This window comes from Methylobacter sp., assembly GCF_004322395.1.
Taxonomy (GTDB): domain Bacteria; phylum Pseudomonadota; class Gammaproteobacteria; order Methylococcales; family Methylomonadaceae; genus Methylobacter_A.
On sequence record NZ_SCTW01000029.1, the window covers coordinates 1 to 57,671 of the forward strand.

Genomic DNA, 57,671 nt, shown 5'->3' on the forward strand with positions numbered 1-57,671 from the left:
TACCCGTTTAATATTCATTTCGGACTCCTCCGCTAGTTTGTCTGATATTCAATCCTATCAGTCTGGCACTTTGATGCCGATACAAGGTGGGAGGAGTCCATCCCATTGGTTTAGTGTAGCCATATCATTTATTTATAAACAATCACGCGCCGGGTGGCTTCTCCGCGTTAGCGGCTTGGTCCAACAGTTATTTAGAAAAATAAGCTGAATGAAAATAACTGCTATCAGCTAAGAACATAACAAACTAAGAACTTATCCGTAAATAACTTGATAAATACCTAAGTGTTGTGAAAGAATTGTACTACGTCATTTTGATAGAGGTGCAGTTCATTGAAAAGACTAGCCAGTTGGAAAGTTTCGGATGATTTCTGGGCACGAGTGGAACCGCTGATTCCCGAGCGGCAAAGAGATTCCGAAAAGACCTATAAACGAAAATCAGGCGGTGGCAGAAAACGCCAAGATCCACGAAAAGTGTTTGAAGGTATTCTCTATGTGTTGCGAACAGGATGCCAATGGAAAGCCGTCCCTAAAAGCGAATACGGCAGTAGCAGCTCGATCCACCAGTATTTTCTGGAATGGCAAGCGATGGGCGTGTTTGAACAACTCTGGCGCGCCAGTCTGTTGGAATATGATGAGCTGGAAGGGATTGCCTGGGAGTGGCAAAGTCTTGATAGTACGATGATCAAAGCACCGTTAGCGCTAGAATCGGTGGGAAGAAATCCCGGATCGCGGAAAAAAAGGTAGCAAAAGAAGCGTATTAGCCGATGAGAAGGGCCTTCCGTTGTCGATTGTCATTAGTGGAGAGAACACCCATGACGTCAAGCTACTCGCTGCCACGTTGGTTGGCGTGATCATTGATCGTCCCAGTGAAGACTTGACCAAGCAAAACCTTTGCCTTGATGCCGGTTATGTCGGCGTAACCGCCCAGCGCGAGATTGAAGAAAGGGGGTATGTTCCCCATGTCCGGACGCGTGGCGAAGAGATTGAAGAACAAGACAAGAACCCTGACTTTAAGGCAAGGCGGTGGGTTGTTGAAGTTTGCCACGCTTGGTTTAACCGGTTTAGAAAGCTCTTGGTAAGGTATGAAAAAATGCAGCGGAGTTATCTCGGCTTGCTCATGCTGGCCGCTTCTGTCATCGTCTTACGAAAAATCAAGCGACAAAATAAGGGCAATATTATTTACGGATAAGTTCTAAGTCCGAGGTAGTCAGCCAGCTGGGTTCCGATGCGGTTATTCGATTATTCGGGAATCGTGTTGCCGGTATACAACATGGAAACGATATTGATCTCCTGATAGAGATGATGCTACCGCTTGAGTATCCGATTCGGATAGGCACTTGATTGAAAAACTTTGCGAATAAGGTTACGGCCGATTTTAAATTATGTACAAATAACAGCGCACAGGAACTAGGAAATGTTCAACGATAAAAGCATTCTAATCACAGGCGGCACAGGTTCCTTCGGGCATACATTTGTGCCCTTGACTTTAGCGCGCTTCAAACCGAAAAAACTGATTATCTTTTCGCGCGATGAAATGAAGCAATGGGAAATGGCAAAAATATACGGGGATGATCCTCGTGTACGCTTTTTCATCGGCGATGTGCGCGACAAAGGCCGCCTGCACAGAGCGTTGGGCGGTATCGATTATGTCGTTCATGCGGCTGCGACCAAGATTGTGCCGACCGCCGAATATAACCCGTTCGAGTGCGTCAAGACCAACATTAACGGTGCAATGAACCTAATAGATGCCTGTATCGACCAGGGTGTGAAACGTGTTGTCGCGCTATCGACCGATAAAGCTAGCAGTCCTGCCAATCTTTATGGCGCGACCAAGCTCGCTTCGGACAAACTCTTCGTTGCGGGCAACTCGTACGCAGGCGGACACGAAACGCGGTTTGCCGTTGTTCGCTACGGCAATGTAATGGGCTCACGCGGTTCGGTTATTCCATTTTTTATGTCGCTGGAAAAGGCAGGCAAGCTGCCCATTACCGACCCGCGCATGACGCGCTTCATGATTACTTTGGATCAGGGCGTCAAACTGGTCTGGCATGCTTTTCAGGACATGGTCGGAGGAGAAATTTATGTCAAAAAAATTCCGTCGATGAATATTACCGATATTGCCAAGGCAGTGGCGCCCGACGCGCAGCACGAGATCATCGGTATTCGCCCCGGTGAAAAACTGCACGAACAAATGATCAGCCCGGAAGATTCTTATCACACTTACGAGTACCCGGAGCATTTTAAAATCCTGCCAGCCATCCATCAATGGAGCGCCGATGTTAATCGCATCAAGGACGGCTGCAAAGTGCCGGAAGGTTTCACTTACGCTTCCGATACCAATACCGAATGGATGAACATCGAAACCTTACAGCAATGGATCGAGGCACACCGGCTCAAGATCGGAGCGATTTGATGGCAGATTACATTCCCTACGGTCGGCAGCATATTTCCGAAGTGGACATCCAAGCGGTCGTGGAGGTGTTGCGTTCGGATTGGTTGACGCAAGGCCCTGCCGTTCCGCGCTTCGAACAAGCTGTTGCGCAATATTGCGGCGTGGAGCATGCGTTGGCAATGAATAGCGCTACATCCGCATTGCATATCGCTTGTTTGGCCTTAGGGCTTGGGCAAGGGGATAATTTATGGACATCGCCCAATACTTTTGTCGCTTCTGCAAATTGCGGTTTGTACTGCGGCGCACAGGTCGATTTTGTCGACATCGACTCGCGCACCTACAACATGAGCGTCTCTGCGTTGGAGGCAAAACTGATTGAGGCAGAACGGCAGGGGCAACTGCCCAAGATCGTTATCCCGGTTCATTTTGCCGGGCAGTCGTGCGAAATGAAAAGCATACGCACATTGGCCGATCGTTACGGTTTTAAAATCATCGAAGATGCCTCGCACGCCATAGGCGGAAAATATCTGGATCAACCGATCGGCAATTGCCGTTATGCCGACATCACGATTTTCAGTTTCCATCCGGTCAAGATCATCACCACTGCCGAAGGCGGCATGGCTCTGACCGGCAATGCCGAGCTGGCAAGCCGGATGGCGTTACTCCGCAGCCACGGTATCACCCGCGATCCTGCACAAATGACCCATGAGGCCGATGGTTCTTGGTACTACCAACAAATCGCACTCGGCTATAACTACCGCATGACCGATCTGCAAGCGGCATTGGGAGAAAGCCAGATGTCACGATTGGATGAATTTGTCTCGCAAAGGCACGCGCTAGCGGCTCAATATGATAAATCGTTGGCCGACATGCCGGTCATAACGCCGTGGCAGCATCCGGATACTTACTCCGGCCTGCATCTTTACCCGATCCGGCTGAAACCGGAAGAATTGAGCGTGTCTCATAGTGAGGTGTTCGATTCGCTTCGCGCGCAAGGCATCGGCGTGAATCTGCATTATATTCCGGTGCATACGCAGCCGTATTACCAAGCATTCGGGTTTAAGCCGGGCGATTTTCCTGAAGCCGAGCGTTACTATGCTGAAGCAATTAGTCTACCGATGTACCCGGCATTGGCCTGCGAACAGCAAGCTTGTGTGACGGACGCATTGCTCAAGGCTATGCAGATATGAAGTTAGCGATTATTCCGGCGCGCGGCGGCAGCAAGCGCATTCCGCGTAAGAACATTCGCGACTTCTGCGGCAAACCGATCATCGCCTATTCCATCGAAGCAGCCAGGCAAAGCAACTGTTTCGACCATATCATCGTTTCGACCGATGATGAGGAGATTGCATCTGTTGCGCACGATTGGGGCGCGGAAACACCATTTGTCCGTCCGGCAGAGCTTTCTAATGACTTCGCGGGAACCGTACCGGTAATAAAGCATGCCATTGAATGGTTCATCGATAATCAAGTGCGGCCAGAACTGGCTTGCTGTATTTATGCAACCGCGCCATTTGTTATCCCTCAAGATTTGCAACGCGGACTGGATACCTTGCTTTCCGCTAAAAGCGAGTATGCCTTCACCTTGACCGATTATCCTTTCCCTATCCAACGAGCGGTCAAGCTGACTTCGTCCGGGCGCGTAGCAATGTTTCAGCCAGAGCATTTCAAGACCCGCTCGCAAGATTTAGAACACGCCTACCATGATGCGGGGCAATTCTATTGGGGGCGTTGCGAAGCATTTCTTAGTGAGTTACCGATATTTTCGCAAGCAGCCGCACCGGTTTTGTTGCCTCGTCATCGCGTACAAGACATCGACACCCTTGAAGATTGGCATAGAGCCGAACTGATGTTCAAGATACTGCAACAAAGCGAGACAGATTGATGTTGAAGATTATCTTTCGTTGCGACGCATCGATTCAAATAGGTAGCGGCCACGTGATGCGCTGCCTGACGTTGGCGAATTCATTGCACGAAAAAGGCGCAGAGGTTACTTTCGTTTGCCGCGAGCATCCCGGCCACTTGTTCGACCAAATTGAATCATCGCCTCATAAATTGTTGCGTCTTCCGGCTTCTACGTCATCGTCAGAAGGCCGATTGGCTCACGCACTTTGGCTGGGCAAAACGCAGGAACAAGACGCGCGTCAGACAGCAGAGGCGCTTAGCACACTTAGCGTCGCCGATTGGCTGATTGTCGATCATTATGCGTTCGACATCGAGTGGGAGACAGCGATGCGCGCATCTACAAAGCGTATTATGGTGATCGACGATCTGGCGAATAGAGCCCATGACTGCGATGTGTTGCTCGATCAAAACTTACATTGCAACATGGAAGCGCGCTATGAAAAATTGCTGCCGGTTTATTGCAAAAAATTGCTGGGCCCGAAATACGCTTTGCTCCGTCCGGAATTTAAGGCGGCGCGCAGCAATCTAAAAGTGCGCGATGGCAATATTAAGCGGGTAGTTGTGTTCTTTGGCGGCAGCGATCCAAACAATGAGACCGGCAAAACGTTGCGCGCCATAAAGCAGTTAAATAGGGCCGATTTTGCCGTTGATGTGATTGTCGGCGCTACCAACCCGAACCAGGAGGAGGTTACCGGTCTTTCTGCCCAACTTTCAGAAGCCAGCCTTTACCGGCAAATCAGTAACATGGCGGAGGTGATGGCTAAGGCCGACCTGGCGATCGGCGCCGGCGGCGGCACAATGTGGGAGCGGTGTTGCCTAGGTTTGCCGTCTATCGTGATCAGTGTCGCCAGCAATCAACAATCCGGCTGCGAAGCCATGGCAAGATTGGGCGCAACCCTTTATTTAGGCGAGGCCGGGAATGTCGATATAGCGTTGTTAGAGGGCGCTTTGCGGGTTGCTCTTTCTTCATCCTGGCTATTGATAAGCATGGGCGAAGAGGGAAAAACACTAGTTGATGGACAAGGGGTAGAGCGGGTAACAAAACGGTTAATAACGTCTTCGATCATGCTGCGCCGGGCCGAACCGGAAGATTGCGAGCGCATTTTTAATTGGCGTAATACTGAAGAAACAAGACGATTTTCCCTTGAGACCAAGCCGATCGTTTTTGCTGAGCATGTCGCCTGGTTTGTTAAAACATTGGAAAACCCGGACCGTCAAATATTGATAGGCGAATCTGACGGAGAGGCGGTCGGCGTCGTGCGGTTCGACCGCAATGACAAGCGCGCTGTTATATCGGTTTATTTAGCTCCGGGGAATTACGGCAAAGGCATGGGCGTACAGCTTATTGAACAGGGAACATCATGGGTCGAACATAATTGGCTAGAGGTCGAGTCAATCGAGGCGACTATAATGGCCCGAAACGCTCAGTCAATTTCGGCCTTTTCGACGGCGGGCTTCGAAAAAAAATCCTACACCTACGGAAAACAGATCAGGAATTAAAATATGCAAATCGGAAGTCGAACAATCGGCTTGTCTAGTCAGACTTTTATTATTGCCGAAATGTCCGGCAATAATAATCAGCTATTAGAACGAGCTTTGATAATTTCCGAAGTTTGTCCAAGGTTGATGGGCATATGCTCATGCGCTGAATATTCAGGCTAAAAGGATCCTTATGACTAATCAAATAATCAGTCAACTTGTAGCAGATTGGCGGATGGCTGGTATCGAAGAAGGTGATATGCTATTAGTACATAGTAATCTTAACCGGACATTGAGACGCATAGCAAGGCTTGGCGGAAACGTAAGCCCTAAAGTGGTGCTTGAGAGTTTTTTGATCGCACTTGGTAAATCTGGAACGTTGCTTCTTCCCTTGTTTAATTTTGACTTTCCCAAAGGAGTGCGCTTCGATATCCGGAATTCGCCAAGTCATATGGGAGTATTTACAGAAGTCGGGCGTTTATGGCCTGGAGCGGTTCGCACAGGGCATCCGATATACTCATTCTCAGTGATCGGAAAAGAAGCTGAAATGTTCCGTGGCTTGAAAAACTTTAGCGGCTACGGCCAGAATTCCCCGTTTGGCATCCTGCACCGCCACGGAGGAAAAATTGGGGGGTTAGACCTCCCTGATCAAAACAGCATGACGTTTTATCATTACGTAGAGGAAAGCCTGGATGTTCCATATAGATACCATAAAACATTCACGGGGCAATATATCGACGAAATAGGAGTCGAGTCAACTCAAACCTTTGGCTTGTTTGTGCGCAACATCGAACAGGGAGTGATCACACATGTCGATCCAATGGGTGAGATCCTTTGGAAAAAAAAACTTTACACTGGTTGCAGACCGAAGGAAGGCTCCGGCTTACGTGTGATTTCTGCTCCGAAAATGTTCGATGAAGTCGCTATGATATTAAATGAAGGTCGAGCCAAAGGACTACTTTATGAAATTCAGTGATATATTTCTCGACCAGTCTCCAATTGCTTTTGACGTAGGAGCTTTTTGTCACGATTTGGCAAAGACTCTGTTTCCGATTTGTCGAAGCCTGAGTGGACCAGGAGTTCGTGAAACTCTTGCCTACCTTGGGCAACACTTGCAAGGTCTAACCGTTCATGAAGTACCGTCTGGGACCCCGGCATTTGACTGGACGGTTCCGGACGAATGGACTATAAAAGACGCTTATATCGCCGATGAGTCTGGTAAACGCATTGTTGATTTTAGGGCGCACAATCTTCATGTTCTGGGATATTCGGAACCTGTAGATCAGTGGCTGGAGTTGGAAGACTTAAATAACCATCTCTACTCCCTGCCTAGCCAACCTGATGCCATTCCATACATCACTTCTTATTATGCCCGGCGCTGGGGCTTCTGCTTGGCACATTCACAACGACAAGCTCTCAAGCCTGGCAAATATCATGTGGTCATCAATTCAGAACTCAAGCCGGGAGTTCTGAATTACGCGGATTTAATTTTACCGGGACAAACGAAACAAGAGGTTTTACTCTCCACTTACATTTGCCATCCTTCCATGGCAAACAACGAGCTATCCGGCCCTGTGGTAGCGACAGCTTTGGCGCGTTGGTTAATGTCACTGAAGAGTCATAGGTACACATACCGGATTTTGTTTATTCCAGAGACGATCGGATCCATTGTATATCTCAGTCGGAATATGGAATACTTGAAGAGCCATGTCATAGCCGGCTTCAACATCACATGCATTGGCGATGAGCGATGCTATTCCTTTTTGCCGTCGCGTTTAGGAAATACGCTATCAGATAGAGCTGCGCTACATGTGCTAAAGTATATTGATCCCAATTTTAAGCAATTTACTTGGTTAGACCGTGGCAGTGACGAACGACAATATTGTGCGCCGGGTGTAGACCTTCCAATCGCAACAATTATGCGTAGTAAGTATGGAGAATACCCCGAATACCATACATCACTCGACGATCTGAACTTGGTGACTGCAAAAGGCTTGCTTGGAGGCTTCACCGCGCTACGTCAAGCTATAGAGACAATTGAGAATAATATTTGCCTCAAAACAACCGTATTTTGTGAGCCCCAACTCGGAAAAAGAGGGCTTTATCCAACCTTGAGTACCAAAGAATCGGGGGCTCAAGTTCGAACGATGATGGATCTAATTTCGCACTGTGATGGTGAGCACACTCTCCTTGAGATTGCCGACATTCTTGGACAACCTGTCTCAAAACTGGTGGAGATATTGAGGCCGCTGATCGCAAACGGTTTAATTGAAGCATCTTGGGTTTGATGCGGACAAATTTTTAACCATGTGACTATGGCAAAGCATTTATCTACGAAAAACAAATCAAGAGTTGGAACATGAAAATTGCAAACAGGATGATAGGCTTATCTAGTCAGCCTTTTATTATTGCCGAAATGTCCGGCAATCATAATCAATCATTGGAACGGGCTTTGGAGATCGTCGATGCCGCAGCCAAGGCAGGCGCGCATGCGCTTAAAATTCAGACTTATACCGCCGACACGATGACATTGGATTTAGATGAAGGCGAGTTTTTCATTTCCGATCCCAACTCCTTGTGGAAAGGAACCTCGCTGTATAAGCTTTATCAGGAAGCCTATACCCCGTGGGAATGGCACAAGCCGATTTTCGACCGCTGCCGGGAACTGGGAATGATCGGTTTTTCTACGCCGTTCGACGATACTGCGGTAGATTTTCTTGAAGCTTTGAATGTGCCTTGTTACAAGATTGCTTCGTTTGAAAATACCGATATTCCACTGATCCGCAAGGTGGCCGCAACCGGCAAGCCGATGATTATTTCTGTCGGCATGGCAACGGTCGCCGAAATCGATGAAACGGTTCGTGCCGCGCGTGAAGCGGGATGCAACGACATTGTGCTCCTTAAATGCACCAGTACTTACCCTGCTACGCCGGACAACACCAATATCCTGACCATTCCGCATCTGCGCGAGTTGTTCGGCTGTGAAGTGGGATTATCCGATCACACCATGGGCGCCGGCGTTTCGGTAGCGAGCGTCGCGCTAGGGGCGACGGTCATCGAAAAGCATTTTACCTTGAACCGCGCCGATGGCGGCGTTGATAGCACTTTCTCGATGGAACCGGCCGAAATGGCGGCGTTGGTCGTCGAGAGCGAGCGTGCTTGGCAGGCATTGGGTAAAGTCAGTTACGGCCCGACAGAGAAAGAGAAGACGTCGCTGGTTTTTCGGCGCTCGTTGTATATCGTCAAGGATGTTAAAGCCGGTGAAGTGTTGACGCACGAGAATCTGCACGCGATCCGTCCCGGCTACGGATTGCCGCCTAAATATTTACCCACATTGCTCGGGCGCAGCCTGGCGAAAGATGTCAAGAAGGGCACTGCGATGTCCTGGGATTTGTTGGCTTGAACAAGCGATTATTGAATTCAATAAGAAAACTGTTAAGACCGGTTCTTAGGGCCACCCTGATCGATCCGCAACAGGCATCGGTCTTTCGATACTTGAAAAACACAAGGACAGCGGTGCCGCCATCAAATGATGTGATCTTAGTGCAATGTGTAGAGGATGTGTTTTATTTTGGCTTGTTTGGGCAGATTGCGCTGTCTATGCAAGAGCAGCAGCACGCTATTAAGGTCGAGCAATATGTGTTGCGGAGTATGCGAGTAGGCGAAGCTAAGTCTATTTTCTCATTCATTGCTTCGAGAATGTTTATCAATCCATTGTATAACTTCAAATGGGTGCGGCTATACAATTCATTTTGTAACGGTGTCGGATATCGTAGCGGTTCTTTACAACCCATTAGCGATGTGTTCGATTTCTACCGCGCCTGGATGTGCTGGCGAAATTTAGACAATAAAAAAGATCTGATAAGTTTGGTGATTGATGATGTTGCCGTAGGTGATTTAGTCAATGACAGCTTTCTTCGTTTTAAACCTGCGCCGACGGTTGATTTAAAAGATAATTATTTATTGATTCTGCTTTGGCAGGCGCATCGCGATATTCGTCGAGCTAAGGCGTACTTTGGGTGCACTAAACCGAAATTATATTTAACTTCATATAGCACTTATACTCACCATGGCATTCCGGTTAGAGTCGCTTTGCAACATGGTGTCCGGGTATTTTCGTTCGGTAATTATCAAGAGTTTACAAAAGAATTAACCCTAAAAGATTTTGTGCATACCAAAAACCCGGACGCATATGCCGATGACTTTTCGCGGCTAAATGGACGGGAAGAAAAGCTGGCTTTGGCTGAATCGGCGCTATCGGCCAGAATGGCCGGTCAAATCGATAGCGCGACTGCGTACATGAAAAAATCGGCCTATGCTGAATCCGGAGAATCTGTTCCCGATGTGCGCGATGCGGTGGTGATTTTTTTACATGATTTCTACGACAGTCCTCATGTGTATCGGGAAATGGTTTTTCCGGATTTTTGGGAATGGTTGTGCTTTACCATTGAAACCCTTAACAGTGCGAATATCCGCTTCTTCGTTAAGCCGCATCCTAATCAGATAAATCTTAGTGAAACTGCGTTAAGCAAACTAAGGGATCGTTATCCTGATACGCAGATGGTTCCTTCGAGCATTACGAATAAACAATTGGTCGAGGCTGGAATGGCTTGTGCGGTCACAGTTTATGGCACTGTCGCCCACGAGATGGCTTATTTTGGCGTGCCTACGATTGCTGCCGCGCATCATCCGCATATCAGTTTTGATTTTTGTAGAACTGCTGAGAGTCTAAATGAGTATGCGGAGCTATTGCGCCATTATGCGGAAATTGGTATTGATAAACAGGCTATGCATCGTCAAAGTTTGGAATTTTACTATATGCATAATCTCTGCGTTACCGATGAGGAAAAAGCGCTTAGGGATGCGGCAATGGATTTTCGCATGATATGTGATCAGGCGGCAAAGACCGATGAGTTGGTCGATAGGTTGCAGAAGATTTCCAGGCTTTCAGAATATCGCGATTGCGTTTCGGGGCCTCAAAGATGGGGAGCGATTTTCAATTAGCAGCGAGATGGGCAAACCCAAAATTGGGATAGCTCATGCATGAAGAAAACGGCCGGTTTAGGTTTACAATGGATTTGTCCGTATCGCTTTGCAAAAAACCTTTAGCCATGGCTTTTCAGTTGGGCGTTTTAGTTAGGCTTACCATCAATGGGTTAAGTTAAGGGTTATGGTATTATGTAACAATAATGGCCGGTACGTTAGCCGGGTTGTCGCATAAAGGCGAGACCGCTCGATTAACCGGAAGTGTTCAATTTGGAGAAGATCATGCGTTATCCGGAAATTGATTATTCGATTCACCCAGCATATGAGAAATACAAAGGAGCCGTTCATTACAACGACGCTCTGATTTTTCAGCAAATTGGAAATGTTGATGCTGTATTCGAAAATTTTTGCGCTCTTAAATCCCCTTCGGAAGCTGATGCCGCGGACGCCCTCTCGGATATAAAAAAATCTATGGAACATATCCTGATACATGCGCAAGAAAAAAATGTGTCGATATTGGTAGAGGAATGGTTGGATTCAGTGGTCAATTGGACAATCGCTGATATGGGTCATGAATTTAGCCGACGAGTTTTTTCAGCGCGTGATTATCGTAGCATTGCTTTGGCCAGAGACAATCGGGAACAGCTGTCTTTATTACAAACTCAAGGTATGTATATCACTGGCCTGCCGCCGGAGGCCTATGCCGATATCCGTCGTCTGGCGCTTGAATACATGCCGGGATTACGGCAACGTGCCTTGTCGGATCGTTTTAATCGCTCCGTAACAAATGTACCTTTTAATTCACCGTTATGGAAAGCTATTAAACGCGCGGTTAACGAAGCCGGGATATTGGATGTGCTCAGTGAATATAAACGGAACAAAATGACCTTGTTGGGCGCCGGACTCGAATACTCATACCCGGAACAGGACTGGTATCAAAATCTTTACGAAGATGTCGGGCTTTCCGACAGTCCGATGCAGTATCTTCATGTGGATGAGGGCGATTGTTTGCCAAAATCGATGATTTACGTAACGCCTGTGGATGAAGAGAATGGTGCAACGAGAGCAATTCCGGGCAGCAATTGCTGGGAGATTTCGCCGTGCAGAATTCGAATGCATAAGGCCTTGGATCGCGTTGTTGTGAATCGCTATGCGAAGTTTGTGCATAAAACACACTACCGCCCGCTTGCAAGGCATGCGGAATTGCGCCGGATTTTTATGGAGTTGCCTAAACCCATGCAGGGGTCGAGCCATTTTGGGGATGATATATTGGCTGGAACAGAATTGGCCTGTATGCTTGCCGAGCAAGAGATTACTTATTTAAGCCAAGGCGGACAGGCTTTAGTGTTCGATGGTCCGCACTTGCTGCATAGAGGAAGTCTCGTTAAATCGGGGGAGCGGCTTGCGCTGCAAGTAATCTACCGTAACCAAAACCAAGAAGACATAAAGTCTTACTTCAACAAAGAGTCATTTTTCAAGGATCAGGTTGCGGTGGTTAAGAAATATGCACGTAAATTTGTCATGGGATATGTATGATCAGCTCGACCCAAGTCATTAAGGAGATTTTATGATTCGTCATATTGTTGAGCAACGAAGAAAAAGGAAAGAGAGTGCTCTTTTGCCAACCAAGCTCTCAATCTTGGGCGGTGTGCGCATGGCTGGTGTAGATGTTGGTTCGGCGGATGGCTTGCAGCCACATTGGCGGTCATATGATGGCGTAGTGGATTTTTATCTTTTTGAGCCGCATCAAGAAAGTTATCAACAACTTAAGGAGTTGTTTTCCAACTCTGCCTATTCGGAAAAGTACCATGTTTTCCCTGTAGGTCTGTCGGGCATGGAAGGAGAGCGGATTCTGTATATGCTTAATTGCCCGACAGGAAGTTCGCTTTATCCGATAAACCCTGCAAGCGAGTTTGCCAGTCCTAACAATACTTATATCCATCCTATTCGCGAAGTCAAAATTCAAACTCGCCAACTTTCCGATGTGCTCGATGAAGCTCAAGTGAACAGCGTCGACATCATCAAACTGGATGTCCAGGGGGCAGAGCTGGAAATACTTCAAGGTATGGGAGATCGTCGAAAAAATCTCTTGTTGGCAGAGGTTGAAGTCAATATCAGTAGCGGGGTGACGGATAACATCGGCCCTTATTTGGACGGCCCGACATGGGGACAGATTGATGAAATGCTTACTGAGGATGGCATGCGCTTGCTTGACGTGAGTATCGCTCGCGCATACCGTTCCAAAAATGGGGATAGCGACTGGTATCAGCGTGAGGTATTCGGCGTATACGAGAATACGCCGTCGCTCTCAGCCAGAGTTTGGGAGGCGGATGTCGTTTATGTACGTGATTGGAGACAGCTTGTCGCCAACAAAGATGCGGATTCGATCCGTAAGTTGATCGTGGCCTTGTGCGGGTATCGTTTTTTTAGTGAGGCCTATTTCATCGTCGAGCAATCTGAAGAATCCGGCTTATTCGATGCCACAACAGCCGATCAAATAAAGAGCGATGTGATTGCATGGCATCAGACTGGGCGGCAGTTTTGGCATGGCCGCGGTGTAGTATGGCGATTGTTGAGACGAGTCATACGAGCTACCGGAATGTCGCAATTGTTACGCTGGAAGCAGTATATGTGGTTCGAATATCCCAACGGTTAAAAAGTGGCAAAACAAAAAAATCTCTACGGCATAGCCAAAGTCGCTGGTTATCTGCCCAAGTTTACTTCGTTCGTCTTTCGCAATTTCCTCTCGGCTCACTTGGCTGTTGTAGTCGCTATGGCCGGTGTACTATTAGAATATGGGGCATTGAGCGTCATGCTGCCACTTACAAGCGCCGAAGGACAGAAAGCTGGCGGAATTTCCTCGAAAGCAGTCGAGTTCTGGCATCAGGCAGCAGAAATTCTGAGATTACCGGTAGAACCAAAAACCTGGTTGTGGCTGTTTTTGCTGCTATTAGGATTACGCATTGCTGTCGGCTTTACTCAACTGGCGCTGAATACGTGGGTCTCAAAACGCATTCTCGCGCATTTGAGCGGAGGAATATTTTCCCGGGTGGTGGTGAATGAGCCTCTTTCCGATATCTATCGCCGCACTGTCGGGCATTACACGGCGCTTGCCGGGGATGAGGCCGTTCGCGTTGGCCAAGTGTTTTTCCACATGGCCCAAGCCGTGTCGGCATTGGTCGCTGCACTGATTGGTTTAATAGTCCTCTTCATTTTTTCACCCTTCGTATTCAAACTGACTTTGCTGTTTTTGCTATTGTCCGGACTGGCAATCGGTTTGGCTATGAGACATGTATTCTCATGGAGTAATGAATCGGCGTTCCTCTCCCGTGAGGCAAATACGACCTTTATCGAAGCTTTTAACGGCATTCGTTCCATCCGCTCAATGGCTGGAGAGGAGTTCGTGGCCCAGCGCTACCGGAACTTTATTGATCGCTACGGACGTGTGCTGTTTTTGCTGGATGTTTTTAATCATGGGTCGCGCTCTGTACCGGGACTGATACTGATTATCCTCGGCTTGATAGTATTATTTCCCGGTATTGCCGGTATTGCCGGTCTTGGAGAATTTTCTGCGGTGTATTTCTTTACCGTCACCACCATGCTGATCAGGGTGCTTTCATTTCTCGGAACGGCAGTTGCATCCGGTGGGCGAGTGGCAATAGATATTCGAGCAGCTTTCGATATTGACGACATTATCGGTTCATCGACCGCTAGCCAAGCTGTAGCGGAGGATGGCGCACAAGTGAATTCTGTGCGAAGCATGACTATTACCGGGCTTTCATGCGGCTATGTAGCGGATCATCCGGTATTGTCCGAGGTGACGGTACAGATGCGGGCTGGACATATCTACGCGTTAGTGGGACGTTCAGGCTCAGGCAAGTCGACGCTCTCAGATGTGCTGCTCGGCTTGTTGGCGCCAATGTCAGGAGAATTGTTTATTGGGGATCAACCGTATCACCGGATAAATTTGGCATCGCTTCGCCGCAAAGTGGTGCTGGTCGAACAGCAAACGCGAATCTTTAGCGGTAGTGTAAGAGAAAATATTGCTTTCGGTCTTGAACCGACAGATGCTGCACTTCAAGTCGCAGTCGAAGCGTCCGGATTGGCAGAATTGGTCGATACACTACCCGCAGGTCTTGATACACGACTGGATTATCAGGGCGCTAATCTTTCCGGTGGGCAACGTCAGCGCATTGGCTTGGCACGCGCGATTGTGCGCCAACCGGATGTATTAATTCTGGATGAGGCGACTAGTGCGCTGGATTCACAGACACGGGAACAGGTACTACAGAACTTGAAATCGCTCTTTCACGAACGGATACTGCTTTTTATAACGCATGACAATTACATAATGCAACAAGTTGATGAAGTGTGGCATATCAAGAAGGGTAAACTTGTGACTGAGGATAGAAAACCGTGTGAATACGAAGTTAGCCAGAGCTGATTAGATACCTAGGAAAACGGTTGCGCAACACAAGGGATTCTTTGTAGATATTGACATGCATCGTCCAACACGATATTCGGGCGCCTATTATTCTACCGGCGTGATGTGCACACTATTAATGATTTTGATGCTCTACTTACTATGAAGCAACTGTTCAATCTTACGCGACTTAAGGCTACTGCAATAGCGAGCGACACCAAATCGCAAGCAGAAAAACTACTGACCGCAAGTGGTTATAGCCGAATTGCTGGCGAGACCGAATGGTGCAATTGAATGCCCAACCTGCCGGGAAACTCATTACACAAGAATGACTATCGTATGATCGCTAAAGCATTTAATACAGTTTTCTATTGCTGGATCATTAACATGGTTTTCTCAATAGAAGAATCCATATTGGGGGACTGGTGAATCAGGCGCCTGTTGCACTATTTGTTTATAACCGGCCTTGGCATACGCGTCAAACTGTCGAGGCGCTGCTAGCCAATGCAGAAGCGAAAGACACCGACCTGTATGTATTTTCCGATGGTGCAAAAAATGACTCAGCAGGTAAGGCGGCCTCCGAGGTGCGTTCCTACGTAAGTGGAATTGTAGGTTTTCATTCAATAACTGTTATTGAACGAGAAACTAATTTCGGTTTGGCTAAATCAATTACTAACGGCGTTACCCAAGTTTGCCAAAAGCATGGTCGAATCATTGTGCTGGAAGACGACCATGTAACTTCGCCCTACTTTTTGAAATATATGAACGAAGCTTTGAATTATTATGAGCATGACGAGCGCGTAATCAGCATTGCCGGTTATATTTACCCCGTGATGGAGCGAATGCCGGAAACATTCTTTTTACGGGGTGCCGATTGCTGGGGCTGGGCAACATGGGCGCGTGGTTGGGAACTGTTTAATCCCGATGGACAAAAGCTCTTGGATGAGCTAAAGCGTCGTAAGCTAACCCATCAGTTCGATTTTGACGGAAGCTATCCTTACACCAAAATGCTTCAAAACCAAATTGCCGGTAAAAACAATTCTTGGGCCATTCGCTGGTACGCGAGTGCGTTTTTGAAAGACAAGCTCACCCTATATCCCGGACGCAGTTTACTGGTTAATATTGGGATGGATGACAGTGGCTCCCATTGTTCCAGCGCAATGAAGTATGAAGGAGAGATGACGGATATACCGGTTCAAGTCGGTACGGCGGCTGTTGAAGAAAATGCCTTCGCACGGCAAAGTTTTATCACTTTTTTTCGAAAATCCCGCCCCTACTTATTTGTTAAAGTATTCCGAAAAATAATTGCTGTCATGCAAAGACGGATAGGTATGCAGTGAAACAAAAGAAATTTGCGAAAAGATGGTTACCGCCAGCCCTGATTGAACGCTTGAGGCCGTTGTTGAGGCGAGGAATTTATTTTTCCGGCCAATATGCAAACTGGCTATCTGCAAACCGCGATGCTTCCGGTTATGATTCAGGGCAAATTCTTGAACGCGTTATGCAAGCTACTCTTAAGGTAAATTCCGGCGAGGCGGCATTTGAGCGTGATTCAGTATTGTTCGATGAAGTGATACATTCTTTTCCGGTGTTGGCTGGCTTGTTGAGGGCTGCGACTGAGAATGGAGGGCATCTTTCTGTACTCGATTTTGGCGGAGCACTTGGTAGCAGTTATTACCAGTGCCGCAATTTTTTGTCCTTTTTGCCAAGGTTACAATGGGGCGTGGTGGAACAACCGCATTTTGTTCAATGCGGGCAGTCACTTTTCAGGACCGATCAACTGGATTTTTTCTTCACTATTAACGAAGCTCAGGAGAAAGTCAGTCCGAATGTTGCTCTGCTTTCAAGTGTACTGCAATATGTGGAGAAACCGGATGAGATTCTGGACGAATTGGCCGATAGTGGGATTCGCTATTTGATTATAGACCGGACGCCTTTTAGTGATTCATGCGATGACGTCATTACCGTTCAACATGTTTCAGCATCGATTTATCCCGCCAGTTATGCTTGCCGCATATTTTCCCGGAAAAAATTCCAAAAAAAATTGAGCGAAAAATACGAGGTACTGTCGACATTTGATGGAAGCGCCATCGACGGGGCTAATTATTTAGATGGTCTCCGGATCGAATTCGGCGGCGTAATTCTTTGCAAAAAACAAGACAATTGAACAGATATACAGTCTTTCCGCGTTTCACATAACAGCTTAAGATATGTAATGAAATTACAAAATATGAAAAATAAAAGAGTGCTAATTACCGGCGGGGCTGGATTCATCGGTTCAAACCTTGCTAGGCGCCTGGTTATGTTGGGTGCTAACGTCACATTGGTCGATAGCCTGATTCCGGTTTACGGCGGAAATTTGCGAAACATAGAGGATATTAAAGACCGGGTGACGTTGAATATCAGCGATGTGCGCGATCCTTTCGCGATGGCTTACCTTATCCGGGACAAGCACTATTTATTTAATCTTGCTGGGCAAACCAGTCATATGGATTCGATGACGGATCCGCAGTCCGATCTTGAGATCAATGCAGCCGCGCAATTATCAATTCTGGAAGCGTGCCGCCAATACAATCCATCCATCAAAATTGTTTTCGCCAGTACCCGCCAACTTTACGGCAAACCGGAATATCTGCCGGTTGACGAAGCGCATCCGATCAGGCCGGTGGATGTAAATGGCATCAATAAACTGGCGGGCGAGTGGTATCACTTACTATATAATAACGTTTATGGGATACGAGCATGTGCTTTGCGCCTGACAAATACTTATGGGCCGGGCATGCGAGTGAAAGATGCGCGGCAAACTTTTCTGGGCATTTGGATCAAAAGTCTGATTGAGGGCAAGCCCATCCAGGTTTTCGGCGACGGCACCCAGTTGCGGGATTTCAATTATGTAGACGATGTGGTTGAGGCGCTGCTATTAGCTGCGCTTGATCCTAATGCAGACGGCCAGGTGTTCAATTTGGGCAGTAAAGAGGTGGTCGGTCTGTTGCAATTGGCGCAGATTCTGAGCGAGCTAAAACCCGGTTCCGATTATCAAGTGGTGCCGTTTCCTCCCGAGCGAAAGGCAATCGATATAGGCGATTACTACAGCAATTTTGACAAGTTTCAGGCTACGCTCGGCTGGCAGCCGAAGATTCATCTCAAGGAAGGCTTGGCGAATTGCCTAGCTTATTATCAGGAAAATCAAAAAGCATATTGGGATTCAGAATGATCTTGATGAACGACTTCAAGGCCGAGCCTGAAGATTTACGAATTGCTGAGCTAGCTGCGGTTGATCGCGTGCTGCATTCCGGATGGTATGTACTCGGCCAGGAAGTGCAGGCATTCGAGACGGAATGGGCAGCACGTTGCAATATTTCGCATGCGATCGGCGTCGGCAATGGCATGGATGCGATCGAAATCGGTTTACGTGCGCTCGACATCGGCGTCGGGGATGAGGTTATCACCACTCCGATGACTGCTTTTGCTACGGTGCTGGCCGTCATTCGGTCGGGAGCAATTCCGGTGCTGGCGGACATCGATACGGACACAGCGTTACTTGATCTGCAAAGCGTTGAGCGTTGCATTACATCAAAAACCAAAGCGGTTTTACTGGTGCACTTGTACGGACAAGTTTGCAACATGGAAAGCTGGCTCGATTTATGCGAAACACACGGCCTCGCTCTGTTGGAGGATTGCGCCCAATCTCATCTGGCGGCGTGGAATAATAAGGTGGCTGGCGGCTTCGGCCGTTTCGGCGCATACAGCTTTTATCCGACTAAAAACTTGGGCGCAATCGGTGATGCCGGAGCGATGGTCAGCAATGATATCGAGCTTATTCAGCGTGCCGCCATTCTGCGCAATTACGGACAGAAGGAGCGCTACTACCATTCGGAGTTGGGACTCAATAGCCGTCTCGACGAAATACAGGCGGCGCTGCTGCGTGTGCGTCTAGATCGGCTGGAAAAATTCACCCAGAGGCGCCGTCAGATTGCCAAAATATATTTCGAGAAAATTGCCAACCCCAAGATCCAACTGCTGGCGCAGCCGTTACAGACGGAGAATCATGTCTATCACTTGTTTGTCATCAGATGCGCCGAGCGCGAGCGGCTCACCCAGCACCTCAGGTCGAGCGGCATAGAATCATTCATACATTATCCGGTTCCAGTGCATCGGCAAGAGCCATGTGCGCATCTGCGTTTCGGTCCTAACGGCTTGCCTGCGGCTGAACAGCACGCGACAACTTGTCTTTCTATTCCGTGTCATCCGCAAATGAGTGATGCCGATATTGCGGCTGTAATAGAGGCGCTAAATGCATTCAAGTAACGGCACTGATCAAACCGAACATTTTGTTACACTGTTCGACAATAACTTTCTGCCGATCGGCTTGTGTCTTCATGCTTCGCTGATGCAGCATGGGCAACCGTTCCATTTATGGATCGTATGCATGGATGACTTGGTCGAACAAAACTTGCGGAATCTGGCATTACCGTCCGTAAGCCTGATCCCATTATCCGAGGTTGAAGATACTCGACTGTTAGGAGTCAAGCCAACACGAAGCCGTGCCGAATACTGCTGGACGCTGACTCCATTTACACCTCAGTTCGTTTTTGATCGCGATTCCAGCGTGTACCGTGTAACTTATCTGGATGCCGACCTGTTCTTCTTTGATGCGCCCATCCTGTTGATTAATGAATTCGTTGCATCGGCCAAACATGTGTTGATTACAGAGCATGCCTATGATCCGCGTCACGAAAGATCGGGACGTGCTAGTCGGGGAGGTAGATTCTGTGTCCAGTTCATGACGTTCCGGCGTACGGAGAAGGCCCTCAAGGTTATGCACTGGTGGCAAGAACGCTGTCTGGAATGGTGCTATGCAAGGGTGGAAGATGGCAAGTTCGGCGATCAGAAATATCTGGATGTATGGCCCGAATTATTCAATAACGAAGTACATATTTTGCGTCAAAAAGAAAAGACTCTGGCTCCCTGGAACGTTTTATATTACGAAAAATTGAGCCAAGGGAAAATTGCGCCGGTTTTCTATCACTTCCATGGATTGCGGCTCGAATCAGCCTCCAGCTTATTGTTGTATTCCGGCTACCGGGTCGGCGAGGCCGCGAACAACTTATACGACATTTATCTCATTTGCCTGAAAAGTATTCTCGTCAAGTTGACCGATTCCGGAATTGCGATTCCTCATTTGCCGCGAAGGAATGATCTGCTTGGCAAAATTATTAAATGCAAACATAGGCTAATTGATGGCGAGAAGAGCGTATCTTTGTATGGCTAAGGTGGTGGTAGACAAATGCTAGCGGAAGGAGTATTGCCGAAAAAAGAGGGCGGACAGCGTACCCATGGAATGCAGAAGCGGAGCAGTCAGGACAAGCCGCTCGTCTCGATCATCACTGTTGTATTCAACGGCGCTGCGACATTAGGAGACACCATTCACAGTATTCTTCAACAAACTTACGATAATATTGAATATATCATTGTCGATGGCGGTTCTGGCGATGCAACGATTGATATTTTGAGGCAGTATGACCATGTTATCGATTATTGGATCAGCGAGAAAGATAATGGAATCTACGATGCGATGAATAAAGCCATATCTCTTTGCTCTGGAGAGTATGTGGGCATGCTAAATTCAGACGATATTTTTTCTGGAAAAAATGTAGTGCAAGATATAATAGACAAATTTTGTGCAACGAAAGTGGATGCTGTTTTTTCCTGCCTAAATATCGTCGATAAATATAACTTAAAAAAAATACGGCGAAAGTATCGGGTTGCCAGACTCAGTCCAGCATTGCTTCGAATCGGTGTAATGCCTCCCCATCCTACTTTCTATTGCAAAAGGTCTTGTTACGAAGAAGGCGGAATGTATAAAACGGATTATAAAATCGCTGCCGATTTTGAGATGCTGGCTAGGTTGTTAATCAAGCAAAAAATATCGTGGTCATTTATTGATAAGGTTATGGTGACTATGCGCTCCGGCGGATTGAGTAATAGCGGATTTATGACGAGTATTAAGCTGAACCTGGAAACTGTCAGGGCCTGCAAAGAGAATGGTTTATATACCAACTTGCTTTTTCTGGCATTGAAACTTCCCATACGATTGTTTGAGTTAGTAAGGTGAGCTCGGGCATATGAAAGTGTTAATCTCAGGAGCTTCCGGTTTTATAGGCAATCCGCTCTGCGCAGAGTTATTTCGTCAAGGGCAATCCGTTCGCGCGGCAATGCGTTCAGTAAATTCCCAAGCCGAAAATGTTGAGGCCGTATCAATCGGTGAAATAAACCACGAGACGGATTGGGCGGATGCATTGCTCGGTATAAAGACAGTTATTCATCTTGCTGCGCGAGTGCATGTAATGAAAGATAACTCAGCCGACCCTTTTGGTGAGTCGCGCAAGGTAAATTTTGAAGGTACTTGGAATCTTGCCCGGCAGGCAGCCGAAGCAGGTGTGCAGCGATTCATTTTTATCAGCTCGATCAAAGTGAATGGTGAATCTACGCTTTTGGGGCAGCCTTATACTGCTAATGACCAGCCTATGCCGATTGATCCTTACGGCATTTCTAAGCTTGAAGCAGAAGATGCATTGCGGCAACTAGCTGATGAAACCGGTATGGAAGTGGTAATTATCCGTCCACCTCTGGTTTACGGACCAGGTGTGAAAGGCAATTTTCATAGTATGATGAACTGGTTGTGTAAGGGAGTACCGTTGCCTTTGGGTGCAATTCATAATAAGCGTAGTTTTGTCGCTTTGGATAATTTGATCGATTTGATCATAACCTGCATTGATCATCCCGCCGCAGCCAATCAGACATTTTTGGCTGGAGATGGTGAGGATTTGTCTACTACCGAATTATTGCAAAGATTGGGCAAAGCGTTGGGCAAGCCGGCCAAACTTCTCCCCATGCCTGTCTGGGCATTAAAAACCGGCGCCATATTATTGGGTAAGCGCGATATGGCTCAGCGTTTGTGTAATTCGCTTCAAACTGATATTAGTAAAACACGCGACCTGTTGGGCTGGCGCCCTCCTGTGTGTGTGGATGATGCTTTGAAGAAAACCGCGATAGATTTTCTACAAAAACCATAGTTTAGCGTCGGATGGGCAATAACGGGCGTAAAAGCAATTATAAGCCACGCTACTTCTACCTACTCCGCAACCTGCTCGTTACCCTCCTATTAACCAACATTTATTAGAGGTACAAGTGATTTTTTGGTGGTCTCTTTTACTAACGAGTGCAGCTTCATGGACGCTTACCGGTTTTTTGTATCGTTACGCCTTGTCAAAGAACTTAATCGACATTCCTAATGAGCGCAGCTCGCACTCGACACCAACGCCACGCGGCGGTGGGGTCGCTATTGTAACTTCATTTTTGGTCGTTTTACCCGTTTTAAACTGGCTGGGTTTGCTTTCTACCCCTGTGTGCTTAGCCTTATGGGGTGCCGGCTGCGCCGTTGCAGTAACCGGCTTTCTGGATGATCATGGGCATATTGCCGCGCGCTGGCGCTTATTGGTGCATTTTACTGCTGCCGCTTGGGGGCTTTATTGGCTGGACGGTTTTCCTCCTATCACTATTTTTGGTTATTTGCTGGATTTAGGCTGGCTTGGATATGTAGGTGCTACGGTTTATATAGTCTGGCTGCTGAATCTTTACAATTTCATGGACGGCATTGACGGCATTGCCGGCATTGAGGCGATCACGGTTTGTTGCAGCGGCGCTTTGATGATATGGCTTGTTGCGCCGGATTCAACCGCATGGATGCTTCCGGTTCTTTTGGCCACAGCCGTTTTGGGATTTCTTTTTTGGAATTTTCCGCCTGCCCGTATTTTTATGGGTGACGCCGGCAGCGGCTTCTTAGGCATTATGCTGGCATTGCTTTCGGTGCAAGCGGCATGGGTTGAGCCTCGGCTATTATGGGTGTGGTTGATTTTGCTGGGAGCGTTCATTGTCGATGCCACCGTTACCTTATGCCGGCGCGTCGTGCGTGGAGAGAAATTTTATGAGGCACACTGCAGCCACGCCTATCAATGTGCTTCTCGTGTCTCCGGTGCTCACCGCATCGTCACACTGGCAGTAGGCGCTATTAATGTTTTCTGGTTGTTGCCTGTTGCCGGCTTAGTTGCATTGGAAAAATTGGAAGGCATTGTAGGTCTTATAATGGCATATTTTCCGTTATTTCTGCTGGCATATCGTTACAAAGCAGGGGATCGGCAGGCTCAAACCAGCCTAGCCAAATGAACTTATTGAATCGAGTATAATAACGCCCTTACTATCAATGAAAGTCGCTAAAGAAAATAGAGATAATTTATGAGGTTACACACGCGAACTTGGTTTATCGGCCTTTCACGACAAATAAAAGCCTTTATCTTAATTAGTGCCGATATATTTTTTGCCATGTCCGCTCTCTGGGCCGCTTTTTCTTTACGCTGGGGAGAATTGTATATTCCTAAAAGCGAAGAGTGGTATCTGTTTGCTGCGGCGCCCGTCATCGCAGTGCCCATTTTTATTAAGCTGGGCTTGTACCGCGCCATTATTCGATATATAGAGGTTCGGGCGTTATGGACCATTATTCAGGCAACGACGCTTTATGCGCTGATTTTTGCATTTGTGTTGTATGAGTCCGGCATCAAGGGCGTTCCAAGGACAGTGCTGCCGTTAAATTGGTTGAATATGATGCTGTTGGTTGGAGGCAGCCGCTTTTTTGCGCGTTGGTGGTTGGGAGAGGTTTATCTAAGTCTGGGAGGAGGAGAGATAAAAAGTCCCAGTAAAAAGAATGTGGTGATTTATGGCGCGGGAAACGCCGGCGTGCAGTTGGCTTCCGCATTAGGCTATGGACGTAAATTCAGGCCGGTCGCTTTCATTGATGATGACGTACGGCTGCATAAACAAAAAGTCAACGGTCTTAGGATTTATCCGCTCAGTTCCTTGAGGTACTTGATAGAGAGACATCAGGTTTCAGACGTTCTGCTGGCTATGCCATCAGCGAATCGGGCGCGTAAAAGTGAAATTATCCGGCTGTTGGAACCTTTTGCCGTTCACGTGATGTCTATGCCCGATTTGTCTGACATTGCCCAAGGCAAAGTCACCGTTGACGCTCTACAGGAGATTGATATTGCCGACCTGTTGGGCCGCGACGCTGTAGCACCGGATCAATCGCTGCTGAATGCCAATATTGCCGGCAAAGTGGTGATGGTAACCGGTGCAGGAGGCTCTATCGGCTCCGAGCTTTGCCGACAAATTATCTGCTTGCAGCCGAATACGCTGATTCTTTTTGAAATCAGTGAATTTGCACTTTATGCGATAGAAAAAGAGTTGCAGCATTTGTTATCCAAGCGCCGCGCCGGTTCCCGGCTGGCTAGCGGCATACACACCATCCCTGGCGATGTAAAAAATACTGGGGAAATAACGCTTATTCCAGTACTAGGTTCTATCGTGAATGGTGTTCGTGTTGAAAAAGTGTGCAAGATATTCAGGGTGCAAACGATTTATCATGCGGCGGCTTATAAACATGTGCCAATGGTTGAAAGAAATCCGGGTGAAGCGATCTGGAATAATATCTTTGGAACTTTACATACTGCACAAGCGGCGATAAACACCGGCGTTGAAACCTTTGTGCTCATTTCAACGGATAAAGCCGTCAGGCCTACCAATACGATGGGAGCAACCAAGCGTTTTGCCGAATTGATTTTACAGGCGCTAAGTTTAAGCACTGCCAATAATCCTACTCGTTTTACTATGGTGCGGTTTGGCAATGTATTAGGCTCCTCCGGTTCCGTTGTGCCGTTGTTTAAAGAGCAGATCGCAAGAGGCGGCCCGGTAACGGTTACCGACCCAAAAGTCATCCGTTATTTTATGACCATACCTGAAGCCTCGCAGTTGGTTATTCAGGCGGGAGCAATGGGGTCCGGCGGCGATGTATTTGTTCTGGAAATGGGCAAACCTATCAGTATTGTTGATTTAGCCAAGCGGATGATCCATTTGAGCGGTCTGGAAATCAAAGATGCCGAACATCCCGGCGGCGATATCGAAATTAACTATACCGGTTTAAGACCTGGAGAAAAACTGTATGAAGAACTGCTGATTGGCGATAATGTTTCAAAAACCGCTCATGCAAGGATTATGCGCGCTCAGGAACATATTATTCCCTGGGCCGAGCTGAAAAAAATGCTGTCGACATTGGAGCTGGCAACAAAAAACGATGATTTTGGGCAGATTAGAGAAATTTTGACGGATGCCGTTGCCGGTTTTGTACCGCAATGTGAAATTGAAGACTTGCTATGGAAAGAAAACAGACGGCTTATGAATCAGTACGCCAGTGAGAATTCTTTTGTTCACGTAGCAAAAACCGGAAGCTCGGCAGATGAGCGCAGCACGCTTCCAGAACCATGATCAACATATTATGCATCTTGAAATGGCGCCACTTAAACGAATATTCATAGGCGGATTATAAAAATGGACAAATTAACCAGCATGAATGTCTTTGTTCGCGTCGCAAAAGCCGGCAGCTTTGCCGGAGGCGCGCGTGACCTGGATATTTCCAGAGCCATGGCTACCAAGCATATCATGCATCTTGAGAGTGTACTGGGTACGCGACTATTCAATCGAACCACACGCAGCTTAAGCCTGACGGATGTGGGGGCATCCTATTTGGAACGATGCCAGCAAGTGCTGCTTGAAGTTGAAGAAATGGAAGCGGCTGTAACGCACTTGCAGACCGAACCCAGAGGCGTTTTAAGGATCAGCGCACCTCCGGTAATCGGAGCGACGCATATCGCGCGCGCTGTGTCTGAATTTTTGAAAATACATTCCGATTTAACCGTCGAGATGATTTTACAGAGTAGTCCCGGCGATCTAATCGATGAGGGCATTGATGTTGCTATTTCTTTGGGCGCGCTGGACGATACCAGTATGTTCGCACGTAAATTGGCCAGTTCGTCGTTGGTCGTTTGCGGATCGCCGGAATATTTTGCGCAACATGGTATTCCCCAGACGCCGGAAGACTTGGAAGATCATAGCTGCTTGGTTAACTGGGCTATCGCGCCAAGGAATAAATGGCTGTTCAAGGACGAAGCCGGGTATGCCGCGATAACTGTTTCAGGACGAATGCAGGCAAACGTTGCAGACCCGATACGCATAGCTGCAATTAACGGTCTGGGGCTGGTGATGCTTCCCACTTATATTGTCGGAAGGGATATTGAAAAGGGCAAACTGAAAGTTGTTCTGGAAAATTACACTTCGCCGCCTTTAGATGTCCATGCTGTATATCCGCATCGAAAGTATTTATCAGCCAAAGTCAGAAGTTTTATGGACTTTTTACAGGAGTGGCTGGAGCCTCGGGTTAGTCTGCCCGGAACGGAATGAGAGCGTTGATTGTCAGCATATCTTGACGGCTACTGCATGGATATTTTGTCTGTAGCGATTGATTCTCCAGCAGCTTATGCGAGCCAGCAGCGGTTAAAATAGCTACGTTTGGCAAAAAATACGCAGATTATTGTTTCACGGAATACAGCTTTGACGCCGTTGTCATGAGCCGATTTCTTGACCATGGCCGAAGGGATGCGATAATAAGCGCCTATAAACCGGACGGATTGCGGTTTTATTATGCTTTTATGAGATAATAAGCACGTTCAGGTAACGCATGATACGGCAAATACGCACGTAGAGATTAAATACAATGATAGAAAATTTAGATCCGCAACAAGCATGGGATTTGTTACAAAATAATTCCGATGCGGTCTTGGTGGATGTAAGAACAAAAGTTGAACATTCCTTCGTAGGACATCCTTCAGGCGCAATATCTATTCCTTGGAAGGAAGCTCCCGATTGGCAGGTTAATCCGCAGTTTGTTGCCGAAGTTAAAAAAGTCGTAGCTGACCGTAATGCGCCAATTTTGTTGCTTTGCCGAAGCGGCCAACGTTCTCTGGATGCGGCAAAAGCGCTGGAAGAGGCCGGATATCAGTTGCTGATTAATATTGTCGATGGTTTTGAAGGCGCCCTGGATGAGCATAAGCATCGGGGCAATCTTGGCGGATGGCGCTTTCAGGGCCTGCCTTGGGAGCAAAGTTAATCTTATAGCCAAATAATTGGACCAAGCAGGGTGCGTCCAGCAAAATCTAAATAGCAGTCATGGCGGCACGCCGCTCTTTCTTCCCCCGCATTTAACCCATTTATGTCGTTCCCAAACCGGAGCGCGAAAACGATAGTATGTTATGGGCGCGAATAAATTCGCGCCCATAACACATCTGCATTTATTTAAACCTTAGAGTACATAAAAGTGATCGAAAAATTAAGAAATATTGCAATTATTGCCCACGTTGACCATGGTAAAACAACCCTGGTCGATAAATTATTGCAACAGTCCGGCACGTTCGCCGCTCATACTAAAGTGACTGAGCGCATTATGGACTCCAACGATATTGAAAAAGAACGCGGCATTACCATCTTGGCCAAAAATACGGCGCTGGATTGGAACGGCTATCATATCAATATCGTCGACACACCAGGCCATGCCGATTTTGGCGGCGAAGTAGAGCGGGTGCTGTCAATGGTCGACTCGGTATTGTTACTGGTTGATGCAGTGGACGGCCCGATGCCGCAAACCCGTTTTGTTACCCAAAAAGCGTTTGCTTTAGGTTTAAACCCAATTGTGGTTATCAACAAAATCGACCGCCCAGGTGCGCGTCCGGACTGGGTTGTTGATCAAACCTTCGATTTATTCGATCGCTTAGGCGCAACTGACGAACAACTGGATTTTCCTATTGTTTATGCCTCAGCAATCAATGGCTATGCCGGCTTGGAACACACCATCACCGGCGGCGACATGACGCCGCTGTTTGAGACGATTGTATCCAAAGTTAGCCCACCGCCCGTTGATATGGACGGCCCTTTCCAGATGCAGGTATCCAGCCTCGACTACAACACATACACCGGCGTTATAGGTATTGGCCGGATTCAGCGAGGCACCGTAAAGCCCAACATGCCGCTAGTTATTGTTAATCGGGAAGGTGTTGAGCGTAAGGGGCGTATGCTGCAAGTATTCGGTTTTCACGGCTTGGATCGTGTTGAAGTTGCCGAGGCGCGCGCCGGCGATATTATTGCTTTTGCCGGTATCGAAAAACTGGAAATATCGGATACCATTTGTCATCCCGATGCTGTAGAAGCCATGCCGCCTTTATCGGTTGATGAGCCGACGGTATCGATGACTTTTCAAGTCAATAATTCACCGTTTGCGGGACGCGAAGGTAAATTCGTCACTACGCGCCAAATTCGCGACCGATTGGATAAAGAATTGCAACACAACGTTGCGCTGAAAGTTGAAGATACCGCGGACCCGGATAAATTCAAGGTATCGGGTCGCGGCGAGCTGCATTTATCGGTCTTGATTGAGAACATGCGCCGTGAAGGCTTTGAAATGGGCGTATCGCGTCCTGAAGTTATTATCAAAGAAATTGACGGTGCAAAGTGCGAACCTTTTGAAATGGTCACTATTGAAGTGGAAGAAATCCACCAAGGGGCGATCATGGAAAAACTGGGTGAACGCAAAGGCGATTTAACCAATATGGTTCCCGACGGCAAAGGACGCATTCGTCTGGAATATATGATGCCTTCCCGTGGCCTGATCGGCTTCCAAACCGAGTTTATGACCGCCACTTCCGGTTCGGGCCTGCTATACCATGTATTCGATCATTACGGCCCGATGAAAGCCGGTGAAGTGGGCAATCGTCAACGTGGTGTGATGATTTCAATGGTTGCCGGCAAAGCCGTTACCTATTCATTGCATCCGCTGCAAGAACGCGGCGATTTGTTATTGGTCAACGGTGACGAAGTTTACGAGGGAATGCTGGTTGGCCTGCATTCACGTGCTAACGATTTAACGGTTAACCCGACCAAACCCAAACCACTGACTAACATTCGTGCAGCAGGTACGGATGAGAGTTTGGTACTAGCAAGAATTCAAAAAATGACTCTGGAGCAAGCGCTGGAATTTATTGCCGAGGATGAATTGGTTGAAGTCACGCCAAAATCGATACGCTTGCGCAAGAAATTGTTAACTGAAAATGAGCGCAAAAGAGCGGCCAAGGGATAGGTTAAGGCGTAATTGCTTGTTGGCTTGCCCTATTCAGGCAAGCCAATTCTTGATTCGGATGACACTCTGATTCCCGGCTTAATTCACCGATGTTAGTCGCGGCTTTACCGGCTCGCCATCAATTTCAAAATCCATTTTGATACGTTTTGCAGCAGCTTTCATTTCCGTTTTGCTCTTAAAAGGCCCGGCGATAACCTGATAGGCATCGTCTTTCTGGATTTTACGAGCAGGTATGATCGGCCCTTGATGATTCAACATAGTTGCCAGTTGTTGCGCCTTTGTTTCATCATTAAAACTAGCCACCCTAATAGACCAGTCGCTATCTTTTAATTCCTCAACCACGGGCTGATCATAGAACTGCCCGGGATGACTCAGTTGCACTGCATTAGCGGATATTTCCGACTCATTAAGGCTTTGCATCAGTATCGGTGTGGGAATACCGTCTGAACGCTGGAGTATGCGTTCGACTTTATCCCAATCGACAGTCACGCTTTTTTTAGCGCTGATTTCATGCAATTGCTTTACGACCTGTTTTTTCAGCCTGGCTTTATCCTTGGCCCATTTTGGCAAGGGTTCATGGGCCTCCAGATATAGCATGTCCTGATGCCACGCGGTCAGATAGGGCTGATGAATAATACGCACCGGCGTACCGATCGCTGTTTTCTTAAACAGCACTTCAATATCCTCCGGATAAAGCTGCACGCAGCCGTGACTGATCTGCATGCCAATACCGTAGGGTTTGTTGGTACCGTGGATTAAATAACCGGGAATACCCAAACGCATTGCATAAAGTCCCAACGGGTTATCAGGCCCCGCGCCAACCACGTTGGGCAATGAATCGCCTTTTTCGGCATGCTCGCGATGTATGGACGCGGGAACATGCCAGCTTGGGTTGGCGTCTTTGGCTACGACACTGGTCAGCCCCATCGGCGTGTTCCATCCCTGCCGGCCAATGCCGACCGGATATGTGTAGACTTTGTCAGGCTGTTTCTTGGGATAATAAAATAGTCGCATATTCGCCAGATTCAAAGCTATGCCTTTATGAGGCGAATCGGGGAGTATGAACTGTAAAGGCAACAGAATGCGGCTGTCCGGCTTGGGTGTCCAGGGAGAGACTGCTGAATTGGCTATGCTGATATCGTTATAGCCAAGACCGTAATGCCGGGCAATATCCGGCAGAACATCATTTTCGCGAGTGTTGATCGCTGCAATCGCTCCGACCATATTTTCACCGTCAGTCAGTTCGAATTCGTGGGTGACTATGGTTTCCAGCTTGGGCTCAGGAAGCTCGATAGTTACAGTTTCTTCTCTCTCAGAGAAAAGTGACGACAGCGTTTGACAGCCGCTAAGGAACATTAATCCAAACGCCAAACTGAGCGGCATGGCTGATTTTTTAATTTTGAACAGGTCAATTCTAAAGTTTTCTTGGCTGGACATATAGTTAAGCGTGAATAGGGTTACAAACGCTAAGTATAGTCAAGTAAACATTAAGATGTACCAAAGGAAATATTAAGAAATGATTAAAAAAACACGACCTTAAAGAACTATTATTCCGCTCTATCGGCTCTAAAACATTAACTGATGTTACGCATGCGGATGATAAAAAAGCGTCGTCCACGAAAAGCACGAAAATAGTTAAAATCCATCGTTCCCACGCTCCGGCGCTCATGTTATACACAAGTATCTGAAGGACGTCGTCATTCCGCCAGTCCCTAGTCGAGCGATAGTTAGACCTTCCTGGTTTTTAAAACCTGGAAGGTCTGACTGGCAACGTTCTGAACAGGCATGGCGCTGGATAACGATTTCCGGGATGACAACTTTTGAGTAGCGTTATGTATAACGGTGAGTGCGAAGTGCCAGCCGGCAGCTTTACCTCACTATGCCTCGGTTCCGGCATCCCTGCCAGAACGACGGCGTCTCACAGACGCGTGTGTATAAAGGATGAAGCTTGGGGATGACGCCGTCAGCGTGAACCCTAAAGGTGATGTTTTTCATGCCTTTTGTGGACAGTGCGTAACATTAGATATTAATAGAGCAATGTAAATTGGCTCCCGGTATTTATGGCGCAGCTAATTAATCACTAATCGGCTGGTCGGAATTCAACGCATTCCAGCCGACTACAATCCTGTATACCATCAGCACTAAGGTTGCAATCAGGATAAAAAGCCCGACACCGAACTGAAAAGTCAATCCGGACAATGCAAAACCGGCAAGAGCCATCCAAGCAGTCTTGACCTGCCAGTCAAAATGGGACTCCAAAAAGGTTCCCTTAACTTCATTCTGCTTCATGAAGTTAATGGCTGCCCCCACTAGCAATGGTAAACCGGCAAATGCAAAGGTCAGCACCTGACACAGATATACAACCATTGCCAGCCGCTTTAATGAGTTCAATCTCTCGGTATCAGTATGATCAGTCGAACTTTCATCCATAACCCACCTACCTGTTGATTTTCAGTTATGCAATCGCATAAACGCGTTGCCTTTCCAATTAAATATAAAACGTATTGCAAATAAATCAACTAGCGCCAAGCTCATTTTATGCTTTAAATGATCTTAAAATCCAAGTTCGGACAAACCAGGGTGATCGTCGGGTCTTGGCCCCAGCGGCCAATGAAACTTTCGCTCCGCCTCATTAATCGGCATGTCGTTTATGCTGGCTATGCGACGCTTCATCAAACCGTTCGCGTCAAATTCCCAGTTTTCGTTGCCGTACGAACGGAACCAGTTGCCCGAGTCATCATGCCATTCGTAGGCAAAACGCACTGCGATACGCGCCTCGTGAAAAGCCCATAGCTCTTTTATAAGCCGATAGTCTAGCTCCTTAGCCCATTTCTGCTTTAGGAACTGCACAATCTGGTCACGACCGGCAAGAAACTGGGCGCGATTACGCCACTGGCTATCGACAGTATAAGCCAGCGCTATTTTTTCCGGGTCATGGGTATTCCATGCATTTTCAGCGACACGTACTTTTTGTGCTGCCGTTTCGGCAGTAAACGGCGGTAACGGCGGACGGATATTTTCGGTCATTTTCTATCCTCTTTATTTTTGACGACGTTTTTAGGCGCTGCAAAGAATGCAGTTTCTAGTCTTCTATTGCAGTACGAATTTAAGCCCGATTAGCATAAGAATACAAGCTAAAATAGGCCGTAAAAACTTCTCGGGAATCTTTGCACTCAGGTGGCTGCCAATCCAGATGCCGGGCAAAGAACCGATCAACAGGCTACCCAATAACATCAGATCCACGTTGCCCAGGCTGAGATGGCCCAACCCTGCAACGGCGGTAAGCGGAATGGCATGAGCCAAATCGGTGCCGACGATTTTCAACGTGGTCATTCTGGGATAAAGAAACAACAGTGCGACAGTACCCAACGCACCGGCCCCTACAGACGACAGTGTTACCAAGATACCCAGCATAGCACCGACCAGCACGGTGGCAGGTATTTGCAGGTATTTGAAGCGTCCTGCATTACTAGGGTTGCTGTGTTCATCATCAATAGGTTCAAGCTTGGCCGCCCGGCTTAATAATATGCTGCGCACTATCAGCGAGAAAGCCGTCAGCAACAGCGCAACACCCAGCGTAAAAGTAATCGCCCCGGTAGTTTCCTTGCCGACTTCCATAAAATGTTTGAGCACATACAAGGTAATAAGGGCGAAAGGTATGCTGCCCAGCCCCAGCCAACCGACGATTTTCCAATCCACCGAGCTATGCTTGTTGTGGTGAACCCACACGCCGCCGGTTTTGGTAATAGCGGCAAACAGAAGGTCTGTTCCCACTGCGACGGCAGGTTTGAATCCGAACAGAAAAACCAGCAATGGCGTCATTAGCGATCCCCCGCCCACGCCGGTTAACCCCACCAACAATCCTACCAAAAGACCGGAAAAAGCGTATGCCCAATTCATATAAACTAACCTTAATATTTAATTCGTCTAAAAACTGACCATTATAACAGGCGAGTATTTGTATGTTGCTCTATGATTTATCCGCGCATTCAATTTTCCCAACGTATTCGCATGTTAATTAAAGCGGATACGCCAATTCACGCTCATTTTCCGTTAGAAATACAAGGCCTCTCCAAATTCATTCTGCATTGAAATAGGCTGCGATTGGAAACCGGACATTAATCGGTTTATGATTATGTATCAGGACAAGATATCTGACTTTGATTTAACGGCGGTTTACACGGTTTTTTACACGCTCCCAAAAAACGCACAAAACGAGCATCGTCAAAAACATTTTTCTATTTAAGAGGATATTATGCGGAACCCGAAGTCTTTACCGGCGCTAATTGGAGCGATACTTTTAACCGCTATTGTTTTATATGTTGCTTTCTATTTCATATTTCTTGATCTGTTTGTCGACTTATGGTGGTACGAATCATTAAAACTTAAAGCCTATTTTTGGCTAAGACTGCTCTACAAGTTCTTCCTTTCCGGCGGTGTAACCCTGGCGTTTTTCGCTATTTTCTTTTTTCATTTCTGGATTGCCTCGCGCTATTTGGGCGTCAATCCGCCTGATGAGCTTTTTAATAACATAGATAAACGCCGACGCTTCCAGCAGTTTTCCGACACTTTTATGACGGGTTCGGCAACCGTATACACGCCCATATCCCTGATACTGGCCGTATTTATCGCCATCCCTTTCTATAATCAATGGGAAACAACGCTGCTGTACTTTTTCGGCAGTGATTCCGGCATAACCGAATCGGTTTACGGCAAGGATGTCAGCTTTTACATGCTGTCCTACCCGACCTACATGCTAATCCAACAGGAAATGCTGATCACTGCCTCGCTGATCTTTTGCATGGTCGGCATTTTATATTGGCTGGAACATGTTTTCATACCGGATGAAAACTCTGAGTTCCCGTTGGGCGCAAAGGTTCATCTGACCGTGCTGATCGGCTTTGTGGTTGCGTTTGTGGTTTGGGGCTACATGCTGGATCGTTTTACGCTGCTTTATACTGACAAGCACGAGCCGGTATTTTACGGCCCCGGTTTCGTAGAATTACGTTATCAGCTGCCGCTGATCTGGCTGGAAATCGTTGCCTTCGTGGCGACCGCTATAACGGCAGGCCTGTTTATTTTTTCCGAAAAACACCGGGTAAAAGCGCCCTTTTTAATATCGCTGACCGTGTTTCTCTGTATCGCGATTTTGCCGAAAATTCAATTTATCCCCGATTTAATCCAAAAATATATCGTCAACCCGAATCCGGTCAAAACCAACAAATCGCTGATGCAATACAATATCGATGCGACATTGGCTGCTTACGATTTGAAAAATATTAAAACGGTTGATTTGAGCATTAAGCTGGATGCGACCAAAGACATCGAAACATGGAGCACGCAAAAACATTTCGAGAATATTCCGGTATGGGACAGGGAATTCATCATAGACGGCTATAAGCAGTTACAGGAGATAAGGCCTTATTACAAAATCCAGTCTGTCGATGAAGACCGTTATTTTATTCTTGACCATATTAGACAGGTTAATCTGGCAGCCAGGGAAGTCAATATTTCAAAACTTCCGCCTGAAGCGCAAAATTGGGAAAACACCCACCTACGCTATACCCATGGTTATGGCGCAGTTGTCACCCCTGCCGCGCAAGATGCCGATACCCCTTTGGTCTGGTATTTACGCGATTTAAACATGCACTCCGATGTCGGTTTCAGTGTCAAACATCCGGATATTTATTATGGACAGGAAAAGTTTCCCTATGCCATCGTCCCCAATAAGCTCAATGTCGTAGGCATTGCCGGCTCCGATCCGAGTATGACCGAAGCTTATCACGGTGAAGGAGGCATCCCCATTCCTTCGCTGTTTAGAAAAGCTTTGTTCTCTTTTTATTTCAAAGACGAAAAAATATTCTTTTCCCCTAATATCTCCAGTCAAAGTAAAGTCAAGATACGCAGGAATATAACCGAGCGTATTAACACGCTGACTCCTTTCCTGCACCTGGATAAAGATCCTTATCTGGTTATAACCAAGGATCGGTTCTACTGGATACAGGACGCCTACACTTTATCCAACAAGTATCCGGTATCCAAACCCGCAGACGATGACTTCCTTGAGGGCAAGCAAAATTTCAACTACATCCGCAACTCAGTCAAAATTACTATCGATGCATTCGATGGCGATGTCGATTTTTATATTTCCGACCCATCGGATTCGATTATTCAGGCTTACAGCAACGCATATCCCGGGTTATTTAAAAACCTGGAGGAAATGCCTACTGAATTAAAGCAACACCTGCGCTATCCCCGCGACCTTCAATATCTGCAAATGAAGGTATACGCCAAGTATCATCAACAAAGCCCTGAGTTGTTCTACGAACAGGCCGAAACCTGGCAGTTTGCCAATGTCCGGGGCGAACCGGTGCGGCCTTATTACCAGACCATGGATTTCGGCAACTGTAACGATACCGAGGAATTTGTGTTGATCAACCCGATGACGCCGGTTAACAGAAGCAATTTGAGCATGATAGGCGTGGCGGGGACGCTGGATAAAACCAACTGTAGCTTAGACTATAAACCCGGCATTACCATTTACAAGTTCGGCAAAGAGGTTCAGGTTAACGGCCCTGCGCAGGTTGAAGCCTTGATCAATCAAGACCCTGAAATCTCCGCGCAATTCACATTATGGGGCCAATATGGTTCGGTTGTTGAAATGGGAAGGATGATTATCCTGCCGATGGGCAATACCGTTCTATATGTGCAGCCAATTTATCTAGCTTCAGCCAAAAACAAAATACCGGAATTAACCCGGGTGATTGTTTCTATCGGCAATGAGGTGGTTATGGATAAAACCTTATGGTCGGCTTTTAACCGTTTAAAACAAACTTATCTTAAAAATGCGGCTGAAAGTAACGGTACAGAAACTCCTAAAGCCATTACGAACGAACCGGAAAAAACCAAATAATTAAATGAGTCACTGAAGACCAGCGGAGCACTATCCGCTGGTCTTTTTATTGACCACATCAAAACGCCTATTGCAGTATCAGCTCGCAAAGACGATCTTCCAGATCAATCCTTTTTGCCAGACTTTCACCTAAAGCGGATAAATCCTGTTTCAAATCGTCAAGAATAGCTGCGACGCCACTTTCATATTTATCGTTAAACGATATTGCCGCTTCCGTGGTAGATGACAACGCAGGGTAAATTTCTTCCGCCGCTGCCAATGCCGGGTCTTGACCGTCAGCGTCTTTAAATAAACACTCGCAAACACCGAAATGACCAAGAGAAACATAATCAATCAGTGTTTCAGAAAACCGGGCCAACTTCTTTTTAACTGTCGGGTTAGCCGAAAAAGGCATAAGCTCGGCCACATGACAATACAAAGACCAAACCTCTTGTCTCTCATTTTGCAGTTCAGCTATCAGTTGATAAGCCTGCTGCTTTCTTTCCGGATTAAGTTGAACTGCAATCGACATAAGCGCCTCCTATATTTAATTAGTGACTTTAATTTATGTCGATTATCAAGAAAGTGCAACAATTAATTAAAATATAAGGTAATTTTATAAATATTTCAGTCATTATTCCCAGCTACAATCGCCGTGATCTGCTAAAACGCGCACTATTATCCGTATATTCCCAAACCTTATTACCGGCAGAAGTTGCGGTGATTGACGACGGCTCCACCGACGGTACGGAACGGATGCTTCGCGAGGAGTTTCCTCAAGTAAGCTATTATTATCAACAAAACCTTGGCGTCAGTGCGGCACGAAACCTCGGCATACAACAGGTGGGGGGAGATTGGCTGGCTTTTCTGGATTCCGATGATGAATGGCTGCCTGAAAAACTGGCCAATCAAAAAGCGAAGCTGGAGGCCAACCCTGAACACTGGATTTGCCACACCGAAGAAAACTGGGTACGCAATGGAACTCAGGTTCGCGTGCCCAAAAAATACGTCAAAACAGGCGGCTGGATATTTACCGATTGCTTGCCGCTCTGCGCAATATCACCATCGACCGTATTAATACACCGCTCGGTATTTACAGACGTCGGCCTGTTTGACACCCAATTGCCTACCTGCGAAGACTATGACCTATGGCTCAGAATCACCGCAAACTATCCGGTTCTATTGGTAGAACAACCGCAAATAAACAAACATGGCGGCCATGAAGACCAGTTATCGATGGCGTTTTGGGGAATGGATCGGTTCCGGATCAACGCTTTGCAAAAAATCATTGAGGAAGGGCAATTATCCGAGAGAAACCGGCAGGCGGCGGCAAGTATGCTGGTAAAAAAAGCCACTACTTACCTTAACGGAGCAACAAAACGCGGCAAAGTCGAGGAAGCCAACTATTACCGGCAACTCATTAAACGTTATGCAATAGACGCTATTTAAATTATTTGATTCTAAAACTACAGTTGCAATCGCCCTTGGCCATACAACTTAACTGCTCAACTTCTTTATCCAGCAACGAGGACATAAGCGCCAGATCGAACTCGCAGATCTCATGATGTTTCTGGGCCAGATCGTGATAAATACAGTTATAAGCCTGCATATGCGGGCTTTCAGTTTCCGATTCCGTGCCTACTTTTACTTGAAAACCAAAATCTGTCATGACTATGGCCAACTCATCAATGCGCTCGATTAAGTTTTTTCCTTCAAACTTGCCGCGCAGCTTATCTGCGAGCTTGCTGCCCAGCCTTTGCATATAGGCTTTAAAACGTTCAGCACCTATTTCCTGTTGCAAATCGCCAAGAATTAACGCTGAAAACCACGCATACTGCTTCGGAAAATAGTTATTGCCTTTGTCGGTTAGGACATAGATAGTCACAGGCCGCCCGGCTGTTTTATTGAATGTGCTTTTTTTGATATAGCCGTCCCGCTCAAGAACAACAAAGTGCTGCTGGACGCCCGTTCTTGAAATATCCAGTGCTTTAGCCAACTCATCGACACTCAAACCTTTCCTATTTTCCAACAAGTGCTCAAGTATTTGATGTTGGCGAGAACTTATCTTTTGCAGCATTAGCGATTTATCCTTTCATCATGACTTTGTTATTAGGTATATCGTAATAATAGCTCATTATGACACATATAACTTGCAAAAGTTTTATATAGCAAAAAATTGTCTGTTGTTATAAACTTCTATGTGAGCAAGTTTGCTTAAATAACAATAACGACACTACATAATACTGGAGACAATGATGAGCGATTCACAAGACACAAATTCAGGCCAATCATTATATGAAAAACTCGGCGGCGAAGCGGCTGTTAATGCTGCGGTAGATATTTTTTATCGTAAGGTATTGGCAGATCACCGTATTAACCGTTTTTTCGACAATTCCGACATGGAAAAACAAGCCGCCAAACAAAAAGCCTTTTTGACGATGGCATTCGGCGGTCCAAATAACTATAACGGTCAAGATATGCGTAATGCTCATGCCCATCTTGTCAAAATGGGCTTAAATGCAAGTCATTTTGATGCCGTAATGGAGCACCTTGGCGCAACATTAACCGAACTAAATGTGCCTCAAGAACTGATCGCTCAAGCTGCAGCTATTGCGGAAAGCACACGCAACGACGTATTGGGCAAATAACTGAAATACCAGGTGGAGACCATGCGAAGCATAACTATTGGCGAATCAACATTTTCCTGTCAACCGGATGAGACTGTATTGGAAACCCTGTTAAGGGAAAACATACAAGTACCCAATGGTTGCCGCCAAGGACTTTGCCAAGCCTGCTTAATGCGCAGTCTTGATAACCCTCCACCTGTCTCAGCCCAAGTCGGCCTTAAAGATACTTTGCAAAAGCAGAACTATTTTTTGGCTTGCGTCTGTCATCCTGAGCAGGATATGACTGTTGCCTTGCCCAACCAGCAAGGCGCTTCAATTGAAGCTGCCGTTATCAAAAAACAACGGTTAACGCCCGATATCGTACATTTGGTTTTGGAATACCAAACCGAGTTTAATTTTTTCGCCGGCCAGTTTGTTAATTTAAAACGACCCGATGGCTTAACCCGCAGCTATTCGATTGCGAATATCCCGCATCATAAAAAGATCCTGGAATTTCATATTCGTCGCTTACCGAATGGCCAATTCAGCAGCTGGGTATATGACGAATTGGAGTTAGGCGCTGAATTAACCATCTCGGAAGCACAAGGTTCTTGTCATTATCTACCTGGACGGGCAGAGCAGCCCCTACTGCTGGTCGGAACCGGCAGCGGCCTAGCGCCGCTTTACGGCATTATTGCCGATGCTTTAGCACAAGAGCATTCGGGGCCTATCCATTTGTTTCACGGTAGCCGCGATCTTAACGGCCTGTATTTCATTGACGAAATGCGCGAACTTGCTGAGGAGTTTGATAATTTTTATTACACTCCCTGTCTTTCCGGAGAAGATATTGAATCGGATCACGCCCGAGGCCGCGCTCATGACATCGCCTTATCATCGATTGAAACCCTAAACGGATGGCGAGTTTTCCTGTGCGGACATCCGGAAATGGTTAATCAGACCAAAAGAATGGCGTTTATGAAAGGCGCGTCCATGGCTGATATTTACGCTGACGCGTTTCATGTGATTCAGGAAAAGAAATAACCAAGCTTGTAAAAAAGGCAATGTTGCTTTACCGCAAGCGACATTCGACCTTATGAATAAATTAAACCCGCTCCAAATTTTTATCTACGTCGCGCTGCCCTGCGAGGCCAAGCCGCTGGTCGAGCATTTCGGATTAAAAAAAGCGACTACAATCCAACCGTTTGCAGTTTATTTTAATCAGGACATCTGCCTGACGGTAACCGGATTGGGGAAAAGCGCGATGGCTGCCGGAGTGGCTTACACACAGGCCTTGTTTGCTGCGGCTGAGTATCCGGTTTTGTTTAATATCGGTATCGCCGGACATAAAAACCATGCTATTGGCGATTTGTTTTTAATCGACAAAATCACCGATGCTGACAGCCTGAAAAGCTATTATCCACCGCTGGTTGTCACGCCGCCTTGCCCGACTGCAAATATCCAAACGGTGTCAAGGCCGCAGCTTAGCTATGACCGACACTATCTTTGCGATATGGAAGCCTCGGCATTTTATGAAACTGCGGTACGGTTTTCGACAAGTGAGTTAATCCACTGCCTGAAAGTTATTTCGGATAATGAATTATTGCCTGCCGATAACATCCAGCCCAAACAGGTCGCTTCGTTAATAGCGGCGCATGTCGCAACGATTGAAACCATACTGACAGAGTTAAACCGTCTGTCAAAACTGATAGCTGCGCCGGAACCCAAGCTGTTTGAACAGCTGATACAACGCTACCATTTTACGGTCAGCGAGCAGGGACAGCTAAAAAACCAGCTGTCCCGCTGGGCGGCATTAACTCACAACCGGACACCTGAATTTGATGAAACCCGGTTGCACAAAGGCAAAGATGTTTTACTGTGGCTGGATCAACAAATCGGTAAAATTGAGTTTTCTTTGTAACCGCGTTTTCTAGCCGTTAAAAAAATATGAAAGCATTTTTGCTGACCGCAACTATCGCGATATAGACAAAACAGGCAATTGCACCGGCAAAAGCCTTCCAGCGCAGAGCACCCTGACTCTTGATAGCGACAATACCCAAACCGACATATGCCACCAGAGCTACCAGCTTAGCAATAATCCAGCCATACTCGCCCGACAACCAAGATCCTTGAAAAACCAGCATAAAACCGGTAATCAGCAACAAGCTATTGATGATGTGCGGCCCGATTTTTATCCATTTAAGTTCCATCATTTCCGGACGCTTCTCCGCCAGATAAACCCTGCCGACAAAACTGGAGATGGACAATAAAATAAAGGTTAGGTGAAGAAACTTAATCATGCTGTGCTCCTAAAGTTAAAAATATTTTCATTACTCGATAAATAAGTCTGTTGCCGATGTTGCAGCAGTATATGCCGGAAAACCAGCGGGTCTTTTTGCTGAATTATTTCGCCCGGACGAGGATAGCATTGATGTTCCAGACGAGATAACCAAAACCGTAACGCCGCAGCCCTGAGCGTGATTGGCCAATACTGTTTTTCCAGAGGCTCCAACGGCCTCAAACTTTCATAAGCCGCTAACAACGCGGTGAATTTTTCAGCGTTAACTATGCCGTTATCACAACACCAATCGTTAGCCGTTATCGCAATATCGAGCAGCAACGTATCGGTGCAGGCGCTATAAAAATCCAGCAGCCCGCTGAGCTGACCATTCACAAACAATACATTATCCCTGAACAAGTCGGCGTGAATGACGCCTCGCGGCAGGTTAACCGGGCTGTTTCCAGTTTGGAAAGCCAGCTCATCGTTAACCAGCTCACGATCTGTTGCCGATAGATGCGCACTGATTTTATCAAGCACCGTTTCGCACCAACTTAAATCATTGCCGTTTTTTATCGGGAAAACGTAGTCCTGCGTGCAGCGATGCAAACTTGCCAACTGCAAGCCGATTTCCTGGCAATGCAAAATGGATGGCGACGGTACTGCCGCACCGGATAAACACTTGAATAACGCAGCCGGTTTACCGTTAAGCTGACGCAACCGATTTCCCTGCCGGTCGCTTTGAGGACTCGGACAAGGCAGATCGTTTTTACCCAGATGCAACATTAACTTTAAAAAATGCGGCAGGTCATCGACAGTCAGCGACTCGAATATTGTTAAAACGAAATCGCCCTGTTGAGTAGCTACTAAATAATTGGTATTGTCTATACCGTCCGTTATTCCTTCAAAACCGACGACTTCACCGAGAGCATAAGCGCTAAAGAATTGATCGAGTTGCGGGCGCGTAATGAGAGTAAATACAGACACTGACTTTAAGCGGTTACCATTCCAGCAACTTCCACATATTGATCTCGGAACCTCTATCCAGATCGTTGCGGCGTACATCCATTTTTCCGTCGCCATTAGTATCGATAAAATAATAAGGAGGGCCGACAGCCGGTATGACTTTTATCATATAAAGCCTACCGCTACGACGGTATTCCTGAATAGTCTCTTTACCTTTGCGGATAATAGTAATGTCCGGCTCCATATTTTCACCGTTCTGCACCGGCAAAGGCGGTTCAGGCGCATCCGGCACAGCCTCAAGCTCAGGCGGCCGCTCATCGACAGCATATGCCGGAAAGGCCAGCAAACTCAATAGGATAAATCGTCGCATAAAGTGACTCTTTTAAAAATTAAAACTGCGGCTATCTTATTACAGTTTTTACCGGCTTGCTTAACTAAAATAACCTGACAATTGATGTTATCAATGTCGGATTCCTCTTTATCCCTCCCGCTTAACCGGATTAACAAAGTTTCCTTGGCTTAGCCCAACCAATTTTTCGCCCAGCCATTACTTCGACTTTTTAAGAAGGGCCTGAGCCTTATATTGCCAAAACTGCGCAACACTTCTTCTGCTTTTATTCTTGCTAAGCTCCCTCAATTGCTCGAAACAGAATATGGCTAACTACGTTATTTGACACGCTGAAGTGCGCCATCTGACCTGTTTTTATTAAAAATGCATCTCGATGAACAAGCGATAGCCAGCGTTGATAGGACTTTAGTGACTTGGCATGCGCTTTGCGATGCCACATGAACATCCATAACTATCGAAATGAAAAAATGAGAAAATACGTACTAATATTGGGAGCAAGTTATTTAGGCTGCGGAATTGCCGCCGAACCAGTGGCGGCCGACAAACCGAAGCAGAAAAAAGAGAGTACAAAAAAAACAGAGGAACCGCTGGTTCTGGACATGCTGACCATTAAAGCGCAAAAGTCTAATATCGATCAGCCGTTCGGTTCCTATCTTGATCATTCCCAAATAGCTCTTGCCAGAACCGCTATCAGCGACACCGCCCAAATGTTTAAAGGCACTCCGGGCATGAGTTTTTCCAGCGGTGGCGGCATTTCCAGCCGCCCTATTATCCACGGCATGGCGGACGATCGTTTACGTGTTCAAGTCGACGGCATGAATCTGATTTCGGCTTGCGCTAATCATATGAATCCTGCGCTGTCTTATGTTTCTCCTTCCAGTGTGTTGAGCGCTCAGGTGCTTGCCGGAATTACACCGGTCAGCATGGGCGGCGACAGTATCGGCGGCACTATCCGCGTTAATTCAGCCGACCCCGAATTTGCCGAAGCCGGCGCGGCGCCGTTGTTAAAAGGGCAAGCCTCGACTTTTTACCGAACCAACGGCGACGCGCGAGGCGGAAATATTGCAGCCTCGATAGCAAACGAACATGCCGAGCTTAAGTATACGGGCTCAACAGTACAGTCACGAAATTACAAAGCGGGAGGAAACTTCACTACCCAAAATACCAAAAACGGTAATGATGTGGTGGCTTCTTCGGCCTATAAATCCGAAAACCAATCGCTGTCGCTGGCCTTGCGCAATGACGACCATCTTGCCGTCATCAAAGTCGGCCAACAAAACATCCCATATCAAGCTTTCCCGAATGTCCGAATGGACATGACCGGCGACGACAGCTGGTTTGCTAATGTCTTTACCAAAAGCAATTTTGACTGGGGTAATATCGAAACTCGCGCTTATCATGAAGACGCCCAGCATAAGATGAACTTCCTTGAAGATAAGGGTGGGCCAACCCGCAATATGCCTATGGATACGCATGGCGTTAACCAAGGCCTGTCGGTAAAAGCCAATATCGATGTAACCAACAAGCATTTGCTTACCGTGGGCAGCGAGTATCAGCGTTATCGTTTAGACGACTGGTGGGATCCGATCGGCCCCAACGCGATGATAATGATGCAAGGGCCGGGGCCGTTCTGGAATATCAACTCAGGCAAGCGCGATCGCATCGATCTTTTCGCCGAATGGGAAGGCCGCTGGAATCGGCAATGGCTGACCCAACTCGGCGCACGCGTCGGCGCTGTGGAAATGAATGCCGGCGATGTAATGGACTACGGCGTAATCACACCCGAAGCGCGCATTGTTAACAGCCAAAACAAGAAACAAACCGACATTAATATCGATTGGACCGCGTTAACCCGCTACACTCCGAACGACATGCAGACTTACGAATTAGGCGCTGCCAGGAAAACCCGTTCTCCTAATCTTTATGAGCGCTTTGCTTGGTCTCGCGGACGTACTATGGGAATGATGACCATGCCTATGTCTATGTTCATGAACAATTGGGTGGGTGACGGCAACGGCTATGTCGGCGACATAAACCTTAAGCCGGAAGTCGCGCACACCGTCAGCGCCACAGCCAATTGGCATGATGCCAATCAGGAAGACTGGGAGACCAAAATCACGCCCTTTTACACCCACATCGAAAATTATATCGATGCGAAACTCTGCCAGCCGGGCAATGGCGTGACCTGCGCCAGCCCGTCAAACGGCTTTAATTTACTGCAACTGGCTAACTTCGATGCCTATCTGTTCGGCGTCGATGTTTCCGGGTCCAAGCGCTTATTCGAAAACGTCAAATACGGCAGCTTCTTCGGTAAGACGGGGTTAAATTATGTCCGAGGAAAGAACAACGACAGCGGCGGCAACCTGTATCAGCAAATGCCGTTCAATGCGACGGTAGCGCTTGAGCATCAACGCGACGGCTGGTCCAATACCATTGAAACGCAAATAGTCGCGCCTAAAACGGATGTACAAGTCGTCCGCTTAGAACCTAAAACCGCAGGCTACGCATTGCTTAACCTGCGCAGCAGTTATACCTGGAAACATTTGCGAATCGATGGCGGCATAGACAATGTTTTTGATAAAAACTATGCCCTGCCTTTAGGCGGCACTTATATAGGAGAAGTAAGCAGTCCTGGAACCGCGGTTCCTGGTATGGGGCGTTCTTTCAATGTTGGCATGACGGTAAATTACTAATAGCCGACATTCTGAGACACAAGGATAAAACCGACCCGGTTTCCACCGCACCTCTTCAGTGACAAAGCGCCAATTGGCGGGTGTAGCCTTTAAACTATACTCGTCAATTGGCTTCAACCTCATGGCCTTAGCATGTCTTAGGATATATCATGGTCTGCCCCTTGGTATTGGTTTATCTGGCTCTACTGATTATCACCAATAAGTTAATATATTTAGTGAATGCTGGTTCCCAAGCTCCAGCTCTCATCGTTATACACAAGTGTCTGCGGTACACCGCATCCCCCCTCGTTTCCACGGGCCGTGCTCAGAAACATGCCGATATGCAGACCTTCCAGGTTTTAAAAACCTGGAAGGTCTAACTGGCAACATTCTGAACAGGCGGAACGTTTCGAATGGAGCAACACGCCCCGTCCGGCTTGATTCGAAAGTTACACGCTCAACTCACTCCCCACTCACCAACCGATACCCCACTCCCGCCTCGGTCAACAAGTAACGCGGCTGGGCCGGATCGGCTTCAAGCTTTCGGCGCAATTGCCCCATGTAAATCCTTACATAATGGTCATGCTCCACGTAGGCAGGTCCCCAAACATCCAGCAATAACTGCCGATGCGTCATTACCTTGCCGGCATGACGGATCAACACCGTCAGCAGCCGGTATTCGATCGGGGTCAGATGAATTTCCTGCTCACCGATATATACGCTGCGCCGAGATAAATCAACCTGCAAATCGCCAACGCAAAACAGTGTTTCAACACTGTCTCCTGCAAGCTGTGCGGCGTGGCGTAGCGATACTCGGATGCGTGCCAGCAGCTCGCCGATGCTGAACGGCTTGGTCAGGTAATCGTCCGCCCCGGCATCCAACGCGGCAATCTTGTTGTTTTCCTGGCTTCTGGCCGACAGTACGATGATCGGCACCGCCGACCATTCGCGGACCTTGCGGATCACCTCTATGCCGTCCATGCCCGGCAAACCCAAATCGAGGATGACCAGCTCCGGTTTGCGGGTACCGATTTCTATTACCCCCCGTTCACCGGTTTCCGCCTCAAACACCTGAAATCCCTGTACGCTCAGACTGGTGCGCAAAAAGCGGCAGATTTGCGGATCGTCTTCGATAACCACAATGACGGGTTTTGAGCTATTCATCTTGCAACTGCTCCGCTGCCAATTGCGGCGGCGCTTCGTCTACCGGCAACAGGAAAAAGAATTGCGCCCCACCGCCCTGCCGGTTAGCAGCGCCGATAACGCCGCCATGCGCCATAACGATAGCCTTACAAATAGCCAAGCCCAGACCGACGCCGCTTTGCGTACCTTCACGATGCATCCGGTAGAATTTATCGAACAATTTTTCCTCTTCTCCCGGCGGTATGCCGGGGCCGCGATCCGCCACCGTGACCTTTAGCATGTGGGCGGAGAGCTCGGCGATGATGTCGATAGGACTGCCCGCCGGAGTATATTTGCAGGCATTTTCCAGCAGGTTGACCAGTACCTGTTCGATCAGAACCGCATCGACGCGCACCAAACAGAGCTCATCCGGCAGTTTGGTATTGACGGCATGCCCTTTAAGCCTCTTCTTCATTCGCGTCAAGGTCCCGCCGATAATTTCGTCCAACAGGTACCATTGCCGGTTCAGCGATGCCTGTCCTGCGTCCAGACGAGCCATATCCAAAATATTATTGGTCAAGTTCGACATACGTAATGCTTCGTCATAAATGGTTAGGCTTAACTCTTTCCGATCCGAAGGAGCAAGTTGGGCATCCTCTTCCACAAGGGTACTGGCCGCACCGACAATGGATGCCAACGGCGTACGTAAATCATGGGAGATTGCGCTGAGCAAGGAATTTCGTAAGCTCTCGGATTCCATGCGCAGTTGGGTTTGTTGCGCCTCATCGGCGAAACGCACCCGTTCAATGGTTTGAGCAATCTGGCTGATAAAGGTATCCAATAGCCGGCGCTGTTCGGGCAGGAACACCCGGCGCAGATTGGCGGCACGTAATGCCAACACGCCGATCACGCCGCGAAAACCGGACATCGGAAAAAACACTGCGTCGGCTCCGGGTAAAGTATCGGTGCCTTGTCCGGCTATCTGGCCGTGGTCAAAAACCCATTGCGCGACGCTGAGATCGCAATTGCGCAGGGACTCCGGGGCCGGCGGATCTAAAGGGTAAACTATCCGGCCGTCATCGTCGGGAAACAGCAACACGCTGGCGCCGCCGAACTCATCCTGAATATGCCGCGCGGCGACTCTGGCTATTTCCGCTACGGTACGGCTGGTCGCCAGTTCTTCACTCAGTGCATAAAGAACATTGGCGCGCCGTTCCCGATGCGAGGCAACTTTGGCTTGCGAGCGCATATTGCTGGTCAAATGACTAATGATCAAGCCGACCAGCAGCATAATTAAAAATGTCACTAAATACTGGACATCCGCAATCGCAAAAGTATGGACCGGATTGACAAACAGGAAATCGAACGCGGCAACGCTCAGCACCGAGGTCAACACGGAGGCTTCGCGGCCGAAGCGGGCCGCCATAAAAACCACGCCCAGCAAATAAACCATGACCAGATTCGCCAATTCGAATTTTCCGGACATCGCCCAGGCCACTAAGCTCGTGCAAGCGGTCATCCCCATCGCCCAGCCTAAATTTAACCAGCGCCGCTTGGCGCGGCCCCAAGGATAATTAGGGCGCAACACTTTTGTTAACGGCAGTTCTTTAGGCGTTTTTTGTTCTGCGATGTCTTTGCCGCGCGGGCTACCCAACAAATAGACGTTGATGTTATGCGCTTCGGTGATCAGGGTGTCGACGACCGAGCCCAGCAGCCATCGTTTCCAACCACGGCGTCTGGGTTTGCCCAGCACGATTTTGGTGACATTGCGGCTTTTGGCGAAACCCAGGATTTCCTTGCTCATGTCAGGGCCTGACAAGGTCACCGTTTCCGCGCCTAGCTGTTCGGCAAAGCGCAGTACCCGCAGCACCTCGTCGCGGCGTTCTGGGGCTAAGCGTTGCAGTTCCGGCGTTTCCACGTAAGCCACGATCCAATGCGCATGAAGACTGGTCGCCAGCCGCTTGGCCGCGCGCACCAGCCGTTCGGCGATGGCATTGGCGCCGATGCAAACCAATATCCGGTCGCCGACCGGCCAAACATCGCTGATTGCGTGGTCGTCCCGGTAGTTTTGCATTTGCGCATCGACCCGATCGGCGGTCAGACGCAAGGACAATTCACGCAACGCAATCAGGTTGCCTTTACGGAAGAAATTGCGCATCGCCCGCTCCGCCTGTTGCGGCAGATAAACCTTGCCTTCCTTGAGCCGCAGCAGCAATTCATCGGGAGGCAGGTCAATCAATTCGACTTCGTCGGCCAGCTCGAATACCGTATCCGGCACGGTCTCCTTAACCTGAATCCCGGTTACCTGACTGACATCGTCGTTGAGGCTTTCCAAGTGCTGGACGTTCAGCGTACTGTAAACATCGATACCGGCATTCAGTAATTCTTCGACATCCTGCCAGCGTTTTGGATGACGGCAACCGGCAGCATTACTGTGCGCCAACTCATCCACCAAGATCAGGCTCGGACGGCGTTTCAGCGCGCCGTCCAGATCGAATTCGCGCAGTACCGTACCGCGATGTTTCACCAGCTTGGGCGGCAATACATCCAGGCCTTTTAATACGGCGACGGTTTCCGGCCGCTCATGGGTTTCCACCAACCCGATCACCACGTCGACGCCTTCATCGCGTTTGGCTTTGGCCGCCAGCAACATCGCGTAAGTTTTGCCAACGCCCGCGGCCGCGCCGAAAAACACTTTAAGTCGTCCGCGTTGTCGCTGGTATTCCTCACGCTCTACGCGGGCAAGCAGGGCATCGGGGTCTGGTCTAGTGTCGTTCATGCGTTAGTCCGGTCGTTACTGGAAATTCATTACTTAAGACGCTGATCCAGCGCCAAATTTAATTTCAGCACATTAACCCGAGGTTCACCCAATACGCCCCATTGCCGGGCTTCCGTGTAACAATCAACCAATTCATGCACACTATCGACAGGCATGTGTCTGGCTAGCGCAACACGGCTGACTTGGTAAGCCGCCGCCGCAGGGCTAATATGCGGATCAAGCCCGCTGGCCGAGGCGGTCACCAAATCCACCGGCACGGCTTCCGAATGGCCGGGGTCAGCATCGCGCAATGCTTTGATGCGAGCCTGAACCGCGTCGGTCAGCGCCGGATTGATAGGGCCTTGGTTGGAACCGCTGGATGCTCCGCCGTTATAAGGAGCGGGCGACGTTGCAGACGGCCGCCCCCAAAAATACTCGGAGCGAGTAAACGCTTGGCCGATTAATTCGGAGCCGAGCGGCTGGTCGTCACTGCCGAGCAGACTGCCGTTTGCCTGGTTGGGGAACAGGGTTTGTGCAAAGAGCGTGACCGCCAATGGATAGACGATGCCGGTTAGCACGGTAAAAAACAATAGCATCAGTAAAGCGGGCTTGATGTGCTTAATCACAGTGATCTCCTAATAATCAGAACGATAACGCCGTTAAGCCAAGATCGATCAACTTAATGCCTATAAACGGCACGATAACGCCGCCGAGACCGTAAACCAGCAAGTTATTGCGCAGCAATGTCTCCGCGTTTTGCGGCCGATAAGTCACGCCTTTCAAGGCCAACGGAATCAAGGCAACAATAATCAGGGCGTTAAAAATAACCGCCGAAAGTATCGCGTTATCCGGGCTGCTAAGTCCCATAATATTGAGCGCGCCAAGTTGCGGATAAGTGCTGGCGAACGCGGCCGGAACAATCGCGAAATACTTGGCCAAGTCGTTCGCCAAGCTAAACGTGGTCAACGCGCCGCGCGTCATCAGCATTTGCTTGCCGGTCTCGACAATTTCGATCAGCTTGGTGGGGTTGGAGTCCAGATCGACCATGTTGCCGGCTTCTTTTGCCGCCTGGGTACCTGAATTCATCGCCACCGCAACATCGGCCTGAGCCAATGCCGGCGCATCGTTGGTGCCGTCGCCGGTCATCGCCACCAAACGGCCTTCGGCTTGCTGTTCGCGGATCAGCTTAAGCTTGGCTTCCGGCGTTGCCTCGGCCAAAAAGTCGTCGACGCCGGCTTCGGCCGCAATCGCCGCCGCAGTCAAACGGTTATCGCCGGTGATCATGATCGTTTTAATGCCCATATTCCGCAGTTCGCCAAAACGTTCCTTAATGCCGCCTTTAACCGTATCCTTCAGCTCAATAACCCCCATCACCTGTCCGCCGTCGACAACTAACAACGGCGTACTGCCCCGGCGCGCGACAATATCGGCGATGCGCATCGCTTCCTCGGGGAATTTTACATTTTGGCTTTCCACGTAGCCGCGTATCGCATCGACCGCGCCTTTGCGGATTTGGCGGTCGCCGATATTGATGCCGCTCATCCGGGTTTGCGCGCTAAAGGCGACAAAGGTGGCATCCAGGTCATGAATACTGCGCTCCCTAATCGAGAATTTCTGCTTGGCAAGAATAATGATGCTGCGGCCTTCGGGCGTTTCGTCAGCCAGCGTCGCCAATTGCGCGGCATCGGCCAGCTCTTTTTCGGTGGTCAAACCAATCGGTAAAAAGGCCGAGGCTTGACGGTTACCCAGCGTAATCGTGCCGGTTTTATCCAGCAGCAACACATCCACATCGCCAGCCGCTTCAATGGCCCGTCCCGAGGTGGCGATAACGTTTTTCTGCATCATTCTGCCTATACCCGCAACACCGATAGCGGATAACAAACCGCCGATAGTGGTAGGAATCAGGCACACCAATAGCGCCACCAGTACGGTGATTGACACCGGCGTCCCGGATTTGGCGATCTCGACGCTGTATAGCGAAAACGGCAGCAGCGTCACGGTAGTCAGCAGGAAAATCAACGTCAATGCCACCAGTAAAATAGTCAGGGCTATTTCATTAGGCGTTTTTTGCCGCGATGCGCTTTCGACCATCGCAATCATCCTATCCAGGAACGCCTCGCCGGGATTGACAATGACCCGCACCACCAGCCAGTCTGACAATACCCGCGTACCGCCGGTTACAGAACAGAAATCGCCGCCCGACTCGCGAATGACCGGCGCGCTTTCTCCGGTAATAGCGCTTTCATCAACGCTGGCAGTGCCTTCGATGACTTCGCCGTCGGCGGGAACAAAATCGCCCGCTTCAATCAGCAGAATGTTGCCGCGCCGTAATGATGCGCTGGTGACTTTTGCGTAATCGAGGCTGTAATGCGGTTCATCCAGCTTTTTCGCCATAATATCGCGCTTGGCGCTGCGCAATGACGCCGCCTGTGCCTTGCTGCGGCCTTCGGCGACGCTTTCCGCGAAATTGGCAAACAACACTGTGAACCACAACCAGAAGGTCACGGCCAGCATGAAGCCGGTCGACGCATTGCCGCCGGAATACAACGCCCATAGCCATAGCCCGGTGGTCAGCAAACTGCCGATATAGACAACGAACATGACCGGATTTTTCCATTGTTGCTGGGGGACCAGTTTGCATAAGGCATCGCCTAGCGCATCCAGCAGTACCTGACGACTAAGCAGCTGTTGTGTATGAAGTTTCTTGCTCATAGACTGTTCTCTTATTGCTGAAATTTATATTCGCTACGAAGATTAAATATTTATCCACGAACAGCACGAAAGACACGAAAAACCAAGCAGGACAACTGTATCCTGTCGTAGGGCGTGCCGTGCGCGCCTTAAGATCGTCAAGGCGCGCACGGCACGCCCTACGGCAGATTTGTTATAGATATTTGCCGGAAAAGCTTCCGCTCCTGCTCACGCCCCTTACCTACATCCATGTAGGCAACGCCAGTTCCCGCTATTGCTCGAACCCGCTTATTCCGGCCTACGGAACTGTACTCATGATTAAATGCTCAACCACCGGCCCTAATGCCAACGCGGGTACAAAAGTCAACGCGCCAACCAAAATCACAGTGCCGATCAGCAACATCACAAACAACGGCGTATGCGTAGGCAAAGTGCCGACGGTAGTCGGCACGGTCTTTTTTGCCGCCAATGATCCGGCGATAGCAAGCACCGGGATAATGATCCCATAGCGGCCGGCCAGCATCGTGACAGCCAAGGCTATGTTATAAAACGGCGAATTGGCGCTTAGCCCTGCAAAAGCGCTGCCGTTGTTGCCCGCAGCCGAAGAAAATGCATAAAGAATTTCGCTAAATCCGTGTGCGCCGGGATTGGCAACTGCTGTTTTTCCTGCTTCCACCATGACTGTCAACGCCGTCCCGCCCAGAATAAAAAAAGCCGGGATTAAAATAACGATAGCCGCCATTTTTATCTCGAAAGCTTCGATTTTTTTACCGAGATATTCTGGTGTGCGGCCTATCATCAAACCGGCAACAAATACGGCGATCAACGCAAAAATCAGCATCCCGTAAAGGCCTGAACCGACGCCGCCGAAAATGACTTCACCGAGCTGAATCAGCCACATCGGAATTAGGCCGCCCAACGGCGTGTAAGAATCGTGCATGGAATTGACCGAACCGTTCGATGCCGCGGTAGTCGCAGTCGCCCATATCGCGGAATTGACGATACCGAAACGCGTTTCTTTGCCTTCCATGTTGCCGCCGGACTGGTCAGCGCTAACGCTTTGCTCAACCCCAAGTGCAGCCAGTGCCGGGTTGCCGCCTTGTTCAAGACCGGCTGTGATAAATAGCAAGCTGAGCAATACCAGCGTCATTGCAGCCAAAATTGCCCAGCCCTGGCGCGGATCGCCGACCATCGTGCCAAAGGTGTGGCACAGCGCTGCCGGTATCAGCAAGATAGCCAGCATTTCCAAAAAATTGGATAACGGTGTTGGGTTTTCGAAAGGATGCGCCGAATTAGCGTTAAAAAAACCGCCGCCGTTCGTGCCCAGTTGTTTGATAGCGATTTGCGAGGCCGCAGGACCTACTGCTAAGGTTTGCGTGAGTACCTGATCTTCGTTCCCACTAACAGATAGCTCATCAATGGCGGACAGAACAGCATTGTCCGCCCTACCCTGCTCAACCAATGGAACGGTTGGGTAAGGCTTGAAGGTTTGCACCACGCCTTGCCCAACCAACATCAGCGCCAGCACAAACGATAGCGGCAGCAGGATGTATAAAATACCGCGCGTCAAATCCGCCCAGAAGTTGCCGATACCGTCCGCATGAGTGCGCTGAAAACCGCGTATCATCGCGATCAAAACCGCCATGCCGGTGGCCGCGGAAACAAAGTTTTGCACACTCAACCCCAGCATCTGGGTTAAATAACTCATCGTCGTCTCGCCGCCGTAACCCTGCCAATTGGTATTAGTGGCAAAACTGACCGCAGTGTTGAATGCCGAATCGACCGTTACATTGCCCAATTGTTGCGGGTTCAGCGGGAGATAGGCTTGCAGCATTTGTAATGCAAATACCGCCAGTCCGCCGAACAGGTTAAACCAGAGCAGGGCTGCTGCGTATTCACTCCAGCGCATTTCTTGTTCCGGCTTTACGCCGCTCAAACGATAAAATCCTACTTCCAAAGTCGCCACTATGCGCTTAAGAAATACCGGGCGATTTTCATACACCGCCGCCATATAAATACCCAAAGGTTTAGCCAACAGCAACAGGACGACAAAATATAAAGTGATTTGCAATAGGCCGTTTGCCGTCATTAGAATTTCTCCGGGTAAAACAACGCCACCAGCAGATAGATGAATAATGCGAATGCGAGCAAACTGCTCAAGCCGTAGATAAAGGTCATGACTACCTCTCTTTTATGGATATTCTGAACAATTAATATAGCGCTGTTATTATAAAAAAACTGTAAAAATCGCTACCGCTCAGCATCGAGCCGGCCGGCTCAAGACAGCTGAATTTGCCGCTGTCGTTGAATGGAATTGTTATGGTTATGCCACAACTATGCAAAGGCTATATTTGCGGACAAAATTTTCCGTTAAAGCCCTTTTTGGGAAACCGTTCGGGTTGGAAACACGAACGGCTTAAGCTGACACTATTGGACGAACACTTACCTTGCTAAATCTTAACTGCGCCCGCCTGTAAAACTACTTTGGCAATTTTTACGCCTGTTTTTCCAGCAAAGACAACGCAAACGCGTAAGCTTCAGGAAAATCAATCAGCGCCGCTTTGCTGGATTTTTGAATTTCTTCAAACAAACCGAATTGTACCTTATACTTCAAGTTACCGATGGCCAGCGGGCCGATACTGCGGAAACTGCCGTGAGCATATTCGACAGCGACCCCCATATCATGCAAACCCACACCCAATACGCCACTGGGAGGAACTGCATTGGTATCCGCCACTACCAACAGTTTTTTTGCATTTCTCAATGAACCTTCCAGAATACGCACACCGGCTCTTGCCGCACAAATAATAATTTCGGCGTCGGCAACTTCGTCCGTTTTTTCGGTGTTGGTCTGGGCGGAAACCCATTCAACATTGACCTCATAACGCTGGCAAAAGTTTAGCGCCTCCCGTCTGTCATCATCTGCCAGCAATTGGCACAGTTTGACTTTTGCACCTTGTTTCGCGGCCAGGATCGCCGTGCAAATACCGACCGGGCCGGTACCAAACACGGCAATCCTGCGTCCGGCTAAATCCATGTTGCAATGCTCTTCAAGAACCCGGGCAACCAGCGCGACCACGCTCGCAGAAGTGGTATAAGCGCCGTTGGGATCGGCAAATACACCCACTTGAAAAGGATCGACCATCGCTTTTTTGGCGCTCTGAAACATATCTGTCGCCATATGAACGTCGCGCCCGCCGATAAAAATACCGGTATCGTTGAAACGTTTGGGAGGGCGGCAGAAAATAGCATCCTGAACGACAGCCGCTACATTCTTAGCTTCAATTTTAGTCAGCGGCACCACCATATCAAAGCCGGCATCGGCGGCTAGAGTGACATCGAATGGGCTGATGTTTTCACCTGGCGTTAAAAAGTACAAGATTCGTTGTGTCATGAATATTCCCTTAATTATTTTTAGGATAGAGATAAAGCAAGGACTTTTTGCCTTGCGAGCAAGAAATGACCAGCGCTTCGCTTGTCCCGAGCAAGGTACGCTCCCAACACTGCTAAGCGGCAGATTAGAGTACGCTCAACCTTCCGCAGGGACAACAGTTGATTGGGATCAGGACGACACTGTTCATAATGATAGTCTAACGCATCGTGTGTATATTTTAAAATTACAGCCAGCCCGACCTCTTAAGGCGCAAATACAGCAGCAGGCTACCCAGCGCTACGCCGCCGACCACCGCCGGATAGCTGTATTCCCAATCCAGCTCCGGCATGTGCCGGAAATTCATGCCGTACCAGCTGAACACCATGGTCGGTATCGCCAGGATCGCTCCCCAGCCGGCCAGCCGTTTGACGACTTCGTTTTGCCGCACCGTTTCAAAAGTCAGATGCACCTGCATCACCGCGAACAACATCTCGCGCATGCCGTGAATCGCCTGGTCGATGCGTTTGATGTGGTCGGCAATATCGCGAAAATACACCTGCACATCCTTGGGAATAAGCCCGCTATGAAAACGCATCAGTTCATTGCAAATATCGATGACCGGATTAATCGCGCTTTCCAGCTGCAACAACTCGCGCTTTAGTTCGTAAAGGCCTTCTATGGTCTGCCGGCTGGGCCGGTATTCAAATATTGCCGACTCCAGCACCTCGAACCGCTCCTGTAAACCGTCGATAACCGGCACATAGTTATCGACGATAAAATCCATGATCGAATACAACGCAAATCCGGGCCCTTTGGCCAGTTGCTGCGGCATGGCCTCACAACGTTCCCTGACTTTTCTGTGGTTGCGCGAAGCCCCGTGCCTGACCGTTACCAAAAAACGCGGCCCGAAGAAAATATGGGTTTCGCCAAATTCGACCTGATTTTCCGCAAGATGGGCGGTATGCAATACCATGAACAGCGATTCGCCGTACTCCTCTATTTTCGGGCGCTGATGCGCTCTGCAGGCGTCTTCGATAGCTAAATCATGCAGCCCGAATTCCCGCTGGATTTCGGCCAACAAGTCGCTGTTTGCCTCGCGCAAACCCAGCCAGACAAAGGTGTTTTCCTGTTGCAGCACTTCGCTGATGTCTTCGACGGTTACATCGCCGATGCTGACGCCGTTTTGATAGGCCACGCATTTCATGACCATGCTGTTGTCAATTTGCTCTGTCAAAAGTTTCTCCCGTTATTTAGCAATAGTAATGGTCGGCGCGCCCTGCTGCGCCAAGTCGGTCATTGTCATTTGAAAAATCTGATACAGCAAGCGGAATCCCTCGCGATTCCATTGATAGCCGACTTCCGGCAGCAACGCATAATAATATTCGCCGAACTTGACGCTCAGATCGGCCGCCCCCGGTTCATTATCGCTGACCAGCAAGGACATGGTATTAACCGGATTTTCACTGACATGGGGCGTTTGCGGATGTTTGGCTACGATGTATTCCGGGTCGTCGCTGATGGACTGGCCGATAAAATTCAACACATTATGAAAGCTGCGCAAGCGGAAGACTCCGTGTATCGGCCATTCGCCGCCTGGATATCCGGGCCGAATATCGACGCTGACATCATTAGCCGCGCCTTGATCTGCTTCTTCCTGCAAACGGATGCGTTCCTCGTTGCTCAACCTCGCCGGATCGTAATTGGTCAGCAGAATATGCCCGGCTACCCGCTTACTCAGTACAACTTGCTTATGCTCGGCCTGATATTCGATCTTGAACTCTTTTTGCAACGCGGCCATTTGTTCCGCCGTCAACGATTCGGCCGGCAAGGTCCAATGCCGGTCAAACATCAACGGTTCGACAAACAGCTTGTGTCTGTCCTGGATCGACGACAAATGCAGCACGGCTTGCCGAAACAACCGATAGCCTTCGGCATCGCCGGGTTTGTTCAGATAAACGCCGCCCTGTTCGCCGCCGTTAAGCCGCAACTCCCCTGCCAGCAGGCGCAGGATCAAGTCCACATCGGCACCTTGCCGCAACAGCATGGTCAGTTTGTTTTCCTGAAATGGCGTCAGCAAACGGCGGGTAAACTCCTCGCCCTCGATCGGCACGATGCTGATGGTCGGGTTCTCGGACATTGTGCCTCCGAACACCGGCGTCAGTAACGAACCGGTCTCACCGGTAAACGCCGGCGTCGCCCCGGCATTAAATTGGAAATTAAAAGTCGCGGCAATATTGGAAACGCCGGTGAAATGCAAGGGCTGATGCTGATGGGAACGGGCAATATTCAACAGCAGCTGTTTGGACAGAATGTCAGTGGTTGTCTTGTCGTATTCGATGACCGCGTGGTCCAGCGCCATCGGTGAAAAGCAGCCTTGCAAGCTGCATAAAGTCAGTATCGTGAGCCATCTTGCAGCGTCTTTGGTGAACACTAAAGACGGGTGGAAATTGAAAATCATAGGTTCCTTTGAATTTGGCAAATAATAATTAAGTTTGTATTTTACAGGCACTAAAACACAATTAGATTTTAATTATTGCCAATGTCCTCAGTTAAATCGTCGCATCAAAAGTTTATCCGAGCTGGCTATATTAAGGTTTGTAATCAACTGCTAATCAACACCTATTTTTCCACTATCCGGCATGAACAAGATTCCTAAAATCGATCCAAGCCAATCGCCGGAAAGCCCATCATAGTGCATCATCGACCAG

Annotated in this window: 49 protein-coding genes (1 of these 49 running past the window's edge); 30 read left to right on the forward strand and 19 right to left on the reverse strand. The window is 48.4% G+C overall.

Going from position 1 to position 57,671, the window contains the following annotated elements; translation table 11 throughout:
• Positions 1–330: 330 nt before the first annotated feature.
• The 24 genes from EPO18_RS03810 to typA all read left to right on the forward strand — a co-directional run bounded on the left by EPO18_RS03810 (position 331) and on the right by typA (position 29,259).
• A protein-coding gene (locus tag EPO18_RS03810) for an IS5 family transposase (RefSeq protein WP_292430739.1) occupies positions 331–1,189 on the forward strand; the annotation gives its coding sequence in 2 pieces (ribosomal slippage) (positions 331–725 and positions 724–1,189; 861 coding nt in all).
• Positions 1,190–1,414: 225 nt separating this feature from the next.
• Positions 1,415–2,413, forward strand: a complete 999-nt coding sequence (pseB, locus tag EPO18_RS03815) for a UDP-N-acetylglucosamine 4,6-dehydratase (inverting) (RefSeq protein WP_292430743.1) — start codon at positions 1,415–1,417, stop codon at positions 2,411–2,413.
• Entirely contained in the window at positions 2,413–3,582 is a 1,170-nt protein-coding gene (gene pseC, locus EPO18_RS03820) for a UDP-4-amino-4,6-dideoxy-N-acetyl-beta-L-altrosamine transaminase (protein WP_292430747.1), read from the forward strand. Before pseB ends, pseC begins: the two co-directional genes overlap by 1 nt.
• A complete protein-coding gene (gene pseF, locus EPO18_RS03825; protein ID WP_292430750.1) occupies positions 3,579–4,277 on the forward strand; it encodes a pseudaminic acid cytidylyltransferase in 699 nt (232 codons plus the stop codon). The genes pseC and pseF overlap by 4 nt, the downstream gene beginning before the upstream one ends.
• Positions 4,277–5,797 (forward strand): UDP-2,4-diacetamido-2,4,6-trideoxy-beta-L-altropyranose hydrolase, encoded by a 1,521-nt coding sequence (gene pseG / locus EPO18_RS03830; RefSeq protein WP_292430753.1) that lies wholly within the window; start codon positions 4,277–4,279, stop codon positions 5,795–5,797. Before pseF ends, pseG begins: the two co-directional genes overlap by 1 nt.
• Positions 5,798–6,011: 214 nt before the next feature.
• The gene (locus EPO18_RS03835; RefSeq protein ID WP_292430756.1) at positions 6,012–6,752 is read left to right on the forward strand and encodes an AAC(3) family N-acetyltransferase; all 741 of its coding nucleotides are present in this window, start codon (positions 6,012–6,014) and stop codon (positions 6,750–6,752) included.
• Positions 6,739–8,064: a DUF4910 domain-containing protein gene (locus EPO18_RS03840; RefSeq protein ID WP_292430759.1), complete on the forward strand. Its 1,326-nt coding sequence runs from the start codon at positions 6,739–6,741 to the stop codon at positions 8,062–8,064. The genes EPO18_RS03835 and EPO18_RS03840 overlap by 14 nt, the downstream gene beginning before the upstream one ends.
• 71 nt (positions 8,065–8,135) lie before the next feature.
• Positions 8,136–9,179 (forward strand): pseudaminic acid synthase, encoded by a 1,044-nt coding sequence (gene pseI, locus EPO18_RS03845; RefSeq protein ID WP_292430760.1) that lies wholly within the window; start codon positions 8,136–8,138, stop codon positions 9,177–9,179.
• Complete coding sequence (locus tag EPO18_RS03850; protein WP_292430763.1) at positions 9,176–10,780, forward strand: hypothetical protein; 1,605 nt, start codon at positions 9,176–9,178, stop codon at positions 10,778–10,780. Before pseI ends, EPO18_RS03850 begins: the two co-directional genes overlap by 4 nt.
• Positions 10,781–11,044: 264 nt before the next feature.
• A complete protein-coding gene (locus EPO18_RS03855; protein ID WP_292430766.1) occupies positions 11,045–12,298 on the forward strand; it encodes a phytanoyl-CoA dioxygenase family protein in 1,254 nt (417 codons plus the stop codon).
• Positions 12,299–12,329: 31 nt separating this feature from the next.
• Entirely contained in the window at positions 12,330–13,418 is a 1,089-nt protein-coding gene (locus EPO18_RS03860; RefSeq protein WP_292430771.1) for an FkbM family methyltransferase, read from the forward strand.
• A gap of 3 nt (positions 13,419–13,421) precedes the next feature.
• Positions 13,422–15,206, forward strand: a complete 1,785-nt coding sequence (locus EPO18_RS03865) for an ATP-binding cassette domain-containing protein (protein ID WP_292430774.1) — start codon at positions 13,422–13,424, stop codon at positions 15,204–15,206.
• Between the two features lie 404 nt (positions 15,207–15,610).
• Positions 15,611–16,525, forward strand: coding sequence for a glycosyltransferase (locus EPO18_RS03870; RefSeq protein ID WP_292430779.1), 915 nt, complete (start codon positions 15,611–15,613; stop codon positions 16,523–16,525).
• On the forward strand, positions 16,522–17,352 hold the full coding sequence (locus EPO18_RS03875) for a methyltransferase, TIGR04325 family (RefSeq protein WP_292430783.1): 831 nt from the start codon (positions 16,522–16,524) through the stop codon (positions 17,350–17,352). Before EPO18_RS03870 ends, EPO18_RS03875 begins: the two co-directional genes overlap by 4 nt.
• 63 nt (positions 17,353–17,415) lie before the next feature.
• Positions 17,416–18,399: an NAD-dependent epimerase/dehydratase family protein gene (locus tag EPO18_RS03880; RefSeq protein ID WP_292430786.1), complete on the forward strand. Its 984-nt coding sequence runs from the start codon at positions 17,416–17,418 to the stop codon at positions 18,397–18,399.
• A 5-nt stretch (positions 18,400–18,404) separates the two neighbouring features.
• Positions 18,405–19,493 (forward strand): DegT/DnrJ/EryC1/StrS family aminotransferase, encoded by a 1,089-nt coding sequence (locus tag EPO18_RS03885; RefSeq protein WP_292430789.1) that lies wholly within the window; start codon positions 18,405–18,407, stop codon positions 19,491–19,493.
• Complete coding sequence (locus tag EPO18_RS03890; protein WP_292430791.1) at positions 19,480–20,457, forward strand: hypothetical protein; 978 nt, start codon at positions 19,480–19,482, stop codon at positions 20,455–20,457. Before EPO18_RS03885 ends, EPO18_RS03890 begins: the two co-directional genes overlap by 14 nt.
• A gap of 15 nt (positions 20,458–20,472) precedes the next feature.
• Positions 20,473–21,300 carry a glycosyltransferase family 2 protein gene (locus EPO18_RS03895; RefSeq protein ID WP_292430793.1) on the forward strand — a complete coding sequence of 276 codons (828 nt, stop codon included), beginning with the start codon at positions 20,473–20,475 and terminating at the stop codon, positions 21,298–21,300.
• A 10-nt stretch (positions 21,301–21,310) separates the two neighbouring features.
• A complete protein-coding gene (locus tag EPO18_RS03900; protein WP_292430795.1) occupies positions 21,311–22,261 on the forward strand; it encodes a UDP-glucose 4-epimerase family protein in 951 nt (316 codons plus the stop codon).
• A gap of 115 nt (positions 22,262–22,376) precedes the next feature.
• Complete coding sequence (locus EPO18_RS03905) at positions 22,377–23,411, forward strand: MraY family glycosyltransferase (protein ID WP_292430797.1); 1,035 nt, start codon at positions 22,377–22,379, stop codon at positions 23,409–23,411.
• A gap of 69 nt (positions 23,412–23,480) precedes the next feature.
• Positions 23,481–25,562, forward strand: a complete 2,082-nt coding sequence (locus tag EPO18_RS03910) for a polysaccharide biosynthesis protein (RefSeq protein WP_292430799.1) — start codon at positions 23,481–23,483, stop codon at positions 25,560–25,562.
• Positions 25,563–25,625: 63 nt separating this feature from the next.
• Positions 25,626–26,534, forward strand: coding sequence for a LysR family transcriptional regulator (locus EPO18_RS03915; RefSeq protein ID WP_292430801.1), 909 nt, complete (start codon positions 25,626–25,628; stop codon positions 26,532–26,534).
• A 313-nt stretch (positions 26,535–26,847) separates the two neighbouring features.
• Entirely contained in the window at positions 26,848–27,240 is a 393-nt protein-coding gene (locus EPO18_RS03920) for a rhodanese-like domain-containing protein (protein WP_292430803.1), read from the forward strand.
• 207 nt (positions 27,241–27,447) lie between these two features.
• Complete coding sequence (typA, locus tag EPO18_RS03925; RefSeq protein WP_292430806.1) at positions 27,448–29,259, forward strand: translational GTPase TypA; 1,812 nt, start codon at positions 27,448–27,450, stop codon at positions 29,257–29,259.
• Positions 29,260–29,337: 78 nt separating this feature from the next.
• On the opposite strand, the gene EPO18_RS03930 is transcribed toward typA, so the two are convergent.
• The 4 genes from EPO18_RS03930 to EPO18_RS03945 form a co-directional block, all read right to left on the reverse strand.
• Positions 29,338–30,696, reverse strand: a complete 1,359-nt coding sequence (locus EPO18_RS03930) for a L,D-transpeptidase family protein (protein ID WP_292430808.1) — start codon at positions 30,694–30,696, stop codon at positions 29,338–29,340.
• Positions 30,697–31,332: 636 nt separating this feature from the next.
• Entirely contained in the window at positions 31,333–31,689 is a 357-nt protein-coding gene (locus EPO18_RS03935) for a DUF4870 family protein (RefSeq protein ID WP_292430810.1), read from the reverse strand.
• Between the two features lie 123 nt (positions 31,690–31,812).
• Entirely contained in the window at positions 31,813–32,286 is a 474-nt protein-coding gene (locus EPO18_RS03940) for a nuclear transport factor 2 family protein (RefSeq protein WP_292430812.1), read from the reverse strand.
• A gap of 63 nt (positions 32,287–32,349) precedes the next feature.
• Positions 32,350–33,159, reverse strand: coding sequence for a sulfite exporter TauE/SafE family protein (locus EPO18_RS03945; RefSeq protein WP_292430814.1), 810 nt, complete (start codon positions 33,157–33,159; stop codon positions 32,350–32,352).
• Between the two features lie 355 nt (positions 33,160–33,514).
• Between EPO18_RS03945 and EPO18_RS03950 the strand changes: the two genes are divergently transcribed.
• Positions 33,515–36,172 carry a UPF0182 family protein gene (locus EPO18_RS03950; RefSeq protein ID WP_292430815.1) on the forward strand — a complete coding sequence of 886 codons (2,658 nt, stop codon included), beginning with the start codon at positions 33,515–33,517 and terminating at the stop codon, positions 36,170–36,172.
• 67 nt (positions 36,173–36,239) lie between these two features.
• On the opposite strand, the gene EPO18_RS03955 is transcribed toward EPO18_RS03950, so the two are convergent.
• Complete coding sequence (locus EPO18_RS03955; RefSeq protein WP_292430817.1) at positions 36,240–36,683, reverse strand: Rsd/AlgQ family anti-sigma factor; 444 nt, start codon at positions 36,681–36,683, stop codon at positions 36,240–36,242.
• A gap of 104 nt (positions 36,684–36,787) precedes the next feature.
• On the opposite strand from EPO18_RS03955, the gene EPO18_RS03960 reads away from it, so the two are divergent.
• Positions 36,788–37,600, forward strand: a complete 813-nt coding sequence (locus tag EPO18_RS03960; protein ID WP_292431278.1) for a glycosyltransferase family 2 protein — start codon at positions 36,788–36,790, stop codon at positions 37,598–37,600.
• A 1-nt stretch (position 37,601) separates the two neighbouring features.
• On the opposite strand, the gene EPO18_RS03965 is transcribed toward EPO18_RS03960, so the two are convergent.
• On the reverse strand, positions 37,602–38,228 hold the full coding sequence (locus EPO18_RS03965) for a helix-turn-helix transcriptional regulator (protein ID WP_292430820.1): 627 nt from the start codon (positions 38,226–38,228) through the stop codon (positions 37,602–37,604).
• A gap of 178 nt (positions 38,229–38,406) precedes the next feature.
• On the opposite strand from EPO18_RS03965, the gene EPO18_RS03970 reads away from it, so the two are divergent.
• From EPO18_RS03970 to EPO18_RS03980, 3 genes are read left to right on the forward strand one after another with little or no spacing between them, the layout of a single operon-like run.
• Positions 38,407–38,799, forward strand: coding sequence for a group I truncated hemoglobin (locus EPO18_RS03970; RefSeq protein ID WP_292430822.1), 393 nt, complete (start codon positions 38,407–38,409; stop codon positions 38,797–38,799).
• Positions 38,800–38,820: 21 nt separating this feature from the next.
• Positions 38,821–39,798 (forward strand): 2Fe-2S iron-sulfur cluster-binding protein, encoded by a 978-nt coding sequence (locus tag EPO18_RS03975; protein ID WP_292430825.1) that lies wholly within the window; start codon positions 38,821–38,823, stop codon positions 39,796–39,798.
• Positions 39,799–39,850: 52 nt separating this feature from the next.
• Positions 39,851–40,675 (forward strand): 5'-methylthioadenosine/S-adenosylhomocysteine nucleosidase family protein, encoded by an 825-nt coding sequence (locus EPO18_RS03980; RefSeq protein ID WP_292430827.1) that lies wholly within the window; start codon positions 39,851–39,853, stop codon positions 40,673–40,675.
• Between the two features lie 16 nt (positions 40,676–40,691).
• Here EPO18_RS03980 and EPO18_RS03985 read toward each other — a convergent pair whose 3' ends face one another.
• Genes EPO18_RS03985 through EPO18_RS03995 form a run of 3 tightly spaced genes read right to left on the reverse strand, consistent with a single transcriptional unit; the run spans position 40,692 to position 42,368 of the window.
• Positions 40,692–41,054: a SirB2 family protein gene (locus EPO18_RS03985; protein WP_292430829.1), complete on the reverse strand. Its 363-nt coding sequence runs from the start codon at positions 41,052–41,054 to the stop codon at positions 40,692–40,694.
• Entirely contained in the window at positions 41,051–42,019 is a 969-nt protein-coding gene (locus tag EPO18_RS03990; protein ID WP_292430832.1) for a homoserine kinase, read from the reverse strand. The genes EPO18_RS03985 and EPO18_RS03990 overlap by 4 nt, the downstream gene beginning before the upstream one ends.
• A 13-nt stretch (positions 42,020–42,032) precedes the next feature.
• On the reverse strand, positions 42,033–42,368 hold the full coding sequence (locus tag EPO18_RS03995) for a DUF2782 domain-containing protein (protein WP_292430835.1): 336 nt from the start codon (positions 42,366–42,368) through the stop codon (positions 42,033–42,035).
• 446 nt (positions 42,369–42,814) lie between these two features.
• Here EPO18_RS03995 and EPO18_RS04000 point away from each other — a divergent pair, with 446 nt between their 5' ends.
• Entirely contained in the window at positions 42,815–45,040 is a 2,226-nt protein-coding gene (locus EPO18_RS04000) for a TonB-dependent receptor plug domain-containing protein (protein ID WP_292430838.1), read from the forward strand.
• Positions 45,041–45,481: 441 nt separating this feature from the next.
• On the opposite strand, the gene EPO18_RS04005 is transcribed toward EPO18_RS04000, so the two are convergent.
• The 10 genes from EPO18_RS04005 to EPO18_RS04050 form a co-directional block, all read right to left on the reverse strand.
• On the reverse strand, positions 45,482–46,183 hold the full coding sequence (locus EPO18_RS04005) for a response regulator (RefSeq protein ID WP_292430840.1): 702 nt from the start codon (positions 46,181–46,183) through the stop codon (positions 45,482–45,484).
• Positions 46,176–48,920 carry a sensor histidine kinase gene (locus tag EPO18_RS04010; protein ID WP_292430842.1) on the reverse strand — a complete coding sequence of 915 codons (2,745 nt, stop codon included), beginning with the start codon at positions 48,918–48,920 and terminating at the stop codon, positions 46,176–46,178. Before EPO18_RS04010 ends, EPO18_RS04005 begins: the two co-directional genes overlap by 8 nt.
• Before the next feature lie 29 nt (positions 48,921–48,949).
• Positions 48,950–49,525: a potassium-transporting ATPase subunit KdpC gene (gene kdpC, locus EPO18_RS04015; protein WP_363331474.1), complete on the reverse strand. Its 576-nt coding sequence runs from the start codon at positions 49,523–49,525 to the stop codon at positions 48,950–48,952.
• A 16-nt stretch (positions 49,526–49,541) separates the two neighbouring features.
• On the reverse strand, positions 49,542–51,611 hold the full coding sequence (gene kdpB, locus EPO18_RS04020) for a potassium-transporting ATPase subunit KdpB (RefSeq protein WP_292430845.1): 2,070 nt from the start codon (positions 51,609–51,611) through the stop codon (positions 49,542–49,544).
• A 277-nt stretch (positions 51,612–51,888) separates the two neighbouring features.
• Positions 51,889–53,679, reverse strand: a complete 1,791-nt coding sequence (gene kdpA, locus EPO18_RS04025; protein WP_292430847.1) for a potassium-transporting ATPase subunit KdpA — start codon at positions 53,677–53,679, stop codon at positions 51,889–51,891.
• The gene (kdpF, locus tag EPO18_RS04030; RefSeq protein WP_292430849.1) at positions 53,679–53,768 is read right to left on the reverse strand and encodes a K(+)-transporting ATPase subunit F; all 90 of its coding nucleotides are present in this window, start codon (positions 53,766–53,768) and stop codon (positions 53,679–53,681) included. The genes kdpA and kdpF overlap by 1 nt, the downstream gene beginning before the upstream one ends.
• Positions 53,769–54,084: 316 nt before the next feature.
• Positions 54,085–54,984 (reverse strand): NAD(P)-dependent methylenetetrahydromethanopterin dehydrogenase, encoded by a 900-nt coding sequence (locus EPO18_RS04035; RefSeq protein WP_292430851.1) that lies wholly within the window; start codon positions 54,982–54,984, stop codon positions 54,085–54,087.
• A gap of 223 nt (positions 54,985–55,207) precedes the next feature.
• Complete coding sequence (corA, locus tag EPO18_RS04040) at positions 55,208–56,197, reverse strand: magnesium/cobalt transporter CorA (protein ID WP_292430853.1); 990 nt, start codon at positions 56,195–56,197, stop codon at positions 55,208–55,210.
• A gap of 12 nt (positions 56,198–56,209) precedes the next feature.
• A complete protein-coding gene (locus tag EPO18_RS04045; protein WP_292430856.1) occupies positions 56,210–57,421 on the reverse strand; it encodes a hypothetical protein in 1,212 nt (403 codons plus the stop codon).
• Positions 57,422–57,650: 229 nt separating this feature from the next.
• A protein-coding gene (locus EPO18_RS04050; RefSeq protein WP_292430859.1) for a hypothetical protein crosses the window boundary here: on the reverse strand, positions 57,651–57,671 show its final stretch. The gene runs 351 nt beyond the window's last position; 21 of the gene's 372 nt are visible here — the last part of the coding sequence; its start codon lies beyond the right edge, outside the window; the stop codon is at positions 57,651–57,653.

Bases quoted from the DNA above. Each gene is read 5' to 3' on its own strand.
- pseB (WP_292430743.1), top strand. From the start codon at position 1,415: ATGTTCAACGATAAAAGCATTCTAATCACAGGCGGCACAGGTTCCTTC.
- pseC (WP_292430747.1), top strand. From the start codon at position 2,413: ATGGCAGATTACATTCCCTACGGTCGGCAGCATATTTCCGAAGTGGAC.
- pseF (WP_292430750.1), top strand. From the start codon at position 3,579: ATGAAGTTAGCGATTATTCCGGCGCGCGGCGGCAGCAAGCGCATTCCG.
- pseG (WP_292430753.1), top strand. From the start codon at position 4,277: ATGTTGAAGATTATCTTTCGTTGCGACGCATCGATTCAAATAGGTAGC.
- EPO18_RS03835 (WP_292430756.1), top strand. From the start codon at position 6,012: ATGGCTGGTATCGAAGAAGGTGATATGCTATTAGTACATAGTAATCTT.
- EPO18_RS03840 (WP_292430759.1), top strand. From the start codon at position 6,739: ATGAAATTCAGTGATATATTTCTCGACCAGTCTCCAATTGCTTTTGAC.
- pseI (WP_292430760.1), top strand. From the start codon at position 8,136: ATGAAAATTGCAAACAGGATGATAGGCTTATCTAGTCAGCCTTTTATT.
- EPO18_RS03855 (WP_292430766.1), top strand. From the start codon at position 11,045: ATGCGTTATCCGGAAATTGATTATTCGATTCACCCAGCATATGAGAAA.
- EPO18_RS03860 (WP_292430771.1), top strand. From the start codon at position 12,330: ATGATTCGTCATATTGTTGAGCAACGAAGAAAAAGGAAAGAGAGTGCT.
- EPO18_RS03880 (WP_292430786.1), top strand. From the start codon at position 17,416: ATGAAAAATAAAAGAGTGCTAATTACCGGCGGGGCTGGATTCATCGGT.
- EPO18_RS03885 (WP_292430789.1), top strand. From the start codon at position 18,405: ATGAACGACTTCAAGGCCGAGCCTGAAGATTTACGAATTGCTGAGCTA.
- EPO18_RS03890 (WP_292430791.1), top strand. From the start codon at position 19,480: ATGCATTCAAGTAACGGCACTGATCAAACCGAACATTTTGTTACACTG.
- EPO18_RS03895 (WP_292430793.1), top strand. From the start codon at position 20,473: ATGCTAGCGGAAGGAGTATTGCCGAAAAAAGAGGGCGGACAGCGTACC.
- EPO18_RS03900 (WP_292430795.1), top strand. From the start codon at position 21,311: ATGAAAGTGTTAATCTCAGGAGCTTCCGGTTTTATAGGCAATCCGCTC.
- EPO18_RS03910 (WP_292430799.1), top strand. From the start codon at position 23,481: ATGAGGTTACACACGCGAACTTGGTTTATCGGCCTTTCACGACAAATA.
- EPO18_RS03915 (WP_292430801.1), top strand. From the start codon at position 25,626: ATGGACAAATTAACCAGCATGAATGTCTTTGTTCGCGTCGCAAAAGCC.
- EPO18_RS03920 (WP_292430803.1), top strand. From the start codon at position 26,848: ATGATAGAAAATTTAGATCCGCAACAAGCATGGGATTTGTTACAAAAT.
- EPO18_RS03930 (WP_292430808.1), bottom strand. From the start codon at position 30,696: ATGTCCAGCCAAGAAAACTTTAGAATTGACCTGTTCAAAATTAAAAAA.
- EPO18_RS03935 (WP_292430810.1), bottom strand. From the start codon at position 31,689: ATGGATGAAAGTTCGACTGATCATACTGATACCGAGAGATTGAACTCA.
- EPO18_RS03940 (WP_292430812.1), bottom strand. From the start codon at position 32,286: ATGACCGAAAATATCCGTCCGCCGTTACCGCCGTTTACTGCCGAAACG.
- EPO18_RS03945 (WP_292430814.1), bottom strand. From the start codon at position 33,159: ATGAATTGGGCATACGCTTTTTCCGGTCTTTTGGTAGGATTGTTGGTG.
- EPO18_RS03950 (WP_292430815.1), top strand. From the start codon at position 33,515: ATGCGGAACCCGAAGTCTTTACCGGCGCTAATTGGAGCGATACTTTTA.
- EPO18_RS03955 (WP_292430817.1), bottom strand. From the start codon at position 36,683: ATGTCGATTGCAGTTCAACTTAATCCGGAAAGAAAGCAGCAGGCTTAT.
- EPO18_RS03965 (WP_292430820.1), bottom strand. From the start codon at position 38,228: ATGCTGCAAAAGATAAGTTCTCGCCAACATCAAATACTTGAGCACTTG.
- EPO18_RS03970 (WP_292430822.1), top strand. From the start codon at position 38,407: ATGAGCGATTCACAAGACACAAATTCAGGCCAATCATTATATGAAAAA.
- EPO18_RS03975 (WP_292430825.1), top strand. From the start codon at position 38,821: ATGCGAAGCATAACTATTGGCGAATCAACATTTTCCTGTCAACCGGAT.
- EPO18_RS03980 (WP_292430827.1), top strand. From the start codon at position 39,851: ATGAATAAATTAAACCCGCTCCAAATTTTTATCTACGTCGCGCTGCCC.
- EPO18_RS03985 (WP_292430829.1), bottom strand. From the start codon at position 41,054: ATGATTAAGTTTCTTCACCTAACCTTTATTTTATTGTCCATCTCCAGT.
- EPO18_RS03995 (WP_292430835.1), bottom strand. From the start codon at position 42,368: ATGCGACGATTTATCCTATTGAGTTTGCTGGCCTTTCCGGCATATGCT.
- EPO18_RS04000 (WP_292430838.1), top strand. From the start codon at position 42,815: ATGAGAAAATACGTACTAATATTGGGAGCAAGTTATTTAGGCTGCGGA.
- EPO18_RS04005 (WP_292430840.1), bottom strand. From the start codon at position 46,183: ATGAATAGCTCAAAACCCGTCATTGTGGTTATCGAAGACGATCCGCAA.
- EPO18_RS04010 (WP_292430842.1), bottom strand. From the start codon at position 48,920: ATGAACGACACTAGACCAGACCCCGATGCCCTGCTTGCCCGCGTAGAG.
- kdpB (WP_292430845.1), bottom strand. From the start codon at position 51,611: ATGAGCAAGAAACTTCATACACAACAGCTGCTTAGTCGTCAGGTACTG.
- kdpA (WP_292430847.1), bottom strand. From the start codon at position 53,679: ATGACGGCAAACGGCCTATTGCAAATCACTTTATATTTTGTCGTCCTG.
- kdpF (WP_292430849.1), bottom strand. From the start codon at position 53,768: ATGACCTTTATCTACGGCTTGAGCAGTTTGCTCGCATTCGCATTATTC.
- EPO18_RS04035 (WP_292430851.1), bottom strand. From the start codon at position 54,984: ATGACACAACGAATCTTGTACTTTTTAACGCCAGGTGAAAACATCAGC.
- EPO18_RS04045 (WP_292430856.1), bottom strand. From the start codon at position 57,421: ATGATTTTCAATTTCCACCCGTCTTTAGTGTTCACCAAAGACGCTGCA.